Below are 57,671 nucleotides of genomic sequence, written 5' to 3'. Positions count from 1 at the left end.
CAGTTCAGAACGATAGAGAAAGATCGGCGACATCATCAGAGCCGTGACTACAGCCGGTGCCCCTTGCTCGTCGAGGATTTTCTGGTAACGCAACCGCTCGGCGTCAGTCAAAGGCCGTCGGAACAACTGATAACCCAGTGAGGTGACCAGATCGATGCCTGTCCGGGAGGTTGCCAGCGTTCTCAACCGCGATGGCGAAACCTTTTCTGCCACCGACAATGCCATGTCGTAAAACAGTTTGACGTCCTCTGCCTGCAGAACGCCCATGTTCGCTTCCCCTGGGTACTTGAAGTCTTTTTCGGACTTGTCGGCCGGCAGCTTCTCGGGATTGACTTCGACACCCAGAATGTCCCAGACGGTGACGGCATACTCACTTGGCGTCAGCAATCGCAACTGCCGCGCGCCATAGGATTCGCCCTGATCCAGGTAAGGTTTCCAGACGACGTCGAACAAGTGATTACTGATTTCCGTCGCACAGGTTGTGTCGCAATGCCCTGAAACCGGCATGGTCTTGATTTGTCTGACCAGCGCGTCCCGACCCGCCACGCTCCAGAGCAAGGCCTTGCTCGCACTGTTGAAGTACTCGACCGCATGGCACTTGGTACAGGCCCCCGCCAAGACCGCTTCGCCCAGGCGCTCGACATGTTGGTAAGTTATGACGGGTAGTTGCCGGTCCTGACTGGACTCATCAATCACCACAGTCTCCAGTTCCGGCTCCGGCTTTTCCTTCGAGTAAAACGGGTAGATAACCTTGTATTTGCCGTAGTCGAGGATCAGCGTCGTAGTCCCGCCCCACGGAATGTTCATGACCTGTGGCTGAGTATTGCTCTGGGCCTCGTTGACCAGGGTGATGTGCCATTGGCCATCGGTGACAGAAGCAGGTTTAGCCGGTGCCTGGATCGTAATCTTGACCTCAACCTTGATCGGCCGCTCGCGGTAACGCTGGATAATCGTATGAGTCTTGTTGGTTTCCGATAGCGTGAAGGATGTGTTGCGCACCTCGGGAATCCAGTTTTTCACATCATTCAACCGCAACTGATACTCACCATACGGCAACCCCTTGAGAACCATCGCGGACTCATTGTTTGACGGATTCCATGACATTTGCACCAGCCGGCTATTGCCATCGGGGGCAATCAGAAAACCGCTGATCATTTCGTCTTCCAGGCCGGGGGGTGCCAGCATTGGACGTAACGTCAATTCGGTCTGCGGCAACCCGGTTGCGTCATAGCGCACGCGATAGATGACCCCGGCGACATCGTCGCTGATCAACAGGCTGCCATCCGCCAGCTCAAGAAACTCGACGGGGCGCCCAATGCACGAGTTGTCCAGGCAATAGACATCAAACCGTTTCGGGTCCTGCACAAATCCATTGATCAGCGGGATCTGGTTGACCACGCGCGTACCACCCTGGATGGTCAGCATTTGTATGTCCATGCCTGGACGGGTGGTGGAGCCCGCACCATGCACGGCAACCAGCAAATGCTGGGTATCGGCAGCGGCCGGGTAACCTGACCAGAACTTGACCCCGAGCGGTGCCGTATTGGTACCCGACTCAAACGCTGCCGGCACATAATCAGCGGGGTTGATCTGCTCGAGCGACTTGTCGGACACAATGGCCCCGGGCACCAGCGGTGGCTGGATCACACCCGGGTTCTGGTACTCCTCCTGGGTGAATCCGGGCGTGTCCTTGCCAAACCGATAAGGCACGCCGAAATGCAATCCGGGGCTCCGGATAAAGTTGACCTCGTCAGGGTTAGGGAAGCCTTGGCGATTATTGTCACTGAACCATATTTTGCCGTCCTTGGGGTTCCAGTCGAAGCCGACAGAGTTACGCACCCCCGTGGCCAGAATCTCGGACGCCCCCGTTTCCAGGGAGTAGCGCAAGACCGTCCCATAGCGCTTGTCGGCAGGAATCATGCACAAGTTGCACGGAATGCCGACCGCCGTATAAACCCATTTGTCTAATGGATCCAGTGGATTGAAGCGCAAGGGGTGTTTCATGTGCCAGATGCGAGTGTTCGAACCGGACGACAGAGGGGGCAAGGGAAACAAGTTGTCGTCTGCCGGAAATTTTAAAACCAGTTCGGGTTTTGGGTCTTTGTAATGATCGTCCGCGTTACGCAAGCGATACAGACCACCCGTGGTCGAGTAATACAGATCACCGTTGCGATACGCCACGCCATGAGGCTCTTCCAGGCCGCTGGCAATGACATGAATGCCCGTCGGTTTACCGGCCCCATCCAGCGGCAGTGCGTAGATCATGTCGCCGATTTTTCCGTCATAGACGTACGAAGGGATTGCACTGGAGCCGACATACAATACGTTCTTGCCCATGGCCATCTGCCTGGGTTGAATAAGACCCTGGGCAAACAGCTCGATCTTTATCCCCGGCAAACCACTGAGCTTGCTCACATCCACCGGTGGACGATACTTCACCGTCACGGCTTGCTCTGCCCCTTGCGCCTCTTTGAACGTGACAATGCGTGGCGTGTTCAGCGGGATGTATCCATCAGCGCTGTTCATCACCAATTGGTAGTCGCAGGCTTTCAGATTATCGAGGTGGATCGTTTCGCTGGCCTTCGCGCTGATGGAAATCTCTTCGGCCTTGCAGCGCAAAGTCCCGGTGAGCATCTGATCAGCGCGAGCGACACCGGGCACCGCCGGTTTCAGGGGTGCTTTGCCGCTAAGGGTGGAAAAGCTCAGCGTTAGCCGATTGCCCTCGAAGCCGCCGCATTCACCGAGCTCCTTCCAGGCGTCTTTCCAGTGGTTGGTTGGAAGGAGTGGCTCGTAGGACGGTTGCCGGCACCATTGCCAACTGCCGACACCCAGCGGTGCCTCGTCATCTTTCCAGCATTCAAACTGCTGGCCGGCGTGCTGTACCTGTTGCCCTTGTTCATAGGGCGTGTCCTTCTCATAAGCGGGTGCGGTACAGGACCGAGGTGAGGGAGCTGACTCTGCTGTTCTGGTCAATACCGCTAGCACCACCAGACACGCGAGCCACAGCATACGAAGCACACCGACAGACTTGTTCATGAAGCGAGCCTCACTCGTCAGCCAAGTGTTTCAACCCATCGGACAAATCTGCAGATTCAGTGTCCTGCGGCGAACCACCTGAACCGAAGTGGCGGGCTGAAAAATGCCAAGCCAACCCCGGCGTTTCGATTGGAATGTCTTCCAATGCGGTTCCACTGCATGACCAAGACATGGCTCGAAAGCCATAGAGACAGGAACGGCAGACACTCATCCTTGCGACACTGCCCGCTCGCAACGTCGCTGTTGCAAACGTTGGAACAGATACCCGAAGCACCTGTATGAAATACCCACACTCCAAGGGTGTCTACTGTCAAAGTTGACAGGTATCACCCTCGAGTGCGGTACATCGCCACCCGGCAGGCATAAAAAAATCCGATGCCAGTGCAGGCATCGGATTCTGATTTTTTGTTGCCTGAGATCAGGCAGCAAGGCCTGACGGAGTACTTAGTCCGGCTTGCCGTCAATCACACCGGCAGTATTGTCCAGCAGGCTCTTGGTCGCCGTTTGCAGGAACGATTCGAGCTTGAGTTTCAACTCGGCGGTACGCGGCGCATCAGCAATGATTTCGGCGCGAGGATTGGCACCCAATTCATACCGATACAACTTCGGCGCCATGTCTTTGTCTTTCGGCAGGACCAGAATCTGGTCGGCGGTGAGGATAGCCGTAGTCTGCTCACTGCCCGATGGCTTGATCACACCAATGCCGGCGTCGCCTTCCGGCAGATTGAGCAGGTCGCGCCCCCAGCACTGATGACGCACTTCGCCACCGATGCGGCCCATGATGGTCGGCACGATGTCGATCTGGGTGCCCACTGTGTGGTCACGCTGGCCGAACTTTTCCTGGATGCCCGGCGCGATCATCAGCATCGGCACGTTGAAGCGGCCCAGGTCCATTTCGGTGATCTGCTGTTCGTTACCAAAGCCGTGGTCACCGACGATGACAAACAGGGTTTCCTTGAAGTACGGCTCCTTGCGGGCCTTTTCAAAGAACTGGCCCAGTGCCCAATCCGAGTAACGCATGGCGGTCAGGTGTTCGTTCAGGCTACCACGATCGGTCACGCGCTCGACCGGCAATGGCGTCGGCAAGGCGTAAGGCGTGTGGTTGGACAGGGTTTGCAGCAAGGCATAGAACGGCTTGCCGTTTTCCCGTGCCTTGAGCTCAACCAGGCCGCGGTCGAACATGTCCTGGTCAGACACGCCCCAGGTCGGATCGGAGAACACCGGATTCACGTAATCGTTACGGCCGATGAAGTTGGTCATACCCTGGTTGCTGAAGAACCCCGACTGGTTGTCCCAGGCGAAATCGCCGTTGTAGACATACACGTCGTCGAAGTCACGGGCACTGAGCAACTGCGGCAAACCGGACAGCTTGTGGCTGCCTTCCGGGGTCTGCATCAGGTATTCGAAACCCGGCAGGTTCGGGAAGCAGGCCATGGTGGCGAACATGCCCTGGTGGGTATGGGTGCCGTTGGAGAAGAAGCGGTCGAACAGCAAGCCCTCCTTCGACAGCTTGTCGAGGTACGGCGTGATGTTGCCCGGCCCGCCCAGCGCGCCGACCGAGTGACCGGCCATGCTTTCCATCAGGATCACAACGACGTTCTTGATCGGCAGGGTCTTGTCGGCTGGCGGCGTGTAATCGCGACGTACCGCCGCGGTGTCGACATCCACCAGTTTGTCGGCCGGCACTACCAGCATGTCACGCACCACTTGCTGGGCTTGTGGCTGTGGCAGGGTCGCCTTCCAGATATTGTCGCGATCCTCGGACATCCGGCTCTTGGCAGCCGCTACCAGCGACAGCGTGCCGTTGAGGCCCAACTGGTTGGCGAAGTTCGAGTCGGTGGTATAGACGTCACCCCAACGCAGCGGCGGGCCCTGGCGCAGGGTGCCACGCGCGGCGACCACGCAGATCAGCAAGCACACCACGAATACCCCGATGCGCGCATACCACGGGGCAATCTGCCGCGTGCCGATGCTGCCGCCACTGAAAGGGCCACGAGGGCGGGTCGCACGGTCCGCGCCCTTGAAGGCGAGACTCAGGATCCAGGTGCCCACGGCCCAGGCCAGCAGGTAACGAACCACCGGGAAACCGTACCAGAGCATGCTCATCACGGTCTTCGGATCTTCCTTGACGTACTGGAAGACCAGGCCGTTGAGGCGCTGGTGGAACTCACGGTAGAAGTCCATTTCCATCAGGCCCAGGAACAGCGCAATGCTGGAAACGATCGTCAGCCAGAGGCGGAACAGTCCGCGTGCCGCCATGGCCCGGGCGCTGAACAATGCCAGCAGCAACGGAATACTGAGATAGACCACCAGACGCAGGTCGAAACGCAGACCGTTGGCGAATGCCTCGAGGAAGGTCGATGCCGGTGTGTCGAGGATCATCGAGCGGTTGTAAACCAGCAGCGCGACGCGCAGCAGGCTGAACATGACCATCATGACCAGGGCACACAACAGCGTGTAGGCCAGATGCGATTTGACGGTCGGTTGCAGCAGGCGACTAGAAGCTCGCTGCTGATTCAGGGCGTCCGGGATTGCCATGTCGTTTTAGGACCCATTGGAAGTTGAAGTTTCAAAAATACAGCTGCGCCTTGCCCTCTTTTCGGCCCGTATAAGGCCTTGGGGGTTTGCGCGGTGCGCAAATGTTGCACGATCGAAGGCAGCATTGCCATTGATTACTACCCGCATCCCGACTGTTTCATCCTGCACTCGGGAATACGCAACGTGTTGCGGGAGAGCCGGCGAATTGTCTTGGAGATCGGGTGAAAATTTCGTGCAACGCATATTCGGAAACAAATTAAAGCACCCTGCCCTGTCAAAAACGCAAACGCCCCGAACCGGTCGGGGCGCTGCGAAGTCACCTTGAAAGCACCACGCCCTTACTTCTCGGCGCGTTCCTTGAGGGCTTTGAGGGTATTGAACGGGGCATCCACCACGAACTTGTTGGCCACCATCGACGGCACGCTGCCGCCCGGTTCGGTGTGCACCTGATAGGTCACTTCGATCTGGTCGCCCTTGGGTACGAACTTCCAGAAACCGTCGACCTTGGCGACCCGGACGAAGCCTTTTTCTTCAGGAATGTACTTCGGTACGCCTTCGAGCTTGCGGGTCACGCTGCCATCGGCACCTTCGGTGGTAGTGACGTGCAGCACCGAATCACGCGGAGTAACCGGCCATGGGGTGTTGAACTGAGTGTAAGTCCAGCTCTGGTCACCTTCGTGCTTGAGCAGCTTCTGGGTTTTGCATTCGTGAATCCAGGCGCAGGCTCCGGACACGTCTTCCTGCAACGCACGCAGCTTGGCCATGGTGGTTTTCATCAGCGTGACGCCCTGGTAAGCCTTGTAGTCGGACCCGGCCACTTCACTCAGGGAGATCTTGATGCCGTCTTCGTCTTTTTTGACTTTCCAGTCTTCGGCCTGGGCCGTCGAGGTAGCCAGCACAACCGTCAAACCACACAGCACAGCCATACGATGCAGCGAACCCATAGTCTTATTCCTTATTGTTGAAGTTCCGTTCGTTGTACACATCACGCCGCCGTCATTTGCTCCCACCAGCCAATCAACCGGATGGCTTCTTCGCTGCTGCTTCCGCACACCTCGGGGTCGGCCTCGAAGGCAGAACACACCGCCGGCCGTTCCGGCTGGCCGAAAATATTGCACAGGTTATCGGCGGAAAGTTGCAGGCAACGTTGCCCCGCGGCCTTGCCGTTGGGCATACCGGGAATCGGTGAACTGATGGATGGGGCAATGCAACAAGCGCCACAGCCCTCACGGCATTTCATGACGACAAGCTCCTCGCGACGAGCAATGTGTAAAAGGACGGGGCACAGAGTACCCGCTAAAACAGTTGTTTTAAATTACCTGCGAGCGGGTTTTTCAGTGCAAACGTGCATGACCGGCCAGTCTCCGACAAAGCGTCTGGTCCGAGGCTCGCGGATCGGGATCAGGTTACTGCTTGAACTCGAAATCCAGTGCTGCGCCTTCGACCTCGCGGCGCTCTTCATTGCGCAGTTGCAGCTGCATTTCATTGGTGAGCAGGCGGCCGTTGAGCTGGAACGGGCTACTGCCGCTTTTGTCACCGAACAACTGGGGCAACAGCGGTTCACGCCTGATCAACGGCACCGTTCCGACCGGCTTCAGCTCCTGAACCATATCCTTGGGCAAGCTCAGGTCCAGCTTGGCGGATGGCAGCTCAGTCTTTACCACCTCACTGGCAGGTTTCGATTTGGAGGCAATGGGCGGACGCTTTTTCACAGGTGTCGCCGCTTTTTTGGCCGGCGAGTTTTTTTTCACAGGTTCGGGTTTTATCGGTGCAACGTGGAAACTGCCGGTAGCCTGTTCCTGCTCGGTGGCGGCAATGACGGATGCTGGCTGAATACTCATGAACAGGCAGAGCAAAAGCCAGGCGGCAGGAAAAATCGGTTTCATGGATCCCACGGTGGGTGCAAGCGGCAGAGGTGCATATGCTCGCCTGTTGCAGCCCACAAGACAAGCGAAGTAGCCGCCTGTTACAAACCGCCTGCCATTTCCTGGCAGAGTTGAGTGGCCAGCATGCCCAACGTCATCAACGCGCGCTCGGCTTCACGGTTCCAGGGTATGCCGCAATTGAGACGAATACAGTGATTGAACTGCTCGGTATTACTGAAGATCAGCCCCGGCGCAATACTGATGCCCTGCTGCAATGCCCGCACATGCAACTCTTGCGTATTGACCCGTCCCGGCAGACTGACCCACAGAATGAAGCCCCCGGTAGGCCGGGTCATCTGCGTGCCTTCGGGGAAATACTGCTGCACGGCCAGTTGGAAGGCACTGAGGTTTTTCCGGTACTCCTGACGGATGAAGCGTAAATGCCGGTCGTACCCGCCATTTTCCAGATAAGCGGCAATGCCCATCTGGGTCACGCTGCACGCCGAATGCGTGCTGAAGGTCTGCAAGCGCTGGATTTCCTGCTGATATTTGCCGGCAATCATCCAGCCGATCCGCACGCCAGGCGACAGGGTCTTGGAGAAGCTTGAGCAATAGATCACCCGGTCCAGCCGATCGTAGGCCTTGAGGGACTTGGTGCGCCCCTGCTCGAACATCAGCTCACCGTAGATATCGTCTTCGACAATCTGGATATCGAAGTCCGACGCCAGGCGCAGCAGTTGTTTCTGCCGCTCTTCAGGCATGGTGCCGCCCAATGGATTACTCAGCCGCGTAGTCAGCACCAACGCCTTGATCGACCATTGGTTGGCCGCCAGTTGCAGGGCTTCCAGGCTCATGCCCGTGGCGGGATCGCTGGGGATCTCGATGACCTTGAGGCCCAACAGATCGGCCAGTTGCAGCAACCCGTAATAGGTCGGCGATTCGGCGGCGATCAGATCGCCGGGACGGGTCAATACGCGCAAGGACATCTGCAGCGCATCGACGCAGCCGTGTGTGATCACCACTTCCGACGGATCGACCACCACGCCGGCATCGCGCATGCGGATCGCCACCTGTCGGCGCAACGGCTCGAAACCGGGGCTGAACATGTAGCTGAAGGCCCGCGGGCTATGGAAACGGGTGACTTTGGCCAATTGTTGATGCAGTGCCCGCACCGGCAAATAGTCGACACTCGGCACCGCGGCGCCCAGCGGGAAGACACCTTCACGACGGGATTCGACCAGCACTTGTTGAATGATGCTGCTGCGGGTGACCAGGCCCGGGCGCTCGACCCGGGCGATGTCCGGCGTCGGCGCGGTGAGTGCCGGCGTCTGGTGCACGTAGTAGCCTGACTGCGGCCGGGCGCGGATCAGACCCTGATCTTCGAGATTGGCATACGCCTGCAACACCGTTGCATGGCTGACATTGAGCTGCGAGCTCATCTTGCGCACCGAAGGCACGCGCTCTCCCGGCTGATAGACCCCACGACGGATGTCTTCGGCCAGTTGTTGAGCAATACGTTGATAGAGCAAAAGATTGGTCATGACGCAGCACTCGATTTCACGGGCATTTTATTCTTGTGTAAAACAATACCGGAACAGTTTAGAAGTGTACGGGGACAGTTGCCACAATAGTCGACCGTACAGTGCAGTGTCAGCAAAATCTGTACTGTTTTGTGCGGTAATCGGCAGGCGTAAAAAAACCCGGCGCTGCATGGCAGGCCGGGCTTTCCAGCGACGCAACCCTTAGCGGGCGGCGCCGAGCTGGCCCTTTTCGTCGGAAAACACAATTTCTACCCGACGGTTCTGCGCTCGGCCCCGTTCCGACGCATTCGCGTCCACCGGATACTCGTCGCCATAACCCTCGACCTGGATGCGCTTGTCGTCGATACCCAGGTCCATCAGCACATCAGCCACCGATTGCGCGCGGTCGCGGGACAGCTTGAGGTTTTCCTGCTTGCCCCCGGTACTGTCTGTATAACCTTCGATCCGCACCACACGCTTGGGATTGAGTTGCAGGAACTGCACGATCTTCAACACCACGCGGTTGGCCGACGGTTTCAATTCCGCTTCGCCGGTGTCGAACAGCATGTCGCCCAATGTCATCACCAGACCGCGGTCGGTCTGGGTGGTGGTCAATGCCAGGATCTGTTCTTCGAGCCATTTGCCTTGCTGCTGCACGCTGAACAGTTTGGATTCGCGCAGGGCCAGTTGCAGGCGCTGGCGCTCCAGTTCGAGTTTTGCCGCTTGCTCTTCGTTGAGCGCCTGATTGGTGTGTTCCCGGGCAATGGCGCTATAGCGCTGGCTCAGGTAGGCGTAATGCACCACGTCCGAACCGCTGCCCCAATAGCTGGACAGGCGATCGGCACGGGCCAGGGACTCACCGGCGCGAATCACGTCCTTGGGGGCGATGCGCAGCACATTGGAATCTTCCTTGACCTTCTGAAAGTCGGCACCGGCCTGCTGCAACGCGGTCTCGCTGTGCTGGCTGGCGCAGCCAAACAGGCTTGCGCAACCTGCCAGGATCAAACCGCCGAGGGCTTTGCTCTTGAGGCTCATTCGGCATCTCCCAGTTGCTTGTGCAAGCGGGCGATGCGGGTGTTCAGCACGCTCAACTGTTCTTCGCTCTTGGCCGTCAACACCTTGGCTTCAGCCAGGCGCGCATCGAGTTCGGCCTGTTCGGCCCGCATGCGTGCATTTTTGAAGGATTGATCGGTCATGTTGCCCTTGGCGCGGTTGAACTTGTCTTCGGCCAGTTTCATTTCCGGCACATCGTCGGCGGTGGCGCCCACGGCCTTGGCCTGTTCGAGCGCCTGCTCGGTCAGGCGAAATTGTTCATTCGGCGCAGGATCGGTTGCACAACCCGCCAGGGCGGCAATGGCCATGGCAGCGAAAAGAGGTCGAATACTCACTAAATATCCCTACTGTTTTGGGGTACTGACGGGTTGTTGCGGGGGTTGCTGCGGCTGTGAACGTTGAGCCTTCCAACGCTCGATATTGCGCATCAGCACGGCCTCCGTCAGTCCGGACGCGGGCAATTCTGTCATCTTTTTAGCCAACTGTCCGCGCAACCATGGATCGTTGCAGGCAGAGTCATGGGAAATCGCCAGGTACAGGCCAGGCTTGTCGACCGGTTGCGAGCGCGCGCTCAGATCGCCGGCCATGCCCAGTGTCTGTGCGGTCGCCATGCCCGAGTAACGCCCTGCCAGGACAAATTCGACCTCGCCCAACAGCAGTTTCTGAAAGGCCTGGGTCAGGTTGGACGTGCGCGCGAGGGTCAGTTGCTGTCCGGCAAAGGTGCTGAATTCCTGAGTCAATCGAGCTTTTTCCGACACAGCTCCGGAATGCCCGTGCAAGTCCTGTGCTTCGTTGTAGACCAGCACCGAGTCCTTGCGAGTCCAGACCAGATAGTCGTTTTCCAGCAAGGGTGGGTGGATGTAATCCAGGGTTTCCAACTCGCTGACTGTCAACGCTGCGTCCGCCAGCATGTCCATGCGCCCGCTGCGCACTTCGTCCAGGGCCTGGGAACGCTTGCCGGCATAAAGCAGTTCGACCTTGAGCCCCAACTCCCCCGCCACTTGCTGCAGCAAATCGGCGCTGGCACCGATCAGGTGCTTGGGATTCTGCGGGTCTTGCCACAGGTACGGTGGCGCGTCCGGGCTGCCGGTCACCACCAGGCGTTCGCATTTGCCTGCGGCGACCGTCAACGTCGGCAATAACGCCAATCCCAGCAAGCTCCACGCAAGACGCAGATCCATGGCAGTTCACTCCACTCAAACCGGTTATGCCCCCCCCTGTAGGAGCGAGCCTGCTCGCGATGGGCGTCAACGATGACGCGGGGATCCTGGATACACGCGGTGCATATGAGACCATCGCGAGCAGGCTCGCTCCCACAAGGGAAAAAGGCAAAAAAAAGCCCGACCATAAGGTCGGGCTCTTTATAAGTGAAGCAGCCGGATTAGACCAGCTTCTCGAACTCAGGGATGGCTTCGAACAGGTCTGCCACCAGGCCGTAATCGGCCACCTGGAAGATCGGCGCTTCTTCGTCCTTGTTGATCGCAACGATCACTTTGGAGTCTTTCATGCCGGCCAGGTGCTGGATCGCGCCGGAGATACCGACGGCGATGTACAGCTGTGGCGCAACGATCTTGCCGGTCTGACCGACCTGCATGTCGTTCGGTACAAAACCTGCGTCGACCGCGGCGCGGGAAGCACCAACGGCAGCGCCCAGCTTGTCGGCCAGGGCGTACAGGTGTTTGAAGTTGTCGCCGTTCTGCATGCCGCGGCCGCCGGAAACGACGATCTTGGCAGCGGTCAGTTCCGGACGATCGGACTTGGCCAGTTCTTCGCCAACGAAGCTGGAGATGCCAGCGTCGTGTGCAGCAGCAACGGCTTCAACGGCAGCCGAACCACCTTCAGCGGCAACCGGGTCGAAACCGGTGGCACGCACGGTGATCACTTTCACTGCAGCGTTCGACTGAACGGTAGCGATGGCGTTACCGGCATAGATCGGACGCTTGAAGGTGTCAGCGCTTTCTACCGAGATGATCTCGGAGATCTGGTCAACGTCCAGGGCAGCGGCAACGCGCGGCAGGATGTTTTTGCCGTTGGAAGTAGCGGCAGCCAGGATGTGGCTGTAGCCCTTGCCCAACTCTGCTACCAGAGGAGCGACGTTTTCCGGCAGCTGGTGAGCGTAGGCAGCATTATCGGCTACCAGCACTTTAGCCACGCCAGCGATTTTCGCAGCAGCTTCAGCCACGGCGCCAACGCCTTGACCAGCAACCAGAACGTGGATATCACCACCAATCTTGGCGGCGGCAGCCACAGTATTCAGCGTGGCCGGGGCCACTACTTTGTTGTCGTGTTCAGCAATAACCAAGATAGTCATTTAGATTACCTTCGCTTCGTTTTTCAGTTTCTCGACCAGTTCAGCCACCGACTTGACCTTGATACCCGCGCTGCGTGCAGCTGGCGCTTCGACTTTCACGGTCTTGTTGGTGGAGGCGGTGGAAACGCCCAAAGCGTCCGGAGTCAGCACTTCGAGAGGCTTCTTCTTGGCTTTCATGATGTTTGGCAGAGACGCGTAGCGCGGCTCGTTCAAACGCAGGTCGGTGGTGACGATGGCCGGCAGTTTCAGGGAAACTGTCTGCGCACCGCCGTCGACTTCGCGGGTTACAGCTACGCTGTCGCCGCTGATTTCGACTTTCGAAGCGAACGTGCCCTGACCGTAGCCGCTCAATGCAGCGAGCATCTGGCCGGTCTGGTTGTTGTCGCTGTCGATGGCCTGTTTGCCAAGGATCACCAGCTGAGGCTGTTCCTTGTCGACAACAGCTTTCAACAGTTTGGCAACAGCCAGGGAAGTCAGGTCTTCGGCGGACTCGACGAGGATGGCACGGTCGGCACCCAGAGCCAGCGCGGTGCGCAGTTGCTCTTGAGCGGTGGACGGGCCTACGGAGACGACGACGATTTCAGTCGCAACACCTTTCTCTTTCAGGCGTACGGCTTCTTCCACGGCGATCTCGCAGAACGGGTTCATCGACATCTTGACGTTGGCAAGATCGACGCCGGAATTGTCCGCCTTGACGCGAACCTTGACGTTGTAATCCACAACGCGTTTGACAGCTACAAGAACCTTCATGGATTCCTCGTTACTCTCCGGTGAAAAGAAAATCGCCTGGGCGAACCTGGCGGTTGATGCTCATCGGGCGCAAGGGCACCTCCAAAAACGCCGGCAAAGGTGTCAAGTGACCATCGCTCATGATCTGGATGACCGTTCGTCAGTGGTGACTGACGAGTCATTCAACATCGCGGCGTGTAAACTGCGCATCAAACCCGCGCAGCGCATCACTCTCTACTGCCATCGCCCTGTCTTTAGAGGTGCTCTTGAAACCAACAGTCAGCCTACGGCGAGCGCAAAACCGACCGTATCTTGACCGGAACGCCTATTCCGGTCAATACGCCAAAATAGCCGTTCATAAGGCGCGTGACTTTGATTTCTCTGGCTTTGAGCCAATTCAAACAAACGTTTGTATTGGACGCTGAGAGTGGTGTAGATATAATGCGCCACCCAAAGAGAAAGGTGGTCAATCGATTGTCCGCTCCCGGCGTTGCGCTGGGATTCATGGATGCGACACCCAACCTCCAAATTAGAAAAAAAACTGTTGAGCCTTGAGTAGGAGATAACCTGTGGAACGCGAATACATGGAATTCGACGTTGTCATCGTCGGTGCCGGCCCCGCTGGTCTTTCCGCCGCCTGCCGCTTGAAGCAGAAGGCCGCCGAAGCCGGTAAGGAAATCAGCGTCTGCGTGGTCGAAAAAGGCTCCGAAGTCGGTGCTCACATTCTGTCCGGTGCCGTGTTCGAACCACGCGCCCTGAACGAACTGTTCCCGGACTGGAAAGAACTCGGCGCGCCGCTGAACACCCCCGTCACCCGCGACGACATCTTTGTTCTGAAGAACGCTGAAAGCGCGCAGAAAATTCCTGACTTCTTTGTGCCCAAGACCATGCACAACGAAGGCAACTACATCATCTCCCTGGGCAACCTGTGCCGCTGGCTGGCCCAGCAGGCCGAGAACCTGGGCGTGGAAATCTACCCGGGCTTCGCTGCCCAGGAAGCGCTGATCGACGAGAACGGCGTAGTGCGCGGGATCATCACCGGTGACCTCGGCGTCGACCGCGAAGGCCATCCAAAGGAAGGCCTGTACACGCCGGGCATGGAACTGCGTGGCAAGTACACGCTGTTCGCCGAAGGTTGCCGCGGCCACATCGGCAAGCAGTTGATCAAGCGTTTCAACCTGGACACTGACGCAGACGCCCAGCACTACGGCATCGGCCTGAAAGAAATCTGGGAAGTCGATCCGGCCAAGCACCAGCCTGGCCTGGTGGTACACACCGCCGGCTGGCCGATGGATATCATGGGCACCGAGAACACCGGTGGCTCGTTCCTGTATCACCTGGAAAACAACCAGGTCGTGGTGGGTCTGATCGTCGACCTGTCCTACAGCAACACCTACCTGTCGCCGTTCGATGAGTTCCAGCGCCTCAAGCATCACCCGGTGCTTGCCCAGCACCTGGAAGGCGGCAAGCGCATCAGCTACGGCGCTCGCGCCATCTGCAAGGGCGGCCTGAACTCGCTGCCGAAAATGGTCTTCAAGGGCGGCGCGCTGATCGGTTGCGACCTCGGCACCCTGAACTTCGCCAAGATCAAAGGCAGCCACACCGCGATGAAGTCCGGCATGCTCGCCGCAGAATCGGTGGCTGACGCGCTGTTCGCCGAGAAGGATGGCAGCGAAGAGCTGACCACCTACGTGGATGCGTTCAAGAAGAGCTGGCTCTACGAAGAACTGTTCGCCAGCCGCAACTTCGGCCCGGCGATCCACAAGTTCGGCGCCATCGTCGGTGGCGGTTTCAACTGGCTCGACCAGAACATCTTCGGCGGCAAACTGCCGTTCACCCTGCACGACACCAAGCCGGACTACGCGTGCCTGAAACTGGCGGCCGACTGCAAGAAGATCGACTACCCGAAACCGGACGGCAAGCTCAGCTTCGACAAATTGAGCTCGGTGTTCATCTCCGGTACCAACCACGAAGAAGAGCAGCCGTGCCACCTCAAGCTGACCGATCCAAGCATCCCGATCAGCAAGAACCTGCCGCTGTACGATGAGCCGGCACAGCGTTACTGCCCGGCTGGCGTGTACGAAGTGATCACCAAGGAAGATGGCGAGAAGCGCTTCCAGATCAACGCCCAGAACTGCGTTCACTGCAAGACCTGCGACATCAAGGACCCTGCACAGAACATCACCTGGGTAACGCCGGAAGGCGCTGGCGGCCCGACTTACCCGAACATGTAAGCCGAACCGCGAACATCGAGGCTCCCGATTGGGGGCCTTTTTGTTGCCTGAAATTATGATCCCCCCTTGTAGGAGCCGGCTTGCCGGCGATGGCGGCGTATCAGTCGAAATGGATGTCTTCTGTCACACCGCTATCACCGGCAAGCCGGCTCCTACAAGGGTTGGCGGTGGGTCAGGCGGCGCGTTCTTCTCCCGGATTGCGCTCGAAGTAGCGCTTGTACTCGCGACTGAACTGCGACGTGCTCTGATACCCCACCCGGTGCGCCACTTGCGCCACACCCAGTCCCTCGCCCAGCAACAACTGCTGCGCCCTGAGCAAACGCAATCGCTTCAGATACTGCACCGGCGACAACAAGGTGCTGCGCTTGAAATGCTCATGAAAGGTCGAGGCACTCATGTTCGCGCAACTGGCCAGGGTCTCGACGTTCAGCGGTTCGGTGTAATGCGCGTGCAGATGACTGAGCGACGCCGCGATCCGGGCGAACTGCCCCTGCTGCTCCACCAGCGCCCGCAATACATCCGCTTGCGGACCGCGCAATGCGACGAACAGCAACTCGCGCAAACGCGCTGGCCCCATGATCTGGCATTCCAGCGGATCGTGCAGGCAACGCAGCAGTCGCTCGACACAACCGCGCATGGCGTCGTCGAGTACTGCCGAGGTCATCGACTCAGGCGTTTGCGCCGGAATATGCCGCCCTGGCGCCAGGCCCATCGCCAATACCAGCTCGCCCAGCATCACCCGATCGATCGCGACCGATACCCCGAGCATCGGTCCATCCGGCGCGGCAAAGGTTTCACACTCGAACGGCACTGGCAGCGCCTGAATCAGGTAGTGACCTGCACCATATTCCAGGGTGCGCGGCCCCAGGTACGCCAGTTTGCTGCCCTGGGCGATGATCACCAGGCTCGGCTCGTAGATCTGCGGCCCACGGGCCACATCGCAACTGGCCCGCAGAACCTGTACGCCCGGCAATCCAGTCGGGACGAAACCGTCGCGGGTGGACAGCGGCTCGATCAGCGAAACCAGCGTGGCATTGGCATCAAGGTGACGGGTCAACTGCATTGAAAAAGCTTCACGGAAAAAGGGATGAAAACATCATCGCAGGTCTGATCGCCATTGCGATCAATCAAAGGCCGATGCCGGAGGAATAGGCATGACACCCGGAGGAATCGCCATGGTCGGTACGGGGGACGGCGCCCAGAATGCGCCACCTCACCTGTCACTGCTTTTGCGAGGTTCACCATGTACACCGCCATCGGATACGCCGCTCAGTCGGCTAGCACTCCCCTCGCCCCCGTGAAATTCGAACGTCGCAGCCCAAGGCCTGACGACGTTGCCATCGAGATTCTCTACTGCGGCGTCTGCCATTCCGACATCCACCAGGCCCGCAACGAGTGGGGCATTGCCGTTTACCCGTTGATGCCTGGCCATGAAATCGTAGGCAAAGTTACCGCCGTCGGTGCAAACGTCACTAAACACAAAGTCGGCGATTTGGTCGGTGTTGGCTGCATGGTCGACTCGTGCCGCCGCTGCGAAGCTTGCCAGGCCGACCTGGAGCAATACTGCCTCGAAGGCCCGACCATGACCTACGCCACCCCGGACCGGGTCGACGGCAGCAACACCATGGGCGGCTACTCCGACAGCATCGTGGTCAGTGAGCACTTTGTGGTGCGCATCCCGGAAAAACTGGCCCCGGCCAGCGCCGCGCCGATCCTGTGCGCCGGCATCACCACCTACTCACCACTCAAGCACTACGGCGTGAAGGCCGGTGACAAGGTCGGGATTCTCGGCATGGGTGGCCTCGGTCACATGGGCATCAAGTTCGCCAAGGCCATGGGCGCCGAAGTGACGCTGTTCACCCGTTCGGCAAGCAAGGCCGAAGAGGCTCGCCGCCAGGGTGCGGACCATGTGATCGTGTCCACCGATGACGCGCAGATGCAGGCCGCCGCGGGTCACTTCGATTTCCTGCTCGACACCATTCCGGTACAGCACGACCTCAACCCTTACCTCGATACGCTGCGATTCGACGGCGTGCATATTCTGGTGGGGTTGATCGAACCGGTGGAGCCGCCGGTGCATGCCGCCAAACTGGTATTGGGGCGTCGCGTGCTCGCCGGTTCGCTGATCGGCGGCATCGCCGAAACCCAGGAAGTGCTGGATTTCTGCGCCGAACACAACATCACCTGCGACATCGAGATGCTCGACATCCACCAGATCAACGAGGCTTACGCGCGCATGATCGCCGGTGACGTGAAGTACCGCTTCGTCATCGACATGGCGACCCTCAAGGTTTAAACCTTGAGGCCAAGCTCCGCCGACAGCCGGGCCGTGACCCCTTTGATCAGGGGAATCAGCTCGGCCATTTTTTCCAGCGGCATGTAGGGCACGGTGCTGGCGATGCTGATGCCAGCGACGATGCGCTTGCTGGCATCGCGGATCGGCGCCGCCACGCAACGGATCGACGGTTCGTTGTCTTCCAGGTCGAAGGCATAACCGCCAGCTACGTACTCGACCATGCGCTGCTCGAACTGCTCCCAGGATTGCTCCGGGTGCTGCGGCCAGAACTGGTTTTTGCCACCCACCGGCAGGCTGACTTCGTACAGGCGCTGCCACTCTTGCGGCGAATCATCGAGCATCAGCGCCTTGCCGATGCCGGTGCGCGCCAATGGCATGCGATGGCCAACCCGCGAACGCATTTCCGGGCCATTGCGCCCCGGGTTCTTGTGCAGGTACAGCACTTCGTCGCCCTCACGAATCGCCAGGTGAATGGTGTCGCCGGTCAACGCCGACAACTCATCCAGATACGGCCCGGCCAGGGTCACCAAGGGCAACTCTTCACGGGCCTGAAAGCCCAGCTCAATCAGTTTCGGCCCCAACAGATAACCGACTTGCGGCACCACCCGCAGATAACGCTCCTCCACCAGGCAACTGGCCAGGCGATGGGTGGTGCTGCGCGTGGTGCCGATCAGCCGGGCGATTTCCTTGAGATCGCGGGCACCGCTGGCCACGGCATGAACCACACCCAACCCGCGAAGCAGGGTCTGGGTGCCGGTCGGTGCGGCGTCCTTGGCGATTTTTGGGGCGTCTTCCTGCATATCCAGCCTTTACCGTTGTGCGAGTGAACGGGCGGCATTATGGTCGCCCGCGTGCCACGACTACAACTTGATACGCTCGACCTTGCCCACCAGCAGGATGTAGGACAGCGCGCCAATCAACGCCAATACCGAGATGTAGGTGATCGCCGGGGCAAAGGAATCACCTGTCGCGAGGAAACCGATCACGATAGGCGTGGCGATCGCCGACAGGTTGCCGATGAAGTTGAACACCCCGCCGGTCAGCCCGAGCAGGCGCGCCGGAGCCAGGGTCGACACCAGCGACCAGGTGATCGAAGCCAGGCCGTTGCCGAAAAACGCCAGCGCGAGGAAGGCAATCACCAGCGGTGTCGACTCAACGAAGTTGGCGCCGATGATCGAGGTGGAAATCAGCAAGCCGCTGATGATCGGCAACTTGCGGGCGAAACCTACCGTGCAGCCGCGACGGATCAAAAAGTCCGAGAAGAACCCGGAACACAGCACACCGACAAACGCGGCGAGAAACGGCAGCGATGCCAACAGCCCGGACTTGATGAAGTCCATGCCGCGATATTTCACCAGGTAAGTCGGGAACCAGGTCAGGAAAAACCACAACGTCGAGTTGAGGCAGAACTGCCCGAGGTAGATACCCCAGAGCTTGCGCTTGGTCAGGACAATGCCAAGGTCGGTCCAGCTGAATTTGGCTTTGACCTTGGCCTGCTCGGCCTGGATATCCACCAACCCGCCGCCCTCGCGGATCAAGTCGATTTCCGCGTCATTGGCGCCTTTGAAATCCCGCGGCTCGCGATACACCGCGTACCAGATCAGCGCCCACACAATGCCTACCGAACCCGTGGCAACGAACACCATGTGCCAGCCGAATTCGTGCTGCAGCCAGGCCAGCACCGGCGTCAGGAAAGCCAAGCCGACGAATTGCCCGGAGGTGTAGAAACCGATGGCCGTGGCGCGCTCGCGCTCGGGGAACCAGGTGGTGACCACACGACTGTTGATCGGGTACGCCGGCGCTTCCAGGGCACCGACCGCCATGCGCAGCACGAACAGTGCGATGAAACTGGCAGCGAAGCCGAGCATCACCGTGGCCACCGACCACAGCAGCAAGGCGACGCTATACAGGATCCGTGGCGGCACGCGGTCCACCAACCAACCGCCGGGGATCTGCATGGCGGCGTAGGTCCAGCCGAATGCGGAGAAAATCAGACCGACATGGATCGGATCGATGCCCAGGTCGCTGGTCAGCGCCGGCGCAGCAATCGACAGGTTGCTGCGATCCAGATAGTTGATCACCACCGTGATGAACAACAGCACCATGATGAAAAAACGCTTACGGCTGGGCGTCACCAACGACGCCTGCCCGGTGAGGGTTTGCGGTTGCATGAGGGGGGTGCCTCTTCTTATGTTTATTGAGGTCGTTCCAAGACTGGCGCTAACCCTGTAGGAGCCGGCTTGCTGGCGATAGCGGTGTGTCAGGCACCATCAATATTGAATGATGTGCCGCTATCGCCAGCAAGCCGGCTCCTACAAGGGATCTGTGGTGGGTTAGAGATCACTCACCACTCGGCAAAACTGCCGTCGGCATGGCGCCAGATCGGGTTGCGCCAGCGGTGGCCGATGGCCGCGCGTTCGATCACATATTCCTCGTTGATCTCGATGCCCAGGCCCGGGCCATTCGGGATCTTCACGAAGCCCTTGTCGTAGTCGAACACCCGTGGGTCTTTGACGTAGTCGAGCAGGTCGTTGCTCTCGTTGTAATGGATGCCCAGGCTCTGCTCCTGGATGAACGCGTTGTAGCAAACCGCGTCCAGTTGCAGGCAGGCCGCCAGGGCAATCGGACCCAGCGGGCAATGCAGCGCCAGCGCGACGTCGTAGGCTTCGGCCATGTTGGCGATCTTGCGGGTTTCGGTGATGCCGCCGGCGTGGGAGGCATCCGGCTGGATGATGTCGACGTAGCCTTCGCTGAGCACGCGCTTGAAATCCCAGCGCGAGAACAGCCGCTCACCCAAGGCAATCGGCGTGCTGGTCAGCGGCGCCAGCTCCTTCAGCGCTTCATAGTTTTCACTGAGCACCGGCTCTTCGATGAACATCAGCTTGTACGGATCAAGCTCCTTCATCAGCACCTTGGCCATGGGCTTGTGCACCCGGCCATGGAAGTCCACGCCTATGCCGACGTTCGGGCCGACCGCATCGCGCACGGCCGCGACGTTGGCCAGGGCCTGGTCAACCTTGTCGAAGGTGTCGAGGAATTGCAGCTCTTCGGTGCCGTTCATTTTCACCGCGGTGAAACCACGCTCGACCGCCTCTTTCGCCGCACGCGCCGTGTCCGCCGGACGGTCGCCGCCGATCCACGAATACACACGAATCTTGTCCCGCACCTGACCACCCAGCAGATCGCTGACCGACACACCCAGCGCCTTGCCCTTGATGTCCCACAAGGCCTGGTCGATACCGGCCAGGGCGCTCATGTGGATCGCGCCGCCACGGTAGAAGCCGCCTCGGTACAGCACGGTCCAGATGTCTTCGATGTTGCGTGGGTCCTTGCCGATCAGGTAGTCGGACAATTCTTCAACGGCGGCGGCAACGGTGTGGGCGCGACCTTCGACCACGGGCTCGCCCCAACCGGTCACGCCCTCGTCGGTTTCGACCTTGAGGAAGCACCAGCGCGGCGGAACGATGAAGGTAGTCAGTTTGGTGATTTTCATCTTTTGGCTCTCTTATTAGATGCAGCGCGCTCGGCGCTCAAAGAAGTCTTAGCGAAGGGCTTTCCAGGCAGCGACGTAGACCTTGGCATTGGCCGCCACTTGCAGAGGGGTCATGCCCGGTTTGAACAGACCGGAGCCGAGGCCGAAACCTTTGACGCCAGCGTCGATGAACGACTGCATGTTGTCCGGTGTGATACCGCCGACCGGCGCCAGAATGGTTCCGGCAGGCAATACGGCGAGCCAGGCTTTGACGACTGCCGGGCCCATCTGCTCGGCAGGGAACAGCTTCAGCACATCCGCGCCTTCAGCCAGCGCGGCAAAAGCCTCGGTCGGTGTAGCGACACCTGGCGACAGGTAAAGCCCCGCCGCTTTCGCTGCGCGCAGGACTTTCGGATCGCTGTGGGGCATGACAATCACCTGGCCGCCCGCGGCTTTCACCTGCTCGACCTGTTCCGGCGTCAACACCGTGCCGGCACCGATCAGGCAATCGGCAGGCAAGGTACTGCGCAGGATGCGGATACTTTCGTACGGCTCAGGGGAATTGAGCGGCACTTCAATGACGCGAAATCCGGCGGCGTACAGGACTTCGCCAATGGCGGCGGCCTCCTGTGGACGCAGGCCGCGCAGGATCGCGATCAGGCCGTTTTGCGCCAGCGCTTGTTTGAGCATGTCAGGTCTCCAGGCAGGTTTAACGGGATGCGGTGGACGTGACCAGGCCGGCAGCGAGCGCCAGTTGCCACAATCCGCGTTCGGTGGCCTGTTCGGCCAGGGTTACCCGGGCAAAACCGCAGGCATCGAGCGCGCGGCTGTAGCGGGCACAGAGTTGGGTATTACCGATGAGGATGATCGACGGCAGATGCACGCTGTTGCGGCGGCGTCGCTGCACGCAAGCCAGGGCCGCCAACTCGTGGCCGATCAGCAGGCCGGAGAGGTAGTCCGCCTGGGCGGTGGCGCTCAATTCGCCGGTCAGCCCCAAGCTGCGGGCGCTGAACAGGGTCGACAGCGGGCCGGTTTCGCCGTCCGCCGACAACGCGACCTGCACACCGCGATCAAATGCGTCGCCATCGAAGGACCCACCACGCTGTTGGGTGCGCCCGAGAATGCTGTGCTCGCTGAGCACGGCGAACACTTCGCCGGTCATGAACGTATCGAAATGCACGATGCAACCGTCGGCCACTTCCACCCATTTCGAATGGCTGCCCGGTAGGCCGATCAGCAGATCAGCGCCCGCCCCGCCCGCCAGGTTTTGCAGTACACCGAGCACCTGGGTTTCTTCGCCGCGCATCACGTTCGGCAAACGCGAACGCTGGATAACGCCGGGCACAATGTGCACATCGACACCGCGCACGCTGCGCACGGTTTGCAAGGAAGTACCGAGAGTGGCGACGTTTGCCGGCGTGTCGCGGTAAGCAGCTTCGCACCAGCCCTGGGCGCTGCCGACCATGCCGCAGGCAATCACCGGCAATTGCGGCTGCGCATCGAGCCAGTCGCCGCACGCCTCATCGAAGGCCAGTTCGAAACCATCGGTGCATTCGCGGCCGCCAATGATTCGCGGCGCCTTCGGCAGCTGCATGATCCCCGACGACAGCGATCGCTGTTCGAGCACTTGCCCGCCTTCAGCCAGTTTGTAAGCACGTAATGAGGTTGTCCCCCAGTCGAGCGCGATCAATTGCGCCTGCATCGCTTCACCTGTTTTGGTTTTTGGCTGTGAGTGAGCTGGACTATAAACCTGGGCAGGGGAAAATCTCAATATATAAATATCAATCCCATATTATGAGACACTACAAAAAAAATCGCAGCTCGAAGGCTGCGATCTTTTAAACGCGATCAGTTCAGTTGCCCGCGGCGAAATCCCGCAGCACCGCGCCATCCATCCGATAGCGAACCCACTCCTCCTGCGGCTGCGCCCCCAGGGACTTGTAGAAGTCGATGGCCGGCGTATTCCACTCCAGCACGCTCCACTCGAAACGGCCGCAGTCGTTGGCGCAGGCGATTTTCGCCAGATGCCGCAGCAGGGTCTTGCCCGCACCGCCGCCGCGCTGTTCCGGGGTGATGTACAGGTCTTCGAGGTACAGGCAATTGCTACCCAGCCAGGTGGAATAGCTGAAGAAGAACACCGCGAAACCGATGGGTGCACCCTCGCGCAGGCAGATCAGGCCATGGGCGGTGGCGCCTTCGCTGAACAGGCTGCGCTCGATGTCGGCAACGCTGGCGATGACTTCATGGCGGGCACGTTCGTAGTCGGCCAGTTCAGTGATGAACGCGAGGATTTGCGGTGCGTCACTGGGGGTCGCCGGGCGGATTTCGATCGTCATGGACGTGCCTTGTCAAAAGTGGAAAACGCCATACTAAGTCGGCGCGGTACTTGTGGCGAGGGGGTTTGCCTGTGGCGAGGGGGCTTGCCTGTGGCGAGGGGGCTTGCCCCCGTTGGCCTGCGAAGCAGGCCCTTTCTCAGCGATTGCGTTACACCAGAAAGACTCCAGTGTTTTTATTGGGGTTGCTGCGCAACCCAACGGGGGCAAGCCCCCTCGCCACAAAAGCGCTCTTATGGCAGATCGTTACTCCGGCAGGCACTAACCCTGGCATCGATAACCTCGGACCTAACATTCGCGCGCTGCATGGTTAGATAGCAACGCTGCTCATTTTTCCGGTCAAGGAACCGCGTCATGTCTACCGCAACACCCCCAGTTTCAAGCAAGTTATTCGGCCTGTTTTGCCTCGCCAGTTACCTGTTGTCGTTGTCCTATGGCTCGACTTTTTTGCTGTCGCTGTTGGTCAGCTCACGCGGTGGCAACGAGCACGACGCCGGCAGTGTGATTTCGGCGGCGATGCTCAGCACCTTTGCGGCGGTGATTGTGTCCGGCCATTTGTCCGACTTGCTCGGTGCCGCCCGATCCGTGGCGTTGTTCGGTGTATTGCTGGTGGCGGCCAGCCTGGGTTTCGCCCTGACGCCGGGTTTCGGCCAGCTGTTGTTGTTTTTCGGCCTGCTGCTGGGCCTGGGCTGGGGCGTGTTCTACACGCTTGGGCCGATCATCGTGGCGAGCCTGGTGACGCCCGCACAACGCGCCAAGTACTTCGCCCTGCTGTCGGGCAGCATGATGACCGGGATCGGCAGCGGTCCATTGCTCGGTCGCGCGGCGAGTGCGCTCGGTTATCCGGTGACGGCGGCGTTCTACCTGGCCGCGCTGGCCAGCCTGATCGGTGTGCTGCTGTTCTGGCGCCTGGATCGGCAGTTGAAACAGGCGAACACCCAATCAACCAGCGTGTCGCGGATTTCCTGGCGCGCAGCAGGTCAGGTCCTGTCGTCCCGGGCCATTTTCCCGATCATCATGGTCGGTCTAGGCGGCTGCGTGTTCGGCGGCCTGTCGAGCTTTCAAACCAGTTACGCGGCGGCGCGCTCACTCGACTATTCGTTGTTCTTCCTCGGTTTCATGAGCGCGGCGATCAGCGGCCGCATGCTGGTTGCCGGGTTCGTGGTCAAGCGCGATCCATTGCGCGCCTCGTGCCTGCTTTCGGGGCTGATGCTGGCATCGATCGTGATGTTCGGTTTTGTCGTCGACAGCAGCGTCAGCTACGTCCTCGCGGCGGTGATGCTCGGGATCGGTTACGGCCTGACTTACTCGGTGATCAACGGCCTGGCCGCCAATGAAGCGCCGAACGGCACCACCGCGCAATCCTTGCTGCTGTTCAGCCTGTCGTACTTCATCGGCGTGTTCGGCTTCCCATTGCTGGCCGGGAAAATCATCGTCGAGCAAGGCATGGCCACACTGTTGCTCACGGTGTTGGCGGTTGCCTCGTTCAACTGGCTGATCACCGTGGGTCGGTTGATCTGGCGTCGGGTGACCACGACCAAGGCGCTGCAGCAAGCCTGAGCCGTTCGTCGCGAATAATGCACCCATCCGGACCGAGGACGGACTAATCAGGTAAGGACTCTACTCGTTGGAGACAACACCATGATCCTGTCCAGGTTGACCGCCCTCGCCCTCACTGCTCTGCTGTCCTCTGCCGCGTTCGCCGGGACCATCGGCTCGAGCACCGGCCCGACCAACCCGGTGGAAAAGCCCAGGGCCCCCGCCATTCAGAGTGCCCCCGGGATGAACACCGACGGCACCACGATCGATCAAAACCTCCCCCCCTCCACCGGCACCGATCCACGCACCCAGGGCAATGACATGGGACGTCAGGGCGGGACGAATCTGCCTGACAGCAAAACCCCCAGCAGCGGCGGCCTCGGCTCAAGCACCACCGAGGACAAGGAAAGCCATATGCGCGAATAGTGAACCCGGGGAAAACCGCATGCCTCGCCAAGATCTGTGCCAAACGCAGACCCCTGCAGGAGCGAGCTTGCTCGCGATGGCGGCAGATCAGCCGCTGAAGGTCTTACTGATCAACTCATCCACTTCAGCCACCCCCGGCGAAGTCGCCGGCCCCCAGCGGGTGACCGCCAGCGCCGCTGCCGCATTGGCCCGCCGCGCCGCATCAAACGCCGACAAGCCCTGCGCCAGCCCCGCCACAAACACACCGGCATGGGCATCGCCGGCGCCGTTGCTGTCCACTGCGTCGACCTTGAATCCCGGCACATGCCGGCGCTCGCCGCCCTGGCTGATCCAGCAACCGTTGGGCCCGTCGCGCACCACCATCAGCACCCCGACCGGCAAATGTTCGGCCAGGCAATCCAGCGCCTGGGCAATGTCCGACGCGCCGGTAAATTTCAGCGCTTCCACGGCATTGCTGGTCCACACATCGATGCGCCCGAGCAAGGCTTGCATCAGCGGCGCGTCCGGCGAATCCACCAGCGGGCCCGGATCGAACACCACATTGACGCCATCCGACAGCGCCAGCACCCAATCCACCAGCGCTTGCGCCTTGCCCACGTGCAGCAGGCTGTAGCCGCTGACATAGACGTAATCGCCCGCCTCGGCCGGCACGCTGGCCAGATCCTGTGCGCTTAACTCGCCTTCGGCGCCGATGTAGGAGACGAAACTGCGCTCGGCCGAAGCGTCCGTGATGGCCACGCACAGCCCGGTGTCGCGCTCGGCGCGGCCAGCAATGCCAATACGGATACCTTCGGCGTTCATCGCGTCACGGGCCAGATCACCGAAGCGTCCGCTACCGTGGCGGCCAAGGTAGACCACCGGCAGACCATTGCGCTGAGCAGCGGCCATCACATTGAAACCACCGCCGGCTTCGAAACTGGCGGACTGCGCCAGCACGTCACCGCCCGCCTCGGGTAGTTTGTCCACGGCCATGACCAGGTCGATGATGACCTGACCGGTGTGCAGCATTCTAGGCATGAGCATTCTCGATCATGGCGGCGCGGCGATCCCTGGCCCCGCCGAGTACAAAGTAAATCCCGCCAGCGACCACGAAGGTCACGATCCAGCCGAGGCCGTTGTGGCCCAGCCATGAATCGGACAGAAAACCTTTGAACCAGACGTTTTGCGCGGTGGTGCCGATGGTGGTGAAACTGAAACCCAGCACAATGGCGATCGCCCACGCGCCGAATGCGCGCCACTCGATGCCGCCGCGATACCAGTAGGCACTGCTCGGGCTGACGTCCAGCAGGTCCTTGGGGCTGTAGTAGTGACGGTGAATCAGGTCGACCACGAAGATCCCGACCCACGCCGTGATCGGCACCGCCAGCAGGGAAATGAAGGTAATGAACGGACCGTAGAAGCTGTCGGCGATCAGCATGAAGTAGATCGAACCGGCGAAGATCGCGACGATGTCGACCACCACGGCATAGACGCGCTTGACCTTCAGGCCGAGGGTCAGCGTGGTCAGGCCGGCGGAGTACACCGACAGGTTGTTCGACAGCAGCAGGCCGCCGAAGGCAGTGATCAGGTACGGCACGGCCATCCAGGTCGGTAGCATGTCGCGGATCGCGATGATCGGGTCAGTGGCTTGCGCCAGGTCGTTGTTGCCCACCGACAGCAAGCCGCCAAGGGTGATCAGCAGCACCAGCGGAATCCCCGCACCGAACGCCGCCGACGCTACCAGGCGCACGGCCTTGACGCTGCGGTGCTGGTAGCGCGACATATCCGCGCCCGCATTGGCCCAACCGATGCCGGTGCCGGCGGCCATGGTGCCGACGCCGATGATCATCGCGCTGAGCGGTGCAGGCGTGGCGTTGAACACCGCGCTCCAGTCGATGGTCGCGCAGAGGAAACCACCGACCAGAATGTTCAGCGCGCCGAACACATAGGTCGCCCACTTCTGAATCACCAGCAAAGTCGCATGGCCGAGGCCGGACACCGACAAGGTCAGCAGCACGAAAATCGCGATGAACACCAGGGTCAACACCGGCGCGCTCTTGGCTTCCACTGGCGAGCCGAACAGGATCGAGCACAGCGACAGCAGCACGAACGCAGCGGTGGTGGTGTTGACCGTTTCCCAGCCCAGGCGCGACATCAGCGAGACCAGCGTCGGGCCGATGTTGCCGCGCACACCAAAGATCGCTCGCGACAGGGTCAGGCTCGGTGCACGGCCACGACGGCCGGCGATGGAGATGATCCCGACCACCGCGAAGGAACCGGCGGCACCGAGGATCGCGACAATGATCGCCTGCCAGATCGCCAACCCGCGAAAGGCCACGAGGGTCGCGCCCAGCGGCAGGCCGAGGATGGAAATGTTGGCGGCGAACCAGACCCAGAACAGTTGCAGCGGATGCCCGTTGCACTCGGATTCCGGCACCGGTTCGATGCCACGGGTTTCCAGTTGCCCGGCGCTTTGCCCGGCGTTGGTTGAACTCATGAAAAATGCTCCTGTTGCCATTTGTTGTGGTTGTGGGCAATTCGGGAAATCGACACAACAGCCCGGCCATCCTGGCCAAGTTCGTGCGCTCCTTTACGTGTGAAAAATCTTGATTGCGCGGTGCGCCCTTCGCGAGCAAGCCCGCTCCCACAGGGAAAGCGAAAACCTCAAGGCACATGCAGTACCTGTGGGAGCGGGCTTGCCCGCGAAGGCGCCAGTCCAGTCAACGCAAAGCAAGAAGCCCTATCACAAGAGGTTCAAGCTCCAGATCATTGACGGACTTGACCATGTCGATCATCTCGACCGGCCAGCTCTCAAGACCCAGGCAGGCGCCAAGCATCGCGCCCAGGATCGCCGCGATGGTGTCCGTGTCGCCACCCAGGCTGGCAGCCATGCACAGTGCATCGAAGGCGTTCATTTCACCGATGGCCACTTGCTGGGCCAGGGCGAACGACACCACCACTGACTCCTGGGAAGCCACCGATGTGCCGATCACGTCGTACAGCAAATCGGCGAGCAGCCCATTGTCACTGTCGACACTGATGCTGCGCGCCCAACTGATGCGCGAGGCAATTCGTCCACCGGCCACCCAGTGACCGTGGTTTTCCGCTTGCTGGGCGATTTGCTGGCCGAGGTTCAAGGCCTCGCCCAGGTCCATGCCGTTGATGCCGGCCGACACCACCGCCGCCACCGCCGCCGCGCTGGAGATCCCCAGCGTGGTGTTGTGAGTGACCTGACAGGCCTGCACGACAGCCTCAATGAAACGCTGCGGATTGGCGACGTTCGCCGCGATCCCTACAGGCGTAATGCGCATCGCCGCGCCATTGGTGGTGCCGTAGCGCCCTGCCTCTTCCGGCGAATGACCGGCGAGGATCATCTCGATGGCGCGTTTGGTCGAAGGACCGAGCAAGTCCTGCGAGCCTTTGGCCTGCATGACGGCTTCCCATTCGATCAGGCGTTGCGCGAGCACCGACGGTTCGATCTTGCCCTTGCCTTCAATCAACAACTGGCCGACCAGGATGGCCTGTTCGGTGTCGTCGGTGATCGAGCCCTTGGGCATGTTCGCGGCGATCGGCTGATCGGGGCCGGCGTCCTCAAGATTGGTGATTTCGCCGAAGCGCGCCTGGACTTGTGCGCGACTCAGGGATTGGGTCGGCATGCCCAGTGCATCGCCCAGGGCCAGGCCATAGAACGCGCCCAGGGCACGATTGAGCGCAGTCATTTCGAATGTCCAAATTGCAGGTGCAGGCGGAAGTGCACGGGATCGAGCAGGCTTTCGACCTGTTCCATGAAACGGTTTTGCCGGTCATAGGTGGTCCGCAAGGCCTTGAGGAACACCGTGCCGACCGGACGTCCCAGTAGCTCGGCGTCTTCGGCATTCAACGGCTCGGCGCCGATCCACTGATCGCCACGTTCACCGATGTAGCCGTAGGCGGCCAGGGTGATGGTCAGGGAGTTGTCGATCAGTCCCACACGCGGCAGGCTTTCCAGGCCGCCGGTCGCGGGCATCAATGAACGTTCGAGAGAGACCAGCGTGCCGTCATTGGAGCGGCGACGACGGTCGAGGGTGATGAACTGGTCGGTGCCGAAACGCGGCAGCAGATCAGGACGGGTTACCGCCTCCAGCCGCAACACTTCGGTATTGACCAGCGCCCCGCTGTCGGCCAGCGCCTGCGCCCAGCCGCTGCGCTGGTCGAGTACCACGCCATCAAACGTGACGATGGAACCCACCCCGCTCTGCGTCGCGATGTAGTTGCGCCGTTTCAATTCGGCCAGGGCCTCACGCAAAGTGCCTCGGCTGACTTTGAATTCCTGAGCCAACTGATGCTCGCCCGGCAACTGAAAGCCGTCCTCCAGGAGGCCGCTTTCGATGCGCCGGATGAGTTCGTCGACCACCCGTTGTTTCTTGTCAAATCGTACCTGTCTAATCATGTACAAAGTGATAACCGAAACGGGTTCGGGCGGGCAAGAAAAATTTCAGGGAGGTGACGGAAGGAATGGCGCAAGGACCAGCGGTCGACACAGTTCAACTGTGGGAGCGGGCTTGCTCGCGAAGACGTCAGCACATCCAACATCGATGTCACCGACAGATCGCTTTCGCGAGCAAGCCCGCTCCCACAGGAGATCACCTGTACCTTCAGACTTCGGTGGTCAGCGTTGTTTGAGGCGGTCAATCACCACCGCCAACAACAAAATCGAACCCCGAATCACATACTGGTAAAACGTATCAATGTTCTTCAGGTTCATCGCATTCTCGATGATCGCCAGGATCAGTACCCCGGCGATCACGTGCCGGATCATGCCAATCCCGCCACTCAACGACACCCCGCCCAACACGCAGGCCGAGATCACGGTCAGTTCGAAACCCTGGCCGATCATCGGTTGGCCCGAGGTCATGCGCGACGCCAGGATCACCCCGGCCAGCGCACCGATCACGCCGTGCACGGCGAAGATGATGATCTTGGTCCGGTCGACATTCACACCCGCCAGCAACGCCGCTTCCTGGTTGCCGCCGATGGCCATGGTGTTGCGCCCGTAGGTGGTGTAGTTCAGCAGCCAGCCGAAGAACAGGAAGCAGACAATGGTGATCAGGATCGGCACCGGCACGCCGAACATCTGGCCGTTACCGAAGACGAAGAACGATTCCTGGGACACCCCCACCGCCTTGCCGTTGGCGAAGATGTAGGCCAGGCCACGCACGATCTGCATGGTCGCCAAGGTGGTGATCAACGCGTTGACTCGCAGCTTGGCAATCACGATGCCATTGATCAGCCCCACGATCAGTCCCATCACCAGCGCCGCACAGACGCCGAGAAACACGCTGTCGGTGTCGCGCATCACCACCGCCGCGACCACCCCGGCACAGGCGATCACCGAGCCCACCGACAAGTCGAAATGCCCGGACGCCAGGCAATACAACATGGTGCACGCCGCGATCCCGGTGGTGGAAATCGCCAGGCCCAAGCCACGCATGTTCAGCGGCGAGAGGAAGTTGTCGATCAGCAAGGTGCAGGCGACAAAGATGCCGACGGCCGCCAGCAGCATGACCCAGTCATCGAGGAAGCGCCGCATATCCAAGGGTTTGCGCGTGGTCGGCAGGGTGTTGTTTTGGGTTGTCATCATAGTCACCTCTCAGTTCGCCGTGCCGTCGGCGCGTTGGCGCGGCAAAGCCAGTTGCAGCAGGTTGGATTCGTTGGCCTGGTCGCGGCTCAGTTCGCCGCGCATCGCGCCTTCACACAGCACCAGGATGCGGTCGGAAATACCCATCACTTCCATCAGGTCGCTGGACACGACAATCACCGCGATCCCCTCGGCCGCCAGGTTATGGATGATCTGATAGATCTCGGCCTTGGCTCCGATGTCGATGCCGCGGGTGGGTTCGTCGAGCAGCAGCACCTTCATCGGCATCGACAACCAGCGGCCGAGAATGGCCTTCTGCTGATTACCGCCGGAAAGAAACCTGATCTGCTGCCCGGCGTGTGGCGTTTTCACCTTGAGCGCCCTGATCTGCTGGTCGGCGTTGTCCTTCTCCCACAGGCCACGCAACAGGCAGCCGAAGGTGGAATGGGCGCCGCGTGCGCTGATGTTGATGTTCTCGGCGACGCTGGCCAGCGGCAGGATGCCTTCCTTCTTGCGGTCCTCGGGGCACAAGAGGATCCCGGCGGCAATCGCGTCCCTAGGTGAACGCAGCTTCAGTTCATGGCCACGAAGCTTCAGCTGTCCGGCGCTGTTGCGCGCCAGGCCGCTGAGCAGGCGCAACAGCTCGGTACGACCGGCACCGACCAGCCCGAACAGCCCAAGGATTTCGCCTTTGTGCACCTCGAAACTCACCGGCTCACGCAACCCCGGCCCGAGCAAACCGTCGACCTTGAGCGCCACCGCACCGCGCTGACGGGGGCGGTAATCGTAGATGTCCTGGATGTCGCGCCCGACCATGCAGGTGACCAGTTGATCGTGGGTCAGCTGGCTCATGTCGTCGAACGTGCGCACATAGCGCCCATCCTTGAACACCGTCACCGCGTCACAGATGCGGAACACTTCTTCCATGCGATGAGAGACATAGAGCACCACTTTGCCCTCGTCGCGCAGCCGGCCGATGATCGCCATCAAGCGCTCGATCTCTCGCGCCGAAAGGCTGCTGGTGGGTTCGTCGAAGGCAATCACATGGGCACCCCGGGACAACGCCTTGGCGATTTCCACCAGTTGCCGCTGGCCGAGGGACAGGCGCCCGACTTTCTCTTGCGGGTCGATTTCATCGGCCAGGCCCTTGAGACAGGCCAGTGCCTGCTGACGCAAGGTGCCGCGATTGATCAGGCCGAAACTGGCCGGCAAATGCCCGAGAAACAGGTTCTCGGCCACGGTCATTTCCGGCACCAGATGCAGCTCCTGGTGGATCACCGCGACGCCACTGCCGATGCTGTCGGCGGTGGACTTGAAGTCCATCGTCCGCTCACCGATCTGCAAGGCGCCGCTGCTGGGTATGTAGGCCCCGCCGAGGATCTTAAGCAGCGTCGACTTGCCGGCACCGTTCTCGCCCATCAAGGCATGAACCTGCCCCGGATGGGCGACAAAGCTGATGTTGTCCAGCGCCTTCACCCCGGGAAAGGTCTTGCCGATCCCGTTGAAGCGCAAGCTGCCGCTGTGTTGTTGTGTATTTGTTTGCGCGTGCATAACCCACCTCTTCACACCGATCAGGCGACCCCGTCGCCGGGGCCACCGCTGAAATCAAACGACCGTCAGTTCCACAGGCCGATCTTTTCCAGCTCCTGCTTGAAGTTGTCGCGGGTGATCAGCGTCACGTCGTCCATGGCGGTGAATTTCGCCGGTTCTTTGCCGGTGGTGACCCACTCGTACATCATGCTCGCGGTGTTGTAGCCCTCGATGTGCGGGCTCGGCAGCATCGAGCCGTAGAAACCGCTGTCGGGTTTCTTCAGCTCGCCGATGGCGTCGGTACCATTGATACCGATGCCGATCACGTTGGCCGCAGCGAAACCGGCGCTCTCGGTGGCACGTACGCCGCCGAGCACGGTGTTGTCGTTCATGCCGCCGATGATCAGGTTCTTCGCCGCACTCGGCAGTTTCACCAGGGCCGAGTTGGTGGCGTCCATGCTGCCCGGTACGTCGAGAGTCTTGAGGGCCGAGAACAGGATGTGGTCCTTGGGCATGCCGGCATCTTCCAGCGCCTTCACCGAACCATCGGTGCGCTTCTTGCCGGTGTCGAGTTCGTTGTAGGTGTTGATCACCGCGTAGGTGTCTTTCCAGTCCCAGCCGCGCTTCTTCGCTTCGGTGGCCATGGCATTGCCTTGTTTCTGGCCGACTTCGAACGCAGCCATGCCGAGGTACGGTACGTCTTCCATGAACTTGCCGCTGGCATCGACGAAACGGTCATCGACCGCAATCACTTTCAGCCCGTTGAGCTTGGCCTTGGCCATGATCGCAGGTCCCAGGGATACGTCCGGCGGGCAGATCACGAAACCCTTGGCGCCGTTGGCGGCGAGGCTGTCGATGGCGGATAGGGTTTTCTCCCCGTCCGGTACGGCGATCTTGATCAGGGTGAAGCCCTTCTCTTTCCCGGCCTTTTCGGCAAAGGCCCATTCGGTCTGGAACCAGGGTTCTTCGGCTTGCTTGACCAGGAAACCGATTTTCACTTCCTCGGCCGCCAGCAGCGTGCTGCTCAGGCTGACCGCCGAGACCGCCAACGCGGCACAGCACAGGGAACGGATAGCATGACGACGATTCATAAGCTGACTCCTTGTTATTGTTCTTGAGCGTTCTTTGAAAGCGTTCTTCGTAAACCAATGGGCGGTAAAGCCGCGCTGCCAATAGTCATATCGTATGATGATTGGATTTCAGACGTAGTAGTGCGCCTGAAAGCCCGATCACTCAGTCGTGGTACATCACCGAGCGCCCGCCATCGATGGTGATGCACGAGGCATTGATGAACGGTGCTTCATCGCTGGCCAGGAACACGGCGGTCATTGCCACTTCGATCGGCTGGCCGATGCGGCGCGGCGGGTGCAGGTCAAACGCGCGCTGGCGCTCGGCGTGGGGGTCGGTGAAGCCGTTCCAGTAATCGACGTTGATCTGGGTTTCGATGTAGCCCGGCGCGATGGCATTGACGCGAACACCCTTGGCCGCATATTCGATGCCCAGCGCGCGGGTCAGGCCGAGCAGGCCGTGCTTGGCCACCGGGTACGGGAAGCAACCCGGAATGATGTGGCTGGAATGGGTGGACGCAATATTGATGATGCTGCCGATGCCCTGCTCGACCATCTGCGGCAACACCGCCTTGCAGCCGTACCATGCACCGTCCAGGTCAATGGCAAAACAGCGACGCCAGTCTTCCTCGGTCATTTCCAGCGGATCACGGAACACGTTGACCCCGGCGCAGTTGACCAACACATCGATCCGGCCATGCAGGTCGATTGCCAGCCTGGCCATGGCGTGCAGATCCTGCTGACGCGACACGTCGGCCTTGATCGCCACCACGTCGGCACCTTTGTCTCGCCAGTGAGCTGCGACTCTCTCGACTTTTTCGGCCTGAATGTCGCTGATGATCAACTTGGCCTGCTGGGACGCGAAGGTCGCCACAATCGCTTCGCCAATGCCCTGGGCGGCACCGGTCAGCAACACGACCTTGTTTTTCAGGCGCTCGCCCTTGGGTGGTTCGGGTACCGGTGGCAATGACAGTGGTTCAGCCATGGATCAAGACTCCTGTTCGAAAACACGACGAAAACCGGGCATCTGTCGATGTCCGGTCAAAAGGCGTTAAGGAAGAAACAGGTGAAAGCGTAAACGTTTCAGCTCGGAAACGGCCTGAGGCAGTGTCTCCGCAAGGGAGCATGGGGGAACTTCGCTGCATCACTTCACCTGTTTTGTTTTTTTAAGTGTGAGTGCATGTACCTGGTGAGGCCGACTATAAACCCGGCCCGCGATAAATCTCAATATATATATTTGCATCCCATATTTAGGGATCTATCCAGCGAAACGCGTGCAATGCTTTCCAGGCACATCCACTGGCATCGACAACACGGCCCCATCCAACGGATGGCCCAGCGGACTTGCCGCGCTGGTGATGTACAGGGTCTTCAGGTCTGTGCCGCCAAACACGCAACTGGTGGGACGACTGATCGGCAGTTCAATGATCCGATCGACTTTGCCGTCCGGGTTCAACCTGAGCAGGCAGCTGCCATCCCAACGGGCATTCCAGATAAAACCTTCGGCATCCATCGCCGAACCGTCCGGGCCGCCACGCGCGTGCGCACCCAACCAGACTTGCGGCGCATCGAGGGCTCCGTCGGTACGGATGAAATGTCGATACAGGGTGCCTTCGAGGCTGTCACCGAAGTAAACGCTGGTGGCGTCATCGCTCCACAGCAACGTGTTGGGAATGCCCAGGTTGCGCAACAACGGCACAACCCGTCCGGCGCGATCGATGCGAAACAGCCCACCCGAACGATGGACGATGGGCAGGTCTTCGCCGTGTTCTCCGATATTGTTTTGCATGGTGCCAAGCCAGAGCCGGCCCAGGGCGTCGCAGCGAGCTTCGTTGGGGCGGTTGCCCGATTGCGGATCGGCCACGCAGAACAATGTCAGGCGCGGTTCCAGGCCTGGAGAGTCGAGATCGAGCCGATACACGCCGCTGCTCAGTGTCACCAGCGCGTCGCCGCTTTCGCAGGGAATGAACGCCGATACGTGCTCCGGCATCTGCCAGATCTGCACGTTGGCGCCGATCAAGCGCAACGCCTGTTTACCGGCGATATCCACCCAGTACAGGGCCTGGGTGGGCGCATCCCAGAACGGGCCTTCGCCCAGTTTCGCCCGATGTCCGGTAACCGCCGTCAACGTCATGAAACCTCCTGCATTGTTCTTGTTTTTATGATGTAGGAGCTAGCTTGCTGGCGATGATGTGTCAGTCGACATCGCCGTAGCTGATACACCATCGCTGGCAAGCTAGCTCCTACAGTAGTTCGAGTTTTCAACTGGCCTTTTTATCGGCCATGACTTGCGGGTAGTAACGCTTGATCGCCAGGTCGGCGTTATCGATCAGGGTCATGCAGGCCCAGACACCCCGGGCGGTATCACGGGCCGCTATGGCCTCGGCCAGGTCCCGGTGGATCGGCAAGGTGCGACGCAATTCATCCGGGTCGGCGGCGGACACTTCAAAGGCCACCGCCAGCAACGCGCCGAGGGCCGGAACCATTTGTTCGATGAATTGATTGTGGCTGGCAGCGAGAATGCACTCGTGGAAGAACTGGTCGGCACGGTTGTAATCGATGCCGCTGTCCACCGCACGCTCCAGCGCGTTGCAGGCCAGCAGGATTGCATTCACTTGTTCGCCGGTTGCGCGCTCGCAGGCCCAGCGCACGGCCATGGGTTCAATGGTGCGGCGCAGGTCGAGCAAATCGTCGACGAAGTTTTCCGGCAAGCCGCTGCGTGACAACCAGCCGACGACTTGGGGATCGAAGAGGTTCCAGCGTCGCACCGGTAACACCCGCGTGCCGACTTTCGGACCGACCTCGAGCATGCCTTTGGCAACCAGGGTCTTGATCGCTTCGCGGATGACCGTGCGGCTCACGCCGAGTTGTTCGCCAAGGTCGGCTTCGACCTTGAGGGACTCACCCGGCTTGACCTGCCCCGTGGCGAGCCAGCATCCCAGCCAGTCAACCGTCGACGCATGAAAGCTGCTGGACATGGACACCTCAAGGTCGAACGCGATGGAAGCTCACGCTAATCATCATATGATTGAGTGTCAATTTGATTTTATAGAGAACGACAGAGATCTACTTTGGGAGCGGGCTTGCTCGCGAAGACGGAGTCACATCCGACAACGATGTCGGCTGACCCGGCGCTTTCGCGAGCAAGCCCGCTCCCACAGGGTTTTGCGTCAGGGCTCAAGACCGATGGGGAAGAATTCGCCGCCGCTCCATACACCCAGCCAGCGCTGACCGTCGATCTCGCGACTCACCGCCAGCTCGACCAATTGATAGAACACGTTGCGGTGAATCAACGCCTCAAGATTACTGCGCACATGCACGTAAGGCGCTGGCTCCTGCGTGACCGGGTCGATGACCACGCGCATTGGATGCTCGGCGCCGGCCTCGGTGGTTTCATCGACGTTGGTGGTAAAGCGCAACACCCGCGCCTCGCCCTCGCCTTCCACGTCCACCGCGATTGCCACGAACGGCGCGTCGTCGACCTTGATGCCGACTTTTTCTACCGGAGTGATCAGGAAATAATCATCGCCGTCGCGGCGAATGATGGTGGAGAACAGCTTGACCATCGGCTTGCGCCCGATCGGCGTGCCCAGGTAATACCAGGTGCCGTCGCGGGCGATACGCATATCGATGTCGCCGCAGAAATCGGGATTCCACAGGTGCACCGGCGGCAAGCCTTTGGTCTTGGGGATTTGCCCCAGCAGGTCGTTGGCTTTTTGCGGGCCACTCATGGCGTTCTCCTTGGTTTTACTGGTCGCTGAGCCCCAGCAGGCTGCGCGCGTATTGTTCCAGCGGCGGGCCCATCAGGTCTTCGGGTTTTTTATCGTGGAACGTCAGTAAACCGCCACGACTCTTGATGGTCGCAGTATCAATCAAATACTGGGTGCTGGTCTCGATCAACATGATCTGAATCATACCGCTATCGATGCCAAGACGATCCAGGGCTTCCTGGTCCAGCCACTCGTCCGAGTTGCCGATACGGTCGTCAGACTTGGCAAATCGGGTGTAGAGCAGATAGTGCGCACCGGCGGCACGGGCTTCGCCCATGGCCTGGTCGAGGCCTTCCGGCGTACGGGCACGGCGGACCATCGGGAAGTATTCGACGAAGCCATCGAAGGCGACTTCGGCAATCACGTTGGGCCGTGGGTAAACGACGCTGCCCGGCGGCATGAAAGCGCCTTGGGCGATGTAGACGAACGAGTCCGGCTGGATGCGCAGGTTGTTTACGCGACGGCTGTCGCTGTGGTCGAGCAGCCCCGCATCGCTCATATGGTAACGAGTCCCTTCGGCCATATCGCTGATGTTCATGCAGCCACCAAGTGCCAAAACGGCCAGCAGCAAAACCAGGCTACGCATCCTATCCTCCAGAGGCCGGTGTCGGAAAACCGGCGAATGGCCGTTGGATGCAGCTTCCGCGCCAGTCCTTGAGCCTGTTTATATATCAGGACTGCGAATGATGATCTGTGGCGAGGGAGCTCGCTCCCGCTCGGCTGCGCAGCAGTCGTAAACCGCTGTATGCATTATGCCCGGTGCAACTTGGAAATGGTTTTGGGGTTGCTTCGCAACCCAGCGGGAGCAAGCTCCCTCGCCACAAAAGCTCCCAGTCACAAAGTCCGGTTCAGCCGCCGATAATCTTCATGACAGTCGCGCCGCCCGAGAATGCCACTTCCTGCTTGTCACCCAAGGCTTTGACCAGCAGTCGCTGCAGCGCGGGCAGCGCTTGATGACGCGGCTTGTCCAGCAGGTCGCCGATGTAATGGCGATTGCTCGACGACAGGCAGCCATGCAGCCACCCGGTGGAAGATAAACGCAAGCGTGAACAGGTCCGGCAGAAAGGCACGCTCTCGTTGGCGATCACGCCGAAATAGCCCTGGCCGGGAATTTCATAGCGAACGGCCGTCGCATCGACCGGGGCATCCGCCTGCAGGTATTCGTAGCGCTCGCCGATCAGGCTCAGCAGCTGCTGGAGGCTGACGAACTGCTGCAAAAAGGCATTGGAATCGTTGGCCAGGTGGCCCATGCGCATCAGCTCGATGAAGCGCAGTTCATAACCGCGCTCCAGGCAGTAGTCGAGCAGCGGCATCACTTGATCGAGGTTCTGCCCGCGCAGCGGCACCATGTTGACCTTGATCTTCATGCCGGCCGCACTGGCCTCGTTCATGCCGTCGAGCACGGTGGCCAGGTCGCCGCCCCGGGCAATGCCACGGAACGCACTGGCGTCGAGGGTATCGAGGGAAACGTTGAGGCGCCGAATGCCAGCGTTCACCAGCAGTGGCAGTTTCTTCGCCAGCAACTGGCCATTGGTGGTCAGGCTGATGTCCTCCAGGCCCATCTGCCCGACCGCCGTCATGAACGCTTCGAGTTTCGGGCTGACCAGCGGCTCGCCGCCAGTAATGCGCAGGCGCTCGATCCCCGCCGCTTCAATCAGATAAGCCACACCGCGCGCCATGGCTTCGGCCGACAACTCATCCTGCGCAGCCACCAGCCGCTTGCCGTTGGGCACGCAGTAGGTACAGGCGTAATTGCAGGCTGAGGTCAGGCTGATTCGCAAGTTGCGAAAACGCCTGCCTTGACGGTCAACGATCATGGTTACTCCGGCGGAAGAATATCGGGCTGCTAAAACTTGACTCAGAAATCAAGTTTTAGCAAGTCCTCTACCTGAGTATATTCCTGCGGCACTGCGCCAAGTAGCGAAATCATGGCGCAATAAGGCAACTGAATGGCTCAGCTGCCGGAAGTGTCGGTGTCGCGCTTGCGCTTGTTGCCCATGCGCACGCCGATATCCATGAGGAACTGGAAGAAACCTTCCTGATCTTCCAGCACATTGCTCCAGAACGGCGAGTGATACAGCGCCACGGCACCGTGCACCAGCGCCCAGGACGCGCAGTAATGGAAGTAAGGCGGCACGTCTTCGAGCTTGCCTTCGCTGATCCGGCCCTTGATCAGCAGGGTCAGGCGTTCGAAGTTCGAGGCACGGATCTTGTGCAGCTCCTCGATCATCTCCGGCACCTGGTTGCCCTTGACCACTTTTTCTTCGAGGCGGTCGAACAAGCGATAGCGTTGTGGATCGCGCATGCGGAATTCGAAGTAGGCCCGGGATAGGGCTTCCTTGTCCTTGTCGACATCGGCCGAATGCAACAGCTCGTTCAAATCGCGCTCGTAGTCGAGCATCAGGCGCAGATAGATTTCCGCCTTGGATTTGAAGTGCTTGTAGATCGTGCCTTTACCGATACCGACGGCATCAGCAATCATCTCGACGGTGACACTGTCTTCACCTTGTTCGAGGAACAGCTTGAGCGCGGTATCGAGAATTTCCTGCTCGCGGCGACGGAATTCACGGACCTTACGGGGTTCTTTATGCATAAGAAAAGGTCTGTCGGGGTCAAAATTCGAAGCCGCGTATTATGCCTAACTTACGCAAAAATGCACGGATCATCCGACCATATCTGCGCTTTCTGGTCATTCCGCGTACGTTTACAGGTTGATGAGAACTCTTCCGAAGCGCACGTATTCCAAATATGTTTAAAAACCCGGGCCGCTAAACTGGACGAGGCGCAATCCTGATCAATACTTGAACTGTCGGCGGGACATCTCCCCCAAGTGTTACGCCGATATTGGTACCAACGGACCGCGTGCCATTGTTTTACTCCTAATGGTCTTAACCCGGATTCACCCCCCAGAACCCGGGTTTTTTTTGCCTGCGATTTAACCTTTTACGTGTGCCAGCGGGAACAGCCGCTTGAAATTGGCGGTGGTCTGCTCGGCAAACCGCTCGTAGGGCTCACCACGCAACATTGCCAGAAATTCCGCAACTTCACGCACGTACTGCGGCAGGTTTGGCTTGCCGCGATAAGGGATCGGCGCCAGGTACGGCGAGTCGGTTTCCACCAGCAAGCGGTCGGCAGGCACCTTGCTGGCCACATCGCGCAACGCATCGGCATTGCGGAAAGTGACAATCCCGGACAGGGAAATGTAATAGCCCATGTCCAGCGCAGCCTTGGCCATTTCCCAGTCTTCGGTAAAGCAATGCAATACGCCCGCCTGGGGCAGCGCCGCTTCACGCAGCAAGTCCAGGGTATCGGTACGAGCGCCACGGGTGTGGATGATCACCGGTTTGCCGGTCTGCTGCGCCGCTTGCAGGTGCAGGCGGAAGGACTCCTGCTGCAACTCTGCCGCTTCCGGCTCGTAGTGGTAATCAAGGCCGGTTTCGCCAATGGCGACGACCCGCGGGTGATTGAGCTCGTGCAACAGCCAGTCCAGCGCCGGCGCGGCGCCTGGCTGCAAATCCAGAGGGTGTACGCCCACAGAGCAGTCGACGTCGTCATAACGCTCGGCCAGGGCCTTGACGTCGGCTGCGTTGTCCGCGCTGACGCCGATACACAGAAAGTGCCCTACCCCGCGCTGTCGGGCGGCATCCAGGGCAGCGTCCAGGGAGCCGTCGTGGGCGGCCAGGTCAAGGCGATCAAGGTGACAATGGGAATCTACGAGCATAAAGGGCTGCAACTTGTATCGAATGGGTGGGACGGTCGGGTTACTCGGAGTCTAGGCGCTGACAGTCATCGTTGGCCAGGCAACGACACCCACTGCACCAGCAATGCCTCCAGCAGCAAGGCCGGGTTGAGGTTGGCTTTGCTCAGGACTTTCTGGCGCTGGGCGAGTATCCAGTCCTGAATATCGAGGACTTTGCCCTGGGCGCTTTTCTGCGCCAGGTATTGCACGACCTTGCGCATGTCGGGCAGGCCGAGGCCGGCTTCGTCCTGGGTCAACTGATAACGCAGGATCAGGCTCGACCAATCGCAGAACCAATCGAACAGGCGCAGCATCGGAATGCTCTTCCACTCTTCGGCCAGTTGCGTTGGCGACTGCTGTTGCTTGAGGAGCTTTTTCACCCCTTCAACCACTTGCGCGCGTTGTTCACGCACGCCCTGGGCTTGAAGATTGACCGCCGCCAGTGGCGAACCGGCGGCCAGCGTCAGCAGTTCGACGCGCTCTTCTTCGGAACACTCCGGCAAAGCCTCGGCCAGCCACTTCAAGCTCATGGCCTCGCCCGGCAGCGGACAGGCCTGCTGCACGCAGCGACTCTTGATGGTTGGCAACAAACGGCTCGGCTGGTGGCTGACCAGCAACAGAACGGTATCGCCGGACGGTTCTTCGAGGCTTTTGAGCAAGGCGTTGGCGGCGTTGATGTTCATCGACTCGACCGGCTCGATCAGCACCACTTTGCGCCCGCCCAACTGCGCGGTCTGCACCACGAAACCGACCAGGTCGCGAACCTGGTCGACCTTGATCGCCTTGTCGGCTTCTTCCGGCTCCAGGATGTAGTTATCCGGATGGCTACCAGCCTTGAGCAGCAGGCAGGATTTGCATTCGCCGCACGCTTCCAGCGCGACCGGGCGCTGGCACAGCAAGCGGGCCATCAGGCGCTCGGCCAGTGCGCGCTTGCCGATCCCGGCCGGGCCATGCAGCAGATAGGCGTGTGCATGCTGGGCGCGACCGGCCAGTTGCTGCCAGAGGCTTTCCTGCCACGGATAGGCCTCAGCCACGGCTCAACTCCAGCAGGCGCGGCAGCAAGGTATCCAGCGATTGCTGGACCTGTGCCAACGGTTGGGCAGCATCGACCAGCACATAACGCGCCGGATCCGCCTCGGCCCGCTTGAGGAAGGCATTGCGTACGGCATCGAAAAAGGTCCGGCCTTCGAGCTCAAAGCGATCCAGGCGACCGCGAGCACTGGCGCGGGCCAGACCCACCTCGACAGGCAGATCGAAAATCAGCGTCAGGTCCGGGCGCAGATCACCTTGAACGAAGGTTTCCAAGGCCGCGATGCGCTCCAGCGACAAGCCGCGACCACCACCCTGGTAGGCGTATGTCGAGTCGGTGAAACGATCACACAAGACCACGGCACCCCGGGCCAGCGCCGGGCGAATCACCTCGGCCAGGTGCTGGGCACGCGCCGCGAACACCAGCAGCAACTCGGTATCCGGGTTCATGACTTCGTCGACCGGAGCCAGCAGCACTTCACGGATGCGCTCGGCCAACGGCGTGCCACCCGGCTCGCGGGTCAGCACCACCTCGATGCCGGCGGCGCGCAAGCGCTCGGCCAGGTATTCGCGATTGGTGCTCTTGCCGGCGCCTTCCGGGCCTTCCAGAGTAATAAACAAGCCAGTCACAGGCAGTCCTTAGTCAGAGTCATTGCGAGCTTTTCGCCGCGCTTGCATCGGCGGCCGGCGTTTCAGGGGCCGGCGCAGGATCTTGCGGCGGTACCTGCGGCAGCGCCTCGGGAGCGGTGTTCGGCGAAGCGGCCGGGATCGGCGTCTCCTGCGAAGCCCTGGCCTCCTGCGTACCCGCCTGCTCAGCCTGGGTTGGCGGTGTCTCTGCCGTGGTAGCGGGCGCCGGGCTGGAGCGGTAATCGGAGCGACGCTTGAGCTGGAACTCCTTCACCGCATTGTTGTGGGCATCCAGGTCGTCGGAGAACACATGCGTACCATCACCGCGCGCCACGAAGTAAAGACTGTTGCCCTCCACCGGATTGAGCGCCGCATGGATGGCTTCGCGCCCGACCATGGAGATCGGCGTCGGCGGCAGGCCTGCATTCATGTAGGTGTTATAGGGCGTCGACTCCCTGAGGTGAGCCCGGGTCAGCTTGCCGCTGTAGCGGTCGCCGAGGCCGTAGATCACTGTCGGGTCGGTCTGCAGCAGCATGCCTATCGCCATGCGTCGCACAAACACACCGGCAATCTGCCCGCGCTCCTGCGGTACGCCGGTTTCCTTTTCCACCAGCGAGGCCATGATCAGCGCCTGATAGGGTTCGGTGTACGGCGCATCGGCGGCGCGCTGCTCCCACTCCTTGGCGAGCACTTCGTCAAGACGGTCGTAAGCGGTCTTCAACAACTCGAGATCGGACATCCCGCGTACATAGCGATAGGTGTCAGGGAAGAAGCGCCCTTCCGGAAAAATCCCGCTGTGGCCAAGCTTGTCCATGACCTGGCTATCGCTCAAACCGTTGAGGTCATGATCGAGCTTCTCTTCCTTGGCCAGCGCTGCGCGGACCTGACGGAAATTCCAACCTTCGACCAGGGTCAGGCTGTACTGAACCATTTCCCCGCGTTTCCACAGGTCGATCAGGCCTTCGACAGTCATACCCGGTTGCAGGCGATATTCGCCGCTGTGCAGGGGTTGTTTGGCGAGATTGAAGCGCCAATACACACGCAGCCAGAATGCGTCCTTGATGACGCCATTGGCTTCGAGTCGATAGAAGGTGCGGGTCGGCGTGGTGCCCTTGGGCACATCCAGCAATTGTTCCTGGGCAATGTTCAGCGGCTGTACCAGCGCCGAATGAATTTTCCAGGCTGAAGCACCCAACAGCAGCCCCGCCAGAACCACTCCGGTTTCCAGCAGCAGCAAGAGTTTACGTCTCACGTATCAAGCATCCAGTAGCACACGGGCAATGGTTTGGAGTTTACGGGTGAGCGGCCCAACCGGCCAGTGAAGAGCAGCATAGGCGCGCACCGGCCAGATACCATACACGCTGTTGCAGACAAAGACTTCGTCAGCCCATTGCAGCTGTTCGAGGGGAATATCGGTGATTTGCGTGGAGATTCCCAGCGACTTGGCCTGAAACAATATTTCGGCACGCATCACGCCGGCCACGCCACAGCGCTTGAGGTCGGCGGTGATGAGTACACCATCACGCACCAGGAACAAATTGCTGAACACGCCTTCAATCACGCGCCCGGCCTGATCGAGCATCAAGCCTTCGGCATGCTCGGTGTCCTGCCATTCGGCACGGGCGAGGACTTGTTCAAGACGATTCAGGTGCTTGAGGCCGGCGAGCAATGGCTGCCTGGACAATCGCGTGGCGCAAGGAAACAAACGAACACCCTGCTCGCCATGCACTGCAGGATAAGCCGCGGGTGGATTGCCTTGCAGGATGCGTCGGGCCTGGGCCGAAGGATCCGGGGCGTAACCGCGCAGACCGTCGCCGCGGGTGAGGATGAGCTTGAGCACCCCGTCACCCAGGGCTGCGGCATAGGCCAGCAGTTCGCTACGGACCAACTCATGATCGGCAGTCATTGCCAGACGCGAACAGCCATCCGCCAGGCGCGACAGGTGTCGCTCCAGCAACACCGGCTGCCCGTTACGCACGGCGATGGTCTCGAACAGACCGTCGCCATAAGCCAGGCCGCGATCCTTCAGCGACAAAGCGTCAGCCGGCTGACCGTCGACCCAGCTGTCCATCAGCCGGCGAACCGGCGGAACACCAGCGAGCCATTGGTGCCGCCAAAACCGAAGGAATTGGAAACGACCACATCGATATCCATGTTGCGCGCCGTGTGCGGCACGAAATCGAGGTCGCAGCCTTCGTCCGGCTCATCGAGGTTGATGGTCGGCGGCGCTACCTGGCTATTGATGGCCAGCACGCTGAAGATCGCTTCGACCGCGCCCGCCGCGCCCAGCAAGTGGCCGGTCATGGACTTGGTGGAACTGACGGCCAGCTTGTAGGCATGCTCACCGAACACCGACTTGATCGCGTTGACTTCAGCGAGGTCACCTGCGGGAGTCGAGGTGCCGTGGGCGTTGATGTACTGCACTTGATCGCCATTGATTTTGGCATCGCGCAGCGCATTGGTGATGCAGCGCGCAGCACCCGCGCCATCGGCTGGCGGCGAGGTCATGTGGTAGGCATCGCCACTGGTGCCAAAGCCGATCAACTCGGCGTAGATGGTCGCGCCACGCGCCTTGGCGTGCTCGAGTTCTTCCAGCACCAGCGCACCGGCACCGTTGGACAATACGAAGCCATCACGGCCCTTGTCCCATGGACGGCTGGCGCGGGTTGGTTCGTCGTTGCGGGTCGACAGCGCGCGGGAGGCACCGAAGCCACCCATGCCCAGGCCGCAAGCGGCCATCTCGGCGCCACCGGCAATCATCACGTCGGCTTCGTCGTACATGATGTTGCGGGCCGCCATGCCAATGCAGTGAGTACCGGTGGTACAGGCCGTGGCGATGGCATAGTTGGGTCCCTGTGCACCGAGGTGGATGGACAGGAAACCGGAAATCATATTGATGATCGAGCCTGGCACGAAGAACGGAGAGATCCGTCGAGGGCCGGTCTCGTGCAGCGTGCGGGCGGTTTCTTCGATATTGGTCAGACCGCCAATACCCGAGCCCATGGCCACGCCGATACGCTCACGGTTGGCATCAGTGACTTCCAGACCGGAATTGCGTACCGCCTGAAAACCTGCGGCCAGACCGTACTGAATGAACAGGTCGAGCTTGCGGGCTTCCTTGACCGACAGGTACTCCTCGACATTGAAGTCCTTTACCGAGCCGCCAAAACGGGTGGAATAGGCAGAAAGGTCGGTGTGTTCGATCAGACCAATGCCACTGCGGCCAGCCAGAATGCCCTGCCAGCTGCTCGGCACATCCGTGCCCAGTGGCGACAACATACCCATACCGGTGACTACGACGCGTCTACGCGACACAGCACTCTCCTTTTTTTTCAAATGACGACTTTGCATCAGGCCTAAAGAAAAAACCGCACGCCGTGATGGCAGTGCGGTTTTTCCATGACAGCGAGCAACGATTACAAACTATTACGCCTGGTGGCTAGTAACGTAGTCGATTGCAGCTTGTACAGTAGTGATCTTCTCAGCTTCTTCGTCAGGGATTTCGGTCTCGAATTCCTCTTCCAGAGCCATCACCAGCTCAACGGTGTCAAGGGAGTCGGCACCCAGGTCTTCAACGAAGGAAGCAGTGTTGACCACTTCTTCTTCTTTAACGCCCAGTTGCTCAGCAACGATTTTCTTGACGCGCTCTTCGATGGTGCTCATACCTTGTTTTCACTCCTAATGGACAAATTCAGGCAGCTGGCCAGTGGGTAAGTGTATAGAAAGGCTTTTCAGCTTTTCAACTGAAAGCTTCACTCCTCGAACCCGGTGACCCTCTGCCTATAAATAGATTGCAGCTTTATAACGGATTTTAGACAGCTCGTATGACATTTTTTTGAAGCAATCCGTCACATTTGAATTACATGTACATCCCGCCGTTCACCGGGATTGTAGCTCCGGTAACGTAAGCCGCACCGTCCGACGCAAGAAAAGCGACCACGGACGCGATCTCTTGAGCTTGCCCCAGACGACCCAGCGGAATCTGCGTCTGCAAGGCTTCACGCTGCGCCTCGGGAAGTTCACGGGTCATATCGGTATCGATGAACCCTGGGGCCACCGAGTTTACCGTAATCGCACGCGAACCGACTTCACGCGCCAGAGCACGGCTGAAACCTTCCAGACCGGCCTTGGCGGCAGCGTAGTTTACTTGGCCTGCGTTGCCCATGGCACCCACAACCGAACCAATACTGATAATTCGGCCCCAACGGGCTTTGGTCATGCCACGCAAAACGCCCTTGGACAGGCGGAACAGACTGTTCAGGTTGGTATCGACAACGTCATGCCACTCGTCGTCTTTCATGCGCATCATCAGGTTATCGCGGGTGATACCGGCATTGTTGACCAGGATCGCCGGCGCACCGAACTGCTCCTGGATGCTCGCCAGGACACTTGCCACGGACTCGTCGCTGGTGACATTGAGTTCCAGGCCAGTGCCTTGAATACCGTTTTCCTTCAGGGTGGCGGCAATGCGTTCGGCACCCGACGCGGAGGTCGCGGTACCGACGACGATGGCGCCCTGACGACCCAGTTCCAGGGCGATAGCCTGGCCGATGCCACGGCTTGCACCGGTGACCAGTGCAACTTTACCTTGCAGACTCATGCAAGCTTCTCCTGATTCAGGCCAACGCTGCACGGGCGGCAGCGAAAGCGTCTGGGGTATTGAGGTTGGATGTCGATACGCCTTCGGCGCAACGCTTGTTCAGACCGGCCAGCACTTTGCCCGGGCCGCACTCGACCAGATTGGTCGCGCCCTTGGCTGCCAGAGCCTGTACGGACTCGACCCAGCGTACCGGCTTGTACAGTTGTTCGAGCAAATCGCGCTTGAGGGTTTCCAGATCGGCCGGCACTTGGGCACTGACGTTCTGCACCACGGGAATCTGTGGCACCTGCCAGTCGATCGCGGCGATCGACTCGGCGAAACGCTCGGCAGCCGGACGCATCAGTTCGCAGTGCGACGGCACGCTGACCGGCAATGGCATGGCGCGCTTGGCACCACGTGCCTTGCAGCCTTCGATGGCGCGCTCGACGGCTGCCTTGGCACCGGCGATGACCACCTGGCCTGGCGAGTTGAAATTGACCGCACTGACGACTTCGCCTTGCGCCGCTTCGGCGCAGGCTGCCAGTACGTCAGCATCGTCCAGCCCCAGGATGGCAGCCATGCCGCCCTGCCCGGCCGGAACGGCTTCCTGCATCAGTTGGCCACGACGCTCGACCAGTTTCACCGCGTCGCCCAGGCCCAGGCTGCCAGCGGCAACCAGTGCGCTGTATTCACCCAGGCTGTGACCGGCAACATAAGCCGGGCGCGCGCCGCCTTCTGCCAGCCACAGACGCCACAGGGCGATAGAGGCGGTCAGGATGGCCGGTTGGGTTTTATCGGTTTGATTGAGTTGCTCTTCCGGCCCTTGCTGGGTCAGTGCCCACAGGTCGTAACCCAGTGCATCGGAAGCTTCTTTGAATGTTTCGAGGACAACCGGATGTTGCGCGCCCAGCTCGGCCAGCATGCCGAGGGACTGCGAACCCTGTCCTGGAAAGACGAATGCGAGGGAAGCAGACATGTAACAAGCCCCTAATGATCTTGTCGTCGGAGAAATGGCGCCCCGCTTTGGGGACGCAAGAAACTGACAGTTGGATGGCCCATTGAACCAAGCGGTCACATTTAAGCATTGTCCGACGAAAACGCCTAAAGCAACAAATCCTCCAGACGACCGTGCAGGCGTTCGGGAAGATTCTCCTGAATCTCGATCAAGGCGCGCTGAATGGCACTTTGAAAACCCTGGACCCCGGCAGAACCGTGGCTTTTCACCACAATCCCCTGCAGGCCGAGAAAGCTCGCACCGTTGTGCCGGGCAGGCGCCAAATCGGCCTGCAGGCGCTTCATCAAGGGCAGCGCCAGTGCGCCGACCGCGCGCGAGGCCATGTTCTTCTTGAACAACGCCTCGATACGTCCGGCAATCATGGTCGCCAGGCCCTCACTGGATTTGAGCAGGATGTTGCCGACAAAACCGTCACATACCACCACATCCGCTTCGCCACGGTATAAACCGTCGCCTTCGATAAAGCCGATGTAATTGATACCCCTGGCGCCCTGCAACAAGGTCGCTGCCAGCTTGACCTGTTGATTGCCCTTGATGTCTTCGGTGCCGATATTCAGCAACGCCACTCGTGGACGGATTATGCCCAGGGTCTCGGCCGCTACCGACCCCATGACCGCAAACTGCAACAGATGCTCGGCACTGCAATCGACGTTGGCACCCAGGTCGAGCAATTGGCAGTAACCCTTTTGTGTCGGAATCGCCGCCACCATGGCCGGACGATCAATGCCCGGCAGGGTCTTGAGCACGAACCGCGACAACGCCATCAGCGCGCCGGTATTGCCGGCACTGACACAGGCCTGGACCTTGCCGTCGCGCAGCAGCTCAAGGGCCACGCGCATCGATGAGTCAGGCTTGCCACGCAAGGCCTGGGCAGGTTTTTCGTCCATGGTGATGACTTCGCTCGCCGGGGCAATCGACAGGCGCGCGCGATCCACAGCCGAATGGCCAGCGATCAATTCTTCAAGAAGGGAGGGTTGACCGACGAGGGTCAGGTGCAGCGAGGGCGTAGCAGACAGGCAAGCAAGACTGGCCTGGACAATGCTGCGGGGACCGAAGTCCCCGCCCATTGCGTCAATCGCGATGACTTGAGCGGACAAGTGATTACTCGTCAGCGCCCTTGTCGATCACTTTACGGCCACGGTATACGCCTTCTGGCGATACGTGGTGACGCAGGTGAACTTCACCGGTGGTTTTTTCTACAGACAGGGTGCTAGCCTCGAGAGCGTCGTGCGAACGGCGCATGTCACGGGCGGAGCGGGATTTTTTGTTCTGCTGAACAGCCATAATTGATTAACTCCTAAACGTTTGGGTCACGCTTTAACTGCGCCAATACACTGAACGGGTTGGACCGCGTTACCTCGTCCTCGCTCGGTTCGGGCTCATCGAGACCCGCCGGCTGCTGGCATTCTTCCGGATGATGAGCAGGCACAATGGGCAAGGCGAGCAGAAGCTCCTCCTCGATCAGTGACTGCAGATCCAAAGGATCTTCGCCCAGTTCCAGCACGTCATAACCTTTCGGCAACGACTGGGTATTCGCACCCTCCTTCACCACAGCGTAACTGCATTCGCTATGGATCGGCAGGGTGACCAGCTCAAGACAACGCTGGCAAACCATTTTGACTTCAGTGTCGATAAAGCTGTGGATGACCACAGATTTACGTTCATCTCGTTCAAAAACGAATTTAGCCTGCACCGTACCGACAGTGTCGGAAAGCGGGTCGCAGAGTCTCTCCAAATCGGCCAGCAGCATTTCACCTTGAAGGGTGGTGCCACGATCAGCCAATTTGCGCGGGTCAACGTGAGGTGGAATCGGGTCATTCAACATAGGCGCAGCATTATAGGGATGCACCCGCCCATGTCAAAGGAAATTCAGCCCTGTCCGTCACTTGGAAGCCTCGCTAGAATTCGCACCTGCCTTATGGAGATGCGCATGCTGCCTTTATTACTCGCTTCCGGCTCGGTCTATCGCCGGGAATTGCTCGCTCGTTTGCAGCTGCCTTTCACGTGCAGCTCGCCGGATATCGACGAAAGCCATCGCCCGGGGGAATCCGCCATCGAGCTGGTCAAGCGCCTCGCCGAAGAGAAAGCCCGCGCCTTGGCCGACAGCCATACCGCTCATCTGATAATCGGTTCCGACCAGGTCGCCGTGCTGGGAGAGCGGATAATCGGCAAGCCCCACACCTTCGAAAAAGCCCGCGAACAACTGCTGGCCGCCAGCGGTGCCAGCGTGACGTTCCTCACCGGCCTGGCCCTGCTCAACACCCGGACCGGGCACTGCCAGGTCGACTGCGTGCCGTTCACCGTCCACATGCGCACACTCGACGCGAGCCGCATCGAGCGCTACCTGCGCGCCGAGCAACCCTACGACTGCGCAGGCAGCTTCAAGGCCGAAGGCCTGGGGGTCAGCCTGTTTCGCAGCACCGAGGGACCTGACGCCACCAGCCTGGTCGGCCTGCCGCTGATTCGCCTGATCGACATGCTATTGGCCGAGGGCGTGCAAATCCCGTAGGAGCCGGGCTGCTGGCAAACCGGGTGACGTGGCGTGCCAGGCATGCCGCCATCGCTGGCAAGCCAGCTCCTACAGGTCGTGCGAAGGCAAAAAACCGGCAATGGCCGGTTTTTTGTGCACTCGAAAGATCAGCGCAACGATGGACCGTTGAATCCCATCCACATTGCCAAGTGCTCAGCCACGCTGGCACCGAGTTTTTTCGAGAAGCGATCGAATGGCGACTGCTGAACGGTAAAGTCCACCAGTTCTTTCTCGCCGATCACATCCCGCGCGACCGAGCTGGCACTGCCCAGCCCATCGATCAACCCCAGTGGCAGCGCCTGCTCGCCATTCCAGACCAGGCCGGAAAACAGCTCCGGATGCTCCTTGTCCTTCAGGCGATCGCCGCGCCCCTGCTTGACGCTATTGATGAACTGCTTGTGGGTCGTATCGAGCACGCCCTGCCAGAAGGCGGTTTCTTCCGGCTTCTGCGGCTGGAACGGGTCGAGGAACGACTTGTGCTCGCCAGAAGTGTACGTACGACGCTCGACACCCAGCTTCTCCATGGTGCCGACAAAGCCATAACCCGCCGCCGTCACACCGATGGAGCCGACCAGGCTCGCCTTGTCGGCGTAGATCTGGTCCGCCGCACTGGCGATGTAGTAAGCACCGGAAGCCCCCAGGTCGGAAATGACTGCATACAGCTTGGTGTCCGGGTGCAGGCCGCGCAGACGACGGATCTCGTCATAGACATAACCCGACTGCACCGGACTGCCACCCGGACTGTTGATGCGCAGGATGACGCCCTTGACCTTCTCGTCCTCGAAAGCCGCGCGCAGGCTGCCAACGATATTGTCTGCGCTGGCCGGCTCCTTGTCGGCGATCATGCCGGTCACATCGATCAGCGCCGTGTAATGGGCGCTGCGAGTGGCGGCTTTTTCCATATCCATCAGCGGCGAAAACAGGGCAATTGCGCCGAACAGATACACAAAAGTCAGAAGCTTGAAGAATATGCCCCAGCGGCGGGACCGGCGCTGCTCCTGCACGCTGGCCAGCAGCGTCTTTTCCAGCAGCTTCCAGCTTTTGTCGTCACCGCTCTCTGCACTCGCCTTGGCGGGTGCCTTCCATTCGTCGGTCATGCCATCCACCCCAAAAACAACCGGTTAAGCCTGCTGATTCAGCCAGGCATGCAATTCTGAAAAGCGGTCGATGGCCAATCGCGGCTCATACAACCTCAACGCATCGATCGATTGGGCGCCATAGCTGACAGCCACCGAGCCCATGCCGGCGTTGCGCGCCATCTGCAAATCAAAGGACGAATCACCGACCATCAGCGCCTGTTCCGGGCGAACTTCGCAATGGGCGAGGATCTGCTCGAGCATCAAAGGATGCGGCTTGCTGGCGGTCTCGTCGGCGGCGCGGGTGATATCGAAGAAGTCTTCCCAGCCGTGGGATTTCAACACCCGATCCAGCCCGCGACGGGCCTTGCCGGTCGCCACGGCCAGATGATAACCCTCGGCACGAAATGCCTCGAGCGACTCGACCACCCCCTCGAACAGCGGCGAAGGCACAGCCTCCGACGCAATGTAATGCTCGGCATAGTGCTCGCGGAACGCGATCAACTCGGCATCACCAATCTCCGGGTACAGGGTGCGAATCGCTTCCGGCAAGCCCAGGCCGATGATGCCCTTGACGGCAAAATCGTCGCACTGCTCAAAACCGGAGCGCTGTGAGGCAACGTGCATCGCCTCGACAATACGGCCAATGGAGTCAGCCAGCGTGCCGTCCCAATCGAAGATCAGCAGCTTGTAATCAGATGGGCGCACTCAATCGCTCCACGGTTTTGGCCCACATTTCGTCAACCGGCGCCTGCAACTTCAACTCACCGCCATCGGGCAGCGGCACGGTCAGCATGTAGGCGTGCAGGAACAGGCGCTTGCCGCCCAGGTCACGGATTTCCTTGCTGAAGCCTTCTTCGCCATACTTGGTGTCGCCAGCGATGCAATGCCCGGCGTGCAAGGTATGGACGCGGATCTGGTGAGTACGACCGGTAATGGGCTTGGCTTCGACCAGGGTGGCAAAGTCGCCAAAACGACGCAGGACCTTGAACACGGTCACGGATTCCTTGCCCTCCTCCTCGTCGACCTCGACCATACGCTCACCGGAGCGCAGATTGCTCTTGCCCAGAGGCGCACGGATTTGCTTGATCGAGCTCGCCCAGTTACCGCGAACCAGCGCCATGTAGCGCTTGTCGACGCCATCACCGCGCAACGCGGTGTGCAAGTGGCGCAACATGCTGCGCTTCTTGGCGATCATCAACAGGCCGGAGGTGTCACGGTCGAGACGGTGAACCAGTTCGAGTTCCTTGCAATCGGGGCGCAACTGACGAAAGGCCTCGATCACACCGAACGTCAGGCCGCTGCCGCCGTGAACGGCGATGCCGCAAGGCTTGTTGATCACGATCAGCGCCTTGTCTTCGAAGACAATCGAGGCTTCGAGGCGCTGCAGCAGGCCTTGTGCCAGTGGCACCGGCTCGTCGCGCTCAGGCACACGTACCGGCGGCACGCGCACGATATCGCCCGCCTGCAGCTTGTACTCGGGCTTGATCCGTCCCTTGTTCACGCGCACTTCGCCCTTGCGCAAAATGCGGTAAATCAAGGTCTTGGGCACGCCTTTGAGTCGGGCGAGAAGGAAATTATCAATACGTTGGCCGGCATATTCCGGCGAGACCTCAAGCAGTTGTACGCCTGGAGTCGGGGGGGTAGTCGTCGTCATGCCGCGGATGATAACAATTTTTTATGGAATTGAAGCACTTAATCATTGCTGCTATAGTCGCGAACGCCGCCAAAAGCGGCCTGGACAGCGGACCAACGGTCAAAAACCGGCCCTGACCAACGCAATTCACCAGGACGCGAGGCCGTCCTACGGGGCTTTCGCTACGTAACGGTGGAGTTTGCAGGTGTAACGAGCGCAGGTGACATGAGGCCTGAATCACGCCACAAAGCAGAGTTTTCACTCGTTTTGCGAGCCATATTCACGGCCAGTTCACAAAGTGCAGTCAGCTGCGAATGACCCCGAGCGAAGGCATCGGAAACAACGCCTAAATTAGCCATGATGCGTGACCTCCCCTTTCGGAGCTCACGGTAAATGCCAACCCGCTGCGGATTCTGCGCGCGGCAGCACCCGAATTATCAGGGATACGTGTAGGGTGGAGATGCACAACCGCCGGACTGTGTAGCAACAGGCTTTCTCAAGACGCTTTATCTCGTCCACAGCCGCTGGTTGATTCCTCCTCCTGACTGAGTGCTTAAGTAGCCACAGCAAGCAGGACGCGTACGTCGCGATGAAGGCCCACATTGGCCGGACTTCGCTGGACACGGGAAATGGCCAACCACTCCCGACGCACCTGACACCGACCGTGAGAAGTCGTGTGTGCCGAACGCCGTTTCCGGCAGCCCGGAAACCGACGGTACTACATGAAAAGAATGCTGATTAACGCAACTCAACCCGAAGAGTTGCGTGTTGCACTGGTAGATGGCCAGCGCCTCTACGACCTGGACATCGAATCCGGTGCACGCGAGCAGAAGAAGGCCAACATCTATAAAGGCCGGATTACTCGCATCGAACCAAGCCTTGAGGCTGCCTTTGTCGATTTCGGCTCTGAGCGCCACGGCTTCCTGCCCCTCAAAGAAATCTCCCGCGAATACTTCAAGAAAGCGCCTGAAGGCCGCGTCAATATCAAGGACGTCCTGAGCGAAGGCCAGGAAGTCATCGTTCAGGTCGAAAAAGAAGAACGTGGCAACAAGGGCGCAGCCCTGACCACCTTCATCAGCCTGGCCGGTCGTTACCTGGTGCTGATGCCGAACAACCCACGTGCCGGCGGCATCTCCCGTCGCATCGAAGGTGAAGAGCGCAACGAACTGCGTGAAGCCCTGAACGGCCTGGTTGCCCCGGCTGACATGGGTCTGATCGTGCGCACTGCCGGCCTTGGCCGCAGCAGCGAAGAAATGCAGTGGGACCTCGACTACCTGCTGCAACTCTGGACCGCCATCAAAGAAGCTTCGCTGGACCGTTCCGCGCCGTTCCTGATCTACCAGGAAAGCAACGTGATCATCCGCGCGATCCGCGACTACCTGCGCCAGGACATCGGCGAAGTGCTGATCGACAGCGTTGAAGCCCAGGATGAAGCCCTGACCTTCATCCGCCAGGTGATGCCGCAGTACGCCAGCAAGATCAAGCTGTACGAAGACAGCGTGCCGCTGTTCAACCGTTTCCAGATCGAAAGCCAGATCGAAACCGCATTCCAGCGCGTTGTCGAACTGCCTTCCGGCGGCTCCATCGTCATCGATCCGACCGAAGCCCTGGTGTCCATCGACATCAACTCGGCGCGCGCCACCAAAGGCAGCGACATCGAAGAAACCGCTCTGCAGACCAACCTTGAAGCCGCTGAAGAAATCGCCCGTCAGTTGCGCCTGCGCGACATCGGCGGCCTGATCGTCATCGACTTCATCGACATGACCCCTGCCAAGAACCAGCGCGCCGTGGAAGAGAAAGTCCGCGAATGCCTGGAAGCCGACCGCGCTCGCGTGCAAGTCGGTCGCATCTCGCGCTTCGGCCTGCTGGAAATGTCCCGTCAGCGCCTGCGTCCATCCCTGGGCGAAAGCAGCGGCATCGTCTGCCCGCGTTGCAACGGCACCGGCATCATCCGTGACGTTGAATCGCTGTCGCTGGCGATCCTGCGCCTGATCGAAGAAGAAGCCCTGAAAGACCGTACCGCCGAAGTTCGTGCACAAGTGCCGATCCCGGTGGCTGCGTTCCTGCTCAACGAAAAACGCAACTCGATCACCAAGATCGAACTGCGCACCCGCGCCCGCATCGTCATCCTGCCGAACGATCACCTCGAGACGCCGCACTTCGAAGTGCAGCGCCTGCGTGACGACAGCCCGGAAGCGGCGACCAACCAGTCCAGCTACGAAATCGCCGCTGCCGCTGCCGAAGTCGAAGAAGTCCAGCCAGCCGCTGCGACCCGCACCCTGGTTCGCCAGGAAGCAGCGGTCAAGACGGCGCCGGCCCGCGCCAACGCTCCGGTTCCGACCGAAGTGGCAGCACCTGCCCCGGCTCCGGCCGCCGTGCCAGAGCCAAGCCTGTTCAAAGGCCTGGTGAAGTCGCTGGTGAGCCTGTTCGCCACCAAGGAAGAGCCTGTCGCGCCGGTTGTGGTTGAAAAGCCAGCCGCCGAGCGTCCGGCCCGCAACGAAGAGCGTCGCAACGGTCGCCAGCAAAGCCGCAACCGTAACGGTCGCCGCGATGAAGAACGCAAGCCTCGCGAAGAGCGTGCACCGCGTGAAGAACGCGCACCACGTGAGCCGCGTGAAGAGCGTCAGCCACGCGAAGTGCGCGAACCGCGCGAGACCCGCGAAGAAACGCCAGCAGTAGCCCGCGAAGAACGCGCACCACGCGCGCCTCGTGAAGAACGTGCACCGCGCGCTCCGCGTGAAGATCGCAAGCCACGTGGCGAGCGTGAAGAACGCGTTCGTGAACTGCGCGAGCCTCTGGATGCCGCTCCGACAGCTCCTGCTGCTCCGGCCGCCGCTGCTACCGCTGCTGCCGCTGAAGAGCGTCCAGCTCGCCAGCCACGTGAAGAACGCGCTCCACGCCCACCGCGTGAAGAACGTCAGCCACGTGCCGAACAAGCTGCCGCAGCCGCAACTGAAGAAGAACCGGTCACCAACGAAGAGCAATTGCCGGAAGACGGTCAGGAAGGCGTCGAAGGCGATCGTCCACGCCGCCGCTCCCGTGGCCAGCGTCGTCGCAGCAACCGTCGCGAGCGTCAGCGTGATGCCAACGGCAACGTGATCGAAGGTTCGGAAGAGTCCGAGTCCGGCGAAAACGCTGAAACGCCAAGCACTGCCGATCTGGCCGCTGGCCTGGCTGTTACCGCAGCCGTTGCCAGCAGCGTGATCAGCGCTCCGGCTGAAGCAGAAGCCAACGTGCAAGCCGAACGCGCCACTGCCGCTACCCTGGAAACTGCTCCAGTCGAAGCGCCAGTCGTGGAAGCGACCACGCCGGTCGAAATCACCGCTGCGCCGGAAATCGAAGTAGCGCCAGAAGCACAGCCTGCCGTTGAAGCGGCTGCCGAGCCGGCTCCAGTGGTTGAAGCACCTGCCGTGGTTGCAGAAGCGGTTGTTGAAACCGTGACTGAAAACGTGCGTGAAGTTCGCGAAGAGCAAACCGCATTCAACTGGGTGGCCGAGCCAGCCGTTGCTGAAGGCGCTGCACCATCTGCTGAAACCCAAGTGGCTGAAGCCATGGTTTCCGAGCCGGTAGTCGCCGCTGCAGAACCGGCTCCAGCACCGGTGGTTGAAGCGCCAGTCGTTGAAGCCCCGGTCGTTGCCGAAGCACCTGCTCCGGTCGTCGAGGCGGCTCCTGTCAGCGCCCTGACGCCAAGTGGCCGCGCGCCTAATGACCCACGTGAAGTGCGTCGTCGCAAGCGTGAAGCCGAGCGTCTGCAGAAGGAAGCCGAACTGGCTGCGCCTGCTGAAGCGGTTGTCGCTGCCGAGCCTGCACCGGTTGCAGCTGAAGTGGTTGAGGCAGCTCCTGCCCCGGCCGCTGAAGTGACTGCCGAGCCGGTTGAGTCGGTGATCAACGAAGCGCCGCGCTCCGTTCAGGAAGCGGTAGAGCAACACGAGCAAGCCCAGGAAAAAGAGCACGAGCCTAAACCGCTCGTCTGATTCCATCGGCTACTAAAAAGCCCCGCCTGGTGATCCCAGGCGGGGCTTTTTTATATCTGGAATTCACAGCAACCCCTTGTGGGAGCGGGCTTGCTCGCGAAGGCGTTGGATCATCCAACATCTCAGTTGACTGTCAGGCCGCCTTCGCGAG

At 60.3% G+C, this 57,671-nt stretch carries 54 protein-coding genes (1 of these 54 running past the window's edge); 7 read left to right on the top strand and 47 right to left on the bottom strand.

Translation table 11 applies throughout. The features are described from left to right. The 11 genes from KGA88_RS11710 to KGA88_RS11660 all read right to left on the bottom strand — a co-directional run. Positions 1-3,036: the 5' portion of a DUF1592 domain-containing protein gene (locus KGA88_RS11710; RefSeq protein ID WP_223591133.1), read on the bottom strand. It extends 1,068 nt beyond the left edge of the window; only the first 3,036 of its 4,104 coding nucleotides appear in the window; the start codon lies at positions 3,034-3,036; its stop codon lies off the left edge, out of view. A 444-nt stretch (positions 3,037-3,480) separates the two neighbouring features. Continuing rightward, positions 3,481-5,574 carry an LTA synthase family protein gene (locus tag KGA88_RS11705; RefSeq protein ID WP_110661186.1) on the bottom strand — a complete coding sequence of 698 codons (2,094 nt, stop codon included), beginning with the start codon at positions 5,572-5,574 and terminating at the stop codon, positions 3,481-3,483. A 338-nt stretch (positions 5,575-5,912) separates the two neighbouring features. Further along, on the bottom strand, positions 5,913-6,518 hold the full coding sequence (locus KGA88_RS11700; protein ID WP_110661187.1) for an START domain-containing protein: 606 nt from the start codon (positions 6,516-6,518) through the stop codon (positions 5,913-5,915). A 41-nt stretch (positions 6,519-6,559) separates the two neighbouring features. Next, positions 6,560-6,814, bottom strand: a complete 255-nt coding sequence (locus KGA88_RS11695; RefSeq protein WP_007973695.1) for a YkgJ family cysteine cluster protein — start codon at positions 6,812-6,814, stop codon at positions 6,560-6,562. A 166-nt stretch (positions 6,815-6,980) separates the two neighbouring features. Then, the gene (locus KGA88_RS11690; protein ID WP_110661188.1) at positions 6,981-7,460 is read right to left on the bottom strand and encodes a translation initiation factor 2; all 480 of its coding nucleotides are present in this window, start codon (positions 7,458-7,460) and stop codon (positions 6,981-6,983) included. Positions 7,461-7,540: 80 nt separating this feature from the next. Then, positions 7,541-8,980 carry a PLP-dependent aminotransferase family protein gene (locus tag KGA88_RS11685; protein ID WP_008050371.1) on the bottom strand — a complete coding sequence of 480 codons (1,440 nt, stop codon included), beginning with the start codon at positions 8,978-8,980 and terminating at the stop codon, positions 7,541-7,543. A 201-nt stretch (positions 8,981-9,181) separates the two neighbouring features. After that, complete coding sequence (locus tag KGA88_RS11680) at positions 9,182-9,994, bottom strand: OmpA family protein (protein ID WP_110662560.1); 813 nt, start codon at positions 9,992-9,994, stop codon at positions 9,182-9,184. Further along, positions 9,991-10,347, bottom strand: a complete 357-nt coding sequence (locus KGA88_RS11675) for a DUF4398 domain-containing protein (protein WP_223591131.1) — start codon at positions 10,345-10,347, stop codon at positions 9,991-9,993. Before KGA88_RS11675 ends, KGA88_RS11680 begins: the two co-directional genes overlap by 4 nt. Before the next feature lie 9 nt (positions 10,348-10,356). Beyond that, complete coding sequence (locus KGA88_RS11670) at positions 10,357-11,193, bottom strand: substrate-binding periplasmic protein (protein ID WP_110662558.1); 837 nt, start codon at positions 11,191-11,193, stop codon at positions 10,357-10,359. A 200-nt stretch (positions 11,194-11,393) separates the two neighbouring features. Next, the gene (locus KGA88_RS11665; protein WP_223591129.1) at positions 11,394-12,323 is read right to left on the bottom strand and encodes an electron transfer flavoprotein subunit alpha/FixB family protein; all 930 of its coding nucleotides are present in this window, start codon (positions 12,321-12,323) and stop codon (positions 11,394-11,396) included. Next, complete coding sequence (locus KGA88_RS11660; protein WP_007945693.1) at positions 12,324-13,073, bottom strand: electron transfer flavoprotein subunit beta/FixA family protein; 750 nt, start codon at positions 13,071-13,073, stop codon at positions 12,324-12,326. Here KGA88_RS11660 and KGA88_RS11655 point away from each other — a divergent pair. Then, positions 13,072-13,368 carry a hypothetical protein gene (locus KGA88_RS11655; protein WP_146242066.1) on the top strand — a complete coding sequence of 99 codons (297 nt, stop codon included), beginning with the start codon at positions 13,072-13,074 and terminating at the stop codon, positions 13,366-13,368. The two genes, KGA88_RS11660 and KGA88_RS11655, sit on opposite strands and share 2 nt — an antisense overlap. Positions 13,369-13,621: 253 nt before the next feature. Next, positions 13,622-15,286 (top strand): electron transfer flavoprotein-ubiquinone oxidoreductase, encoded by a 1,665-nt coding sequence (locus KGA88_RS11650; protein ID WP_110662720.1) that lies wholly within the window; start codon positions 13,622-13,624, stop codon positions 15,284-15,286. Between the two features lie 172 nt (positions 15,287-15,458). Here the strand turns inward: KGA88_RS11650 and KGA88_RS11645 are convergent, their stop codons facing one another. Beyond that, entirely contained in the window at positions 15,459-16,349 is an 891-nt protein-coding gene (locus KGA88_RS11645; RefSeq protein ID WP_110662841.1) for an AraC family transcriptional regulator, read from the bottom strand. Positions 16,350-16,529: 180 nt separating this feature from the next. On the opposite strand from KGA88_RS11645, the gene KGA88_RS11640 reads away from it, so the two are divergent. After that, the gene (locus tag KGA88_RS11640) at positions 16,530-17,582 is read left to right on the top strand and encodes an NAD(P)-dependent alcohol dehydrogenase (protein ID WP_223591127.1); all 1,053 of its coding nucleotides are present in this window, start codon (positions 16,530-16,532) and stop codon (positions 17,580-17,582) included. Here the strand turns inward: KGA88_RS11640 and KGA88_RS11635 are convergent. From KGA88_RS11635 to KGA88_RS11610, 6 genes are all read right to left on the bottom strand, one after another. Further along, on the bottom strand, positions 17,579-18,382 hold the full coding sequence (locus KGA88_RS11635; protein ID WP_223591125.1) for an IclR family transcriptional regulator: 804 nt from the start codon (positions 18,380-18,382) through the stop codon (positions 17,579-17,581). The genes KGA88_RS11640 and KGA88_RS11635 overlap by 4 nt on opposite strands. Before the next feature lie 60 nt (positions 18,383-18,442). Then, positions 18,443-19,753: an MFS transporter gene (locus KGA88_RS11630; protein ID WP_110663167.1), complete on the bottom strand. Its 1,311-nt coding sequence runs from the start codon at positions 19,751-19,753 to the stop codon at positions 18,443-18,445. Positions 19,754-19,926: 173 nt separating this feature from the next. After that, positions 19,927-21,075: a galactonate dehydratase gene (dgoD, locus tag KGA88_RS11625; protein ID WP_102671668.1), complete on the bottom strand. Its 1,149-nt coding sequence runs from the start codon at positions 21,073-21,075 to the stop codon at positions 19,927-19,929. A gap of 48 nt (positions 21,076-21,123) precedes the next feature. After that, entirely contained in the window at positions 21,124-21,744 is a 621-nt protein-coding gene (locus tag KGA88_RS11620; RefSeq protein ID WP_223591124.1) for a 2-dehydro-3-deoxy-6-phosphogalactonate aldolase, read from the bottom strand. Between the two features lie 19 nt (positions 21,745-21,763). Next, entirely contained in the window at positions 21,764-22,756 is a 993-nt protein-coding gene (locus KGA88_RS11615; protein WP_110661750.1) for a 2-dehydro-3-deoxygalactonokinase, read from the bottom strand. A 151-nt stretch (positions 22,757-22,907) separates the two neighbouring features. Continuing rightward, positions 22,908-23,390, bottom strand: coding sequence for a GNAT family N-acetyltransferase (locus KGA88_RS11610; protein WP_057713732.1), 483 nt, complete (start codon positions 23,388-23,390; stop codon positions 22,908-22,910). Positions 23,391-23,741: 351 nt separating this feature from the next. Here KGA88_RS11610 and KGA88_RS11605 point away from each other — a divergent pair, with 351 nt between their 5' ends. Together KGA88_RS11605 and KGA88_RS11600 are read left to right on the top strand one after the other, a co-directional pair. Then, positions 23,742-24,947, top strand: coding sequence for an MFS transporter (locus tag KGA88_RS11605; RefSeq protein WP_223591122.1), 1,206 nt, complete (start codon positions 23,742-23,744; stop codon positions 24,945-24,947). Positions 24,948-25,028: 81 nt separating this feature from the next. Further along, positions 25,029-25,352, top strand: coding sequence for a hypothetical protein (locus KGA88_RS11600; protein ID WP_223591120.1), 324 nt, complete (start codon positions 25,029-25,031; stop codon positions 25,350-25,352). A gap of 87 nt (positions 25,353-25,439) precedes the next feature. Here KGA88_RS11600 and KGA88_RS11595 read toward each other — a convergent pair whose 3' ends face one another. The 26 genes from KGA88_RS11595 to KGA88_RS11470 form a co-directional block, all read right to left on the bottom strand. Continuing rightward, the gene (locus KGA88_RS11595) at positions 25,440-26,369 is read right to left on the bottom strand and encodes a PfkB family carbohydrate kinase (RefSeq protein ID WP_223591118.1); all 930 of its coding nucleotides are present in this window, start codon (positions 26,367-26,369) and stop codon (positions 25,440-25,442) included. Beyond that, entirely contained in the window at positions 26,362-27,828 is a 1,467-nt protein-coding gene (locus tag KGA88_RS11590) for a purine-cytosine permease family protein (protein WP_223591116.1), read from the bottom strand. The genes KGA88_RS11595 and KGA88_RS11590 overlap by 8 nt, the downstream gene beginning before the upstream one ends. A 223-nt stretch (positions 27,829-28,051) precedes the next feature. Further along, positions 28,052-29,050, bottom strand: coding sequence for an ADP-ribosylglycohydrolase family protein (locus KGA88_RS11585; protein WP_223591114.1), 999 nt, complete (start codon positions 29,048-29,050; stop codon positions 28,052-28,054). Continuing rightward, on the bottom strand, positions 29,047-29,760 hold the full coding sequence (locus tag KGA88_RS11580; RefSeq protein ID WP_223591112.1) for a GntR family transcriptional regulator: 714 nt from the start codon (positions 29,758-29,760) through the stop codon (positions 29,047-29,049). Before KGA88_RS11580 ends, KGA88_RS11585 begins: the two co-directional genes overlap by 4 nt. Before the next feature lie 219 nt (positions 29,761-29,979). Then, positions 29,980-30,948, bottom strand: coding sequence for an L-arabinose ABC transporter permease AraH (gene araH / locus KGA88_RS11575; protein WP_223591171.1), 969 nt, complete (start codon positions 30,946-30,948; stop codon positions 29,980-29,982). A gap of 12 nt (positions 30,949-30,960) precedes the next feature. Continuing rightward, positions 30,961-32,499 carry an L-arabinose ABC transporter ATP-binding protein AraG gene (gene araG, locus KGA88_RS11570; protein ID WP_223591110.1) on the bottom strand — a complete coding sequence of 513 codons (1,539 nt, stop codon included), beginning with the start codon at positions 32,497-32,499 and terminating at the stop codon, positions 30,961-30,963. Between the two features lie 65 nt (positions 32,500-32,564). Continuing rightward, complete coding sequence (locus KGA88_RS11565) at positions 32,565-33,569, bottom strand: substrate-binding domain-containing protein (protein ID WP_110662397.1); 1,005 nt, start codon at positions 33,567-33,569, stop codon at positions 32,565-32,567. A 142-nt stretch (positions 33,570-33,711) separates the two neighbouring features. Further along, on the bottom strand, positions 33,712-34,530 hold the full coding sequence (locus KGA88_RS11560) for an SDR family oxidoreductase (RefSeq protein ID WP_223591108.1): 819 nt from the start codon (positions 34,528-34,530) through the stop codon (positions 33,712-33,714). Positions 34,531-34,803: 273 nt separating this feature from the next. Further along, complete coding sequence (locus tag KGA88_RS11555; protein WP_223591106.1) at positions 34,804-35,679, bottom strand: SMP-30/gluconolactonase/LRE family protein; 876 nt, start codon at positions 35,677-35,679, stop codon at positions 34,804-34,806. Positions 35,680-35,806: 127 nt separating this feature from the next. Next, on the bottom strand, positions 35,807-36,523 hold the full coding sequence (locus tag KGA88_RS11550; protein WP_056727210.1) for a FadR/GntR family transcriptional regulator: 717 nt from the start codon (positions 36,521-36,523) through the stop codon (positions 35,807-35,809). A 192-nt stretch (positions 36,524-36,715) separates the two neighbouring features. After that, a complete protein-coding gene (locus KGA88_RS11545) occupies positions 36,716-37,276 on the bottom strand; it encodes a DUF1285 domain-containing protein (protein ID WP_223591104.1) in 561 nt (186 codons plus the stop codon). Between the two features lie 16 nt (positions 37,277-37,292). After that, positions 37,293-37,901 (bottom strand): DUF4823 domain-containing protein, encoded by a 609-nt coding sequence (locus tag KGA88_RS11540; protein WP_223591103.1) that lies wholly within the window; start codon positions 37,899-37,901, stop codon positions 37,293-37,295. Positions 37,902-38,163: 262 nt separating this feature from the next. Beyond that, the gene (locus KGA88_RS11535; RefSeq protein ID WP_110661221.1) at positions 38,164-39,132 is read right to left on the bottom strand and encodes a GTP 3',8-cyclase MoaA; all 969 of its coding nucleotides are present in this window, start codon (positions 39,130-39,132) and stop codon (positions 38,164-38,166) included. A 137-nt stretch (positions 39,133-39,269) separates the two neighbouring features. Next, positions 39,270-39,908, bottom strand: coding sequence for a TetR/AcrR family transcriptional regulator (locus tag KGA88_RS11530; protein ID WP_008050425.1), 639 nt, complete (start codon positions 39,906-39,908; stop codon positions 39,270-39,272). Positions 39,909-40,250: 342 nt separating this feature from the next. Further along, entirely contained in the window at positions 40,251-41,036 is a 786-nt protein-coding gene (locus KGA88_RS11525; protein ID WP_110661222.1) for a TatD family hydrolase, read from the bottom strand. Positions 41,037-41,101: 65 nt separating this feature from the next. Beyond that, the gene (locus KGA88_RS11520) at positions 41,102-42,088 is read right to left on the bottom strand and encodes a DNA polymerase III subunit delta' (protein ID WP_223591101.1); all 987 of its coding nucleotides are present in this window, start codon (positions 42,086-42,088) and stop codon (positions 41,102-41,104) included. Next, complete coding sequence (gene tmk, locus KGA88_RS11515) at positions 42,081-42,713, bottom strand: dTMP kinase (protein ID WP_110663211.1); 633 nt, start codon at positions 42,711-42,713, stop codon at positions 42,081-42,083. Before tmk ends, KGA88_RS11520 begins: the two co-directional genes overlap by 8 nt. Before the next feature lie 19 nt (positions 42,714-42,732). After that, the gene (gene mltG / locus KGA88_RS11510) at positions 42,733-43,962 is read right to left on the bottom strand and encodes an endolytic transglycosylase MltG (RefSeq protein ID WP_223591099.1); all 1,230 of its coding nucleotides are present in this window, start codon (positions 43,960-43,962) and stop codon (positions 42,733-42,735) included. Positions 43,963-43,965: 3 nt separating this feature from the next. Then, positions 43,966-44,781 (bottom strand): aminodeoxychorismate lyase, encoded by an 816-nt coding sequence (gene pabC / locus KGA88_RS11505; protein WP_223591097.1) that lies wholly within the window; start codon positions 44,779-44,781, stop codon positions 43,966-43,968. Then, positions 44,781-46,025, bottom strand: coding sequence for a beta-ketoacyl-ACP synthase II (fabF, locus tag KGA88_RS11500; RefSeq protein ID WP_007977050.1), 1,245 nt, complete (start codon positions 46,023-46,025; stop codon positions 44,781-44,783). The genes pabC and fabF overlap by 1 nt, the downstream gene beginning before the upstream one ends. Positions 46,026-46,136: 111 nt before the next feature. Beyond that, positions 46,137-46,373, bottom strand: a complete 237-nt coding sequence (gene acpP / locus KGA88_RS11495) for an acyl carrier protein (RefSeq protein WP_003175607.1) — start codon at positions 46,371-46,373, stop codon at positions 46,137-46,139. A gap of 196 nt (positions 46,374-46,569) precedes the next feature. Beyond that, entirely contained in the window at positions 46,570-47,310 is a 741-nt protein-coding gene (gene fabG, locus KGA88_RS11490) for a 3-oxoacyl-ACP reductase FabG (protein WP_223591095.1), read from the bottom strand. A 16-nt stretch (positions 47,311-47,326) separates the two neighbouring features. Next, positions 47,327-48,265 carry an ACP S-malonyltransferase gene (gene fabD / locus KGA88_RS11485; protein WP_223591093.1) on the bottom strand — a complete coding sequence of 313 codons (939 nt, stop codon included), beginning with the start codon at positions 48,263-48,265 and terminating at the stop codon, positions 47,327-47,329. A 125-nt stretch (positions 48,266-48,390) separates the two neighbouring features. Then, complete coding sequence (gene plsX, locus KGA88_RS11480; protein WP_110662400.1) at positions 48,391-49,401, bottom strand: phosphate acyltransferase PlsX; 1,011 nt, start codon at positions 49,399-49,401, stop codon at positions 48,391-48,393. A 4-nt stretch (positions 49,402-49,405) separates the two neighbouring features. Then, a complete protein-coding gene (gene rpmF / locus KGA88_RS11475; RefSeq protein WP_003179396.1) occupies positions 49,406-49,588 on the bottom strand; it encodes a 50S ribosomal protein L32 in 183 nt (60 codons plus the stop codon). Between the two features lie 13 nt (positions 49,589-49,601). Next, a complete protein-coding gene (locus KGA88_RS11470) occupies positions 49,602-50,129 on the bottom strand; it encodes a YceD family protein (RefSeq protein ID WP_008152342.1) in 528 nt (175 codons plus the stop codon). 105 nt (positions 50,130-50,234) lie between these two features. On the opposite strand from KGA88_RS11470, the gene KGA88_RS11465 reads away from it, so the two are divergent. Beyond that, complete coding sequence (locus KGA88_RS11465) at positions 50,235-50,813, top strand: Maf family protein (protein ID WP_223591091.1); 579 nt, start codon at positions 50,235-50,237, stop codon at positions 50,811-50,813. Between the two features lie 128 nt (positions 50,814-50,941). On the opposite strand, the gene KGA88_RS11460 is transcribed toward KGA88_RS11465, so the two are convergent. The 3 genes from KGA88_RS11460 to rluC are packed head-to-tail and all read right to left on the bottom strand — an operon-like array spanning position 50,942 to position 53,567. After that, positions 50,942-51,931 carry a S49 family peptidase gene (locus tag KGA88_RS11460; RefSeq protein ID WP_223591087.1) on the bottom strand — a complete coding sequence of 330 codons (990 nt, stop codon included), beginning with the start codon at positions 51,929-51,931 and terminating at the stop codon, positions 50,942-50,944. A 24-nt stretch (positions 51,932-51,955) separates the two neighbouring features. Next, positions 51,956-52,618, bottom strand: a complete 663-nt coding sequence (locus KGA88_RS11455; protein WP_110660034.1) for an HAD-IA family hydrolase — start codon at positions 52,616-52,618, stop codon at positions 51,956-51,958. Then, positions 52,605-53,567 (bottom strand): 23S rRNA pseudouridine(955/2504/2580) synthase RluC, encoded by a 963-nt coding sequence (gene rluC / locus KGA88_RS11450; protein ID WP_110660035.1) that lies wholly within the window; start codon positions 53,565-53,567, stop codon positions 52,605-52,607. The genes KGA88_RS11455 and rluC overlap by 14 nt, the downstream gene beginning before the upstream one ends. 701 nt (positions 53,568-54,268) lie before the next feature. Between rluC and rne the strand changes: the two genes are divergently transcribed. Beyond that, the gene (gene rne, locus KGA88_RS11445) at positions 54,269-57,520 is read left to right on the top strand and encodes a ribonuclease E (protein ID WP_223591085.1); all 3,252 of its coding nucleotides are present in this window, start codon (positions 54,269-54,271) and stop codon (positions 57,518-57,520) included. The last annotated feature ends 151 nt before the right edge of the window (positions 57,521-57,671 follow it).

It is taken from the genome of Pseudomonas sp. A-R-19 (assembly GCF_019956575.1).
Classification (GTDB): domain Bacteria; phylum Pseudomonadota; class Gammaproteobacteria; order Pseudomonadales; family Pseudomonadaceae; genus Aquipseudomonas.
The sequence above is the reverse complement of the archived record's forward strand: the minus strand, read 5'-3'. Positions and strand labels throughout refer to the sequence as shown.

What these genes read in the sequence shown, in the direction of transcription:
- KGA88_RS11705 (WP_110661186.1), bottom strand. Translation starts at nt 5,574, where the DNA reads ATGGCAATCCCGGACGCCCTGAATCAGCAGCGAGCTTCTAGTCGCCTG.
- KGA88_RS11700 (WP_110661187.1), bottom strand. Translation starts at nt 6,518, where the DNA reads ATGGGTTCGCTGCATCGTATGGCTGTGCTGTGTGGTTTGACGGTTGTG.
- KGA88_RS11695 (WP_007973695.1), bottom strand. Translation starts at nt 6,814, where the DNA reads ATGAAATGCCGTGAGGGCTGTGGCGCTTGTTGCATTGCCCCATCCATC.
- KGA88_RS11690 (WP_110661188.1), bottom strand. Translation starts at nt 7,460, where the DNA reads ATGAAACCGATTTTTCCTGCCGCCTGGCTTTTGCTCTGCCTGTTCATG.
- KGA88_RS11685 (WP_008050371.1), bottom strand. Translation starts at nt 8,980, where the DNA reads ATGACCAATCTTTTGCTCTATCAACGTATTGCTCAACAACTGGCCGAA.
- KGA88_RS11680 (WP_110662560.1), bottom strand. Translation starts at nt 9,994, where the DNA reads ATGAGCCTCAAGAGCAAAGCCCTCGGCGGTTTGATCCTGGCAGGTTGC.
- KGA88_RS11670 (WP_110662558.1), bottom strand. Translation starts at nt 11,193, where the DNA reads ATGGATCTGCGTCTTGCGTGGAGCTTGCTGGGATTGGCGTTATTGCCG.
- KGA88_RS11665 (WP_223591129.1), bottom strand. Translation starts at nt 12,323, where the DNA reads ATGACTATCTTGGTTATTGCTGAACACGACAACAAAGTAGTGGCCCCG.
- KGA88_RS11655 (WP_146242066.1), top strand. Translation starts at nt 13,072, where the DNA reads ATGGATTCCTCGTTACTCTCCGGTGAAAAGAAAATCGCCTGGGCGAAC.
- KGA88_RS11660 (WP_007945693.1), bottom strand. Translation starts at nt 13,073, where the DNA reads ATGAAGGTTCTTGTAGCTGTCAAACGCGTTGTGGATTACAACGTCAAG.
- KGA88_RS11645 (WP_110662841.1), bottom strand. Translation starts at nt 16,349, where the DNA reads ATGCAGTTGACCCGTCACCTTGATGCCAATGCCACGCTGGTTTCGCTG.
- KGA88_RS11640 (WP_223591127.1), top strand. Translation starts at nt 16,530, where the DNA reads ATGTACACCGCCATCGGATACGCCGCTCAGTCGGCTAGCACTCCCCTC.
- KGA88_RS11635 (WP_223591125.1), bottom strand. Translation starts at nt 18,382, where the DNA reads ATGCAGGAAGACGCCCCAAAAATCGCCAAGGACGCCGCACCGACCGGC.
- KGA88_RS11630 (WP_110663167.1), bottom strand. Translation starts at nt 19,753, where the DNA reads ATGCAACCGCAAACCCTCACCGGGCAGGCGTCGTTGGTGACGCCCAGC.
- dgoD (WP_102671668.1), bottom strand. Translation starts at nt 21,075, where the DNA reads ATGAAAATCACCAAACTGACTACCTTCATCGTTCCGCCGCGCTGGTGC.
- KGA88_RS11620 (WP_223591124.1), bottom strand. Translation starts at nt 21,744, where the DNA reads ATGCTCAAACAAGCGCTGGCGCAAAACGGCCTGATCGCGATCCTGCGC.
- KGA88_RS11615 (WP_110661750.1), bottom strand. Translation starts at nt 22,756, where the DNA reads ATGCAGGCGCAATTGATCGCGCTCGACTGGGGGACAACCTCATTACGT.
- KGA88_RS11610 (WP_057713732.1), bottom strand. Translation starts at nt 23,390, where the DNA reads ATGACGATCGAAATCCGCCCGGCGACCCCCAGTGACGCACCGCAAATC.
- KGA88_RS11605 (WP_223591122.1), top strand. Translation starts at nt 23,742, where the DNA reads ATGTCTACCGCAACACCCCCAGTTTCAAGCAAGTTATTCGGCCTGTTT.
- KGA88_RS11600 (WP_223591120.1), top strand. Translation starts at nt 25,029, where the DNA reads ATGATCCTGTCCAGGTTGACCGCCCTCGCCCTCACTGCTCTGCTGTCC.
- KGA88_RS11595 (WP_223591118.1), bottom strand. Translation starts at nt 26,369, where the DNA reads ATGCCTAGAATGCTGCACACCGGTCAGGTCATCATCGACCTGGTCATG.
- KGA88_RS11590 (WP_223591116.1), bottom strand. Translation starts at nt 27,828, where the DNA reads ATGAGTTCAACCAACGCCGGGCAAAGCGCCGGGCAACTGGAAACCCGT.
- KGA88_RS11585 (WP_223591114.1), bottom strand. Translation starts at nt 29,050, where the DNA reads ATGACTGCGCTCAATCGTGCCCTGGGCGCGTTCTATGGCCTGGCCCTG.
- KGA88_RS11580 (WP_223591112.1), bottom strand. Translation starts at nt 29,760, where the DNA reads ATGATTAGACAGGTACGATTTGACAAGAAACAACGGGTGGTCGACGAA.
- araH (WP_223591171.1), bottom strand. Translation starts at nt 30,948, where the DNA reads ATGACAACCCAAAACAACACCCTGCCGACCACGCGCAAACCCTTGGAT.
- araG (WP_223591110.1), bottom strand. Translation starts at nt 32,499, where the DNA reads ATGCACGCGCAAACAAATACACAACAACACAGCGGCAGCTTGCGCTTC.
- KGA88_RS11565 (WP_110662397.1), bottom strand. Translation starts at nt 33,569, where the DNA reads ATGAATCGTCGTCATGCTATCCGTTCCCTGTGCTGTGCCGCGTTGGCG.
- KGA88_RS11560 (WP_223591108.1), bottom strand. Translation starts at nt 34,530, where the DNA reads ATGGCTGAACCACTGTCATTGCCACCGGTACCCGAACCACCCAAGGGC.
- KGA88_RS11555 (WP_223591106.1), bottom strand. Translation starts at nt 35,679, where the DNA reads ATGACGTTGACGGCGGTTACCGGACATCGGGCGAAACTGGGCGAAGGC.
- KGA88_RS11550 (WP_056727210.1), bottom strand. Translation starts at nt 36,523, where the DNA reads ATGTCCAGCAGCTTTCATGCGTCGACGGTTGACTGGCTGGGATGCTGG.
- KGA88_RS11545 (WP_223591104.1), bottom strand. Translation starts at nt 37,276, where the DNA reads ATGAGTGGCCCGCAAAAAGCCAACGACCTGCTGGGGCAAATCCCCAAG.
- KGA88_RS11540 (WP_223591103.1), bottom strand. Translation starts at nt 37,901, where the DNA reads ATGCGTAGCCTGGTTTTGCTGCTGGCCGTTTTGGCACTTGGTGGCTGC.
- KGA88_RS11535 (WP_110661221.1), bottom strand. Translation starts at nt 39,132, where the DNA reads ATGATCGTTGACCGTCAAGGCAGGCGTTTTCGCAACTTGCGAATCAGC.
- KGA88_RS11530 (WP_008050425.1), bottom strand. Translation starts at nt 39,908, where the DNA reads ATGCATAAAGAACCCCGTAAGGTCCGTGAATTCCGTCGCCGCGAGCAG.
- KGA88_RS11525 (WP_110661222.1), bottom strand. Translation starts at nt 41,036, where the DNA reads ATGCTCGTAGATTCCCATTGTCACCTTGATCGCCTTGACCTGGCCGCC.
- pabC (WP_223591097.1), bottom strand. Translation starts at nt 44,781, where the DNA reads ATGGACAGCTGGGTCGACGGTCAGCCGGCTGACGCTTTGTCGCTGAAG.
- acpP (WP_003175607.1), bottom strand. Translation starts at nt 46,373, where the DNA reads ATGAGCACCATCGAAGAGCGCGTCAAGAAAATCGTTGCTGAGCAACTG.
- fabG (WP_223591095.1), bottom strand. Translation starts at nt 47,310, where the DNA reads ATGAGTCTGCAAGGTAAAGTTGCACTGGTCACCGGTGCAAGCCGTGGC.
- fabD (WP_223591093.1), bottom strand. Translation starts at nt 48,265, where the DNA reads ATGTCTGCTTCCCTCGCATTCGTCTTTCCAGGACAGGGTTCGCAGTCC.
- rpmF (WP_003179396.1), bottom strand. Translation starts at nt 49,588, where the DNA reads ATGGCTGTTCAGCAGAACAAAAAATCCCGCTCCGCCCGTGACATGCGC.
- KGA88_RS11470 (WP_008152342.1), bottom strand. Translation starts at nt 50,129, where the DNA reads ATGTTGAATGACCCGATTCCACCTCACGTTGACCCGCGCAAATTGGCT.
- KGA88_RS11465 (WP_223591091.1), top strand. Translation starts at nt 50,235, where the DNA reads ATGCTGCCTTTATTACTCGCTTCCGGCTCGGTCTATCGCCGGGAATTG.
- KGA88_RS11460 (WP_223591087.1), bottom strand. Translation starts at nt 51,931, where the DNA reads ATGACCGACGAATGGAAGGCACCCGCCAAGGCGAGTGCAGAGAGCGGT.
- rluC (WP_110660035.1), bottom strand. Translation starts at nt 53,567, where the DNA reads ATGACGACGACTACCCCCCCGACTCCAGGCGTACAACTGCTTGAGGTC.
- rne (WP_223591085.1), top strand. Translation starts at nt 54,269, where the DNA reads ATGAAAAGAATGCTGATTAACGCAACTCAACCCGAAGAGTTGCGTGTT.